Origin of the sequence: Streptosporangium sp. NPDC000509, from assembly GCF_042898365.1 — a bacterium.
GTDB lineage: Bacteria > Actinomycetota > Actinomycetes > Streptosporangiales > Streptosporangiaceae > Streptosporangium.
In genome coordinates, this window is the sequence record NZ_JBIAYX010000007.1 from 191,889 (window position 1) to 248,958 (window position 57,070).

52 protein-coding genes (2 of these 52 only partly in view) are annotated in these 57,070 nt (G+C 69.3%); 30 read left to right on the plus strand and 22 right to left on the minus strand.

The features are described 5' to 3' along the window. The 7 genes from ACFY3D_RS15210 to ACFY3D_RS15240 all read left to right on the plus strand — a co-directional run. Positions 1 to 390 carry the 3' portion of a response regulator gene (locus ACFY3D_RS15210; protein WP_389979660.1) on the plus strand. It extends 306 nt beyond the left edge of the window, so only the last 390 of its 696 coding nucleotides appear in the window; its start codon lies beyond the left edge, outside the window; the stop codon is at positions 388 to 390. A 4-nt stretch (positions 391 to 394) separates the two neighbouring features. Then, positions 395 to 2,044, plus strand: a complete 1,650-nt coding sequence (locus ACFY3D_RS15215) for a sensor histidine kinase (protein WP_389979663.1) — start codon at positions 395 to 397, stop codon at positions 2,042 to 2,044. Positions 2,045 to 2,720: 676 nt separating this feature from the next. Beyond that, the gene (locus ACFY3D_RS15220) at positions 2,721 to 3,389 is read left to right on the plus strand and encodes a Crp/Fnr family transcriptional regulator (RefSeq protein WP_389979666.1); all 669 of its coding nucleotides are present in this window, start codon (positions 2,721 to 2,723) and stop codon (positions 3,387 to 3,389) included. 103 nt (positions 3,390 to 3,492) lie between these two features. Continuing rightward, on the plus strand, positions 3,493 to 4,419 hold the full coding sequence (locus ACFY3D_RS15225) for a hypothetical protein (RefSeq protein ID WP_389979669.1): 927 nt from the start codon (positions 3,493 to 3,495) through the stop codon (positions 4,417 to 4,419). After that, on the plus strand, positions 4,403 to 6,472 hold the full coding sequence (locus ACFY3D_RS15230) for a hypothetical protein (protein WP_389979672.1): 2,070 nt from the start codon (positions 4,403 to 4,405) through the stop codon (positions 6,470 to 6,472). Before ACFY3D_RS15225 ends, ACFY3D_RS15230 begins: the two co-directional genes overlap by 17 nt. Then, entirely contained in the window at positions 6,469 to 7,593 is a 1,125-nt protein-coding gene (locus ACFY3D_RS15235; RefSeq protein WP_389979675.1) for a hypothetical protein, read from the plus strand. The genes ACFY3D_RS15230 and ACFY3D_RS15235 overlap by 4 nt, the downstream gene beginning before the upstream one ends. Next, positions 7,586 to 8,920 (plus strand): DUF4407 domain-containing protein, encoded by a 1,335-nt coding sequence (locus tag ACFY3D_RS15240; RefSeq protein ID WP_389979678.1) that lies wholly within the window; start codon positions 7,586 to 7,588, stop codon positions 8,918 to 8,920. Before ACFY3D_RS15235 ends, ACFY3D_RS15240 begins: the two co-directional genes overlap by 8 nt. Before the next feature lie 143 nt (positions 8,921 to 9,063). Here ACFY3D_RS15240 and ACFY3D_RS15245 read toward each other — a convergent pair whose 3' ends face one another. Both ACFY3D_RS15245 and ACFY3D_RS15250 read right to left on the minus strand, forming a co-directional pair. Further along, complete coding sequence (locus ACFY3D_RS15245; protein WP_389979681.1) at positions 9,064 to 9,597, minus strand: hypothetical protein; 534 nt, start codon at positions 9,595 to 9,597, stop codon at positions 9,064 to 9,066. A gap of 433 nt (positions 9,598 to 10,030) precedes the next feature. Next, on the minus strand, positions 10,031 to 10,468 hold the full coding sequence (locus tag ACFY3D_RS15250; protein ID WP_389979684.1) for a hypothetical protein: 438 nt from the start codon (positions 10,466 to 10,468) through the stop codon (positions 10,031 to 10,033). 304 nt (positions 10,469 to 10,772) lie between these two features. Here ACFY3D_RS15250 and ACFY3D_RS15255 point away from each other — a divergent pair, with 304 nt between their 5' ends. The 3 genes from ACFY3D_RS15255 to ACFY3D_RS15265 are packed head-to-tail and all read left to right on the plus strand — an operon-like array spanning position 10,773 to position 13,260. After that, on the plus strand, positions 10,773 to 11,981 hold the full coding sequence (locus ACFY3D_RS15255; RefSeq protein WP_389979687.1) for an RNA ligase RtcB family protein: 1,209 nt from the start codon (positions 10,773 to 10,775) through the stop codon (positions 11,979 to 11,981). Beyond that, entirely contained in the window at positions 11,978 to 12,601 is a 624-nt protein-coding gene (gene prfH / locus ACFY3D_RS15260) for a peptide chain release factor H (RefSeq protein ID WP_389979690.1), read from the plus strand. The genes ACFY3D_RS15255 and prfH overlap by 4 nt, the downstream gene beginning before the upstream one ends. Further along, a complete protein-coding gene (locus ACFY3D_RS15265) occupies positions 12,598 to 13,260 on the plus strand; it encodes an MOSC domain-containing protein (RefSeq protein WP_389979693.1) in 663 nt (220 codons plus the stop codon). Before prfH ends, ACFY3D_RS15265 begins: the two co-directional genes overlap by 4 nt. A 9-nt stretch (positions 13,261 to 13,269) precedes the next feature. On the opposite strand, the gene ACFY3D_RS15270 is transcribed toward ACFY3D_RS15265, so the two are convergent. After that, positions 13,270 to 13,458 (minus strand): hypothetical protein, encoded by a 189-nt coding sequence (locus ACFY3D_RS15270; protein ID WP_389979696.1) that lies wholly within the window; start codon positions 13,456 to 13,458, stop codon positions 13,270 to 13,272. Between the two features lie 270 nt (positions 13,459 to 13,728). On the opposite strand from ACFY3D_RS15270, the gene ACFY3D_RS15275 reads away from it, so the two are divergent. The 3 genes from ACFY3D_RS15275 to ACFY3D_RS15285 all read left to right on the plus strand — a co-directional run bounded on the left by ACFY3D_RS15275 (position 13,729) and on the right by ACFY3D_RS15285 (position 16,735). Beyond that, complete coding sequence (locus ACFY3D_RS15275; RefSeq protein ID WP_389979699.1) at positions 13,729 to 14,574, plus strand: peptidoglycan-binding protein; 846 nt, start codon at positions 13,729 to 13,731, stop codon at positions 14,572 to 14,574. Positions 14,575 to 14,824: 250 nt separating this feature from the next. Next, positions 14,825 to 15,727 (plus strand): peptidase inhibitor family I36 protein, encoded by a 903-nt coding sequence (locus tag ACFY3D_RS15280; RefSeq protein WP_350945576.1) that lies wholly within the window; start codon positions 14,825 to 14,827, stop codon positions 15,725 to 15,727. Positions 15,728 to 15,784: 57 nt separating this feature from the next. Continuing rightward, a complete protein-coding gene (locus tag ACFY3D_RS15285; protein WP_389979702.1) occupies positions 15,785 to 16,735 on the plus strand; it encodes a SpoIID/LytB domain-containing protein in 951 nt (316 codons plus the stop codon). A 165-nt stretch (positions 16,736 to 16,900) separates the two neighbouring features. Here the strand turns inward: ACFY3D_RS15285 and ACFY3D_RS15290 are convergent, their stop codons facing one another. The 3 genes from ACFY3D_RS15290 to ACFY3D_RS15300 form a co-directional block, all read right to left on the minus strand. Beyond that, positions 16,901 to 17,902 (minus strand): NBR1-Ig-like domain-containing protein, encoded by a 1,002-nt coding sequence (locus ACFY3D_RS15290; RefSeq protein WP_389979705.1) that lies wholly within the window; start codon positions 17,900 to 17,902, stop codon positions 16,901 to 16,903. Between the two features lie 328 nt (positions 17,903 to 18,230). Continuing rightward, the gene (locus ACFY3D_RS15295; protein ID WP_389979708.1) at positions 18,231 to 19,109 is read right to left on the minus strand and encodes a bile acid:sodium symporter family protein; all 879 of its coding nucleotides are present in this window, start codon (positions 19,107 to 19,109) and stop codon (positions 18,231 to 18,233) included. Between the two features lie 378 nt (positions 19,110 to 19,487). Next, positions 19,488 to 19,652 (minus strand): hypothetical protein, encoded by a 165-nt coding sequence (locus tag ACFY3D_RS15300; protein ID WP_389979711.1) that lies wholly within the window; start codon positions 19,650 to 19,652, stop codon positions 19,488 to 19,490. A 270-nt stretch (positions 19,653 to 19,922) separates the two neighbouring features. On the opposite strand from ACFY3D_RS15300, the gene ACFY3D_RS15305 reads away from it, so the two are divergent. Further along, positions 19,923 to 20,987: a transglycosylase SLT domain-containing protein gene (locus tag ACFY3D_RS15305; RefSeq protein ID WP_389979714.1), complete on the plus strand. Its 1,065-nt coding sequence runs from the start codon at positions 19,923 to 19,925 to the stop codon at positions 20,985 to 20,987. Positions 20,988 to 21,139: 152 nt separating this feature from the next. Here ACFY3D_RS15305 and ACFY3D_RS15310 read toward each other — a convergent pair whose 3' ends face one another. The 5 genes from ACFY3D_RS15310 to ACFY3D_RS15330 form a co-directional block, all read right to left on the minus strand. Next, the gene (locus ACFY3D_RS15310) at positions 21,140 to 21,511 is read right to left on the minus strand and encodes an STAS domain-containing protein (protein ID WP_389778817.1); all 372 of its coding nucleotides are present in this window, start codon (positions 21,509 to 21,511) and stop codon (positions 21,140 to 21,142) included. Between the two features lie 102 nt (positions 21,512 to 21,613). Then, on the minus strand, positions 21,614 to 22,207 hold the full coding sequence (locus ACFY3D_RS15315) for a GNAT family N-acetyltransferase (protein ID WP_389979717.1): 594 nt from the start codon (positions 22,205 to 22,207) through the stop codon (positions 21,614 to 21,616). Continuing rightward, the gene (locus ACFY3D_RS15320) at positions 22,204 to 23,676 is read right to left on the minus strand and encodes an APC family permease (protein WP_362904050.1); all 1,473 of its coding nucleotides are present in this window, start codon (positions 23,674 to 23,676) and stop codon (positions 22,204 to 22,206) included. The genes ACFY3D_RS15315 and ACFY3D_RS15320 overlap by 4 nt, the downstream gene beginning before the upstream one ends. Before the next feature lie 33 nt (positions 23,677 to 23,709). Beyond that, complete coding sequence (locus ACFY3D_RS15325) at positions 23,710 to 24,405, minus strand: GPP34 family phosphoprotein (protein WP_389979721.1); 696 nt, start codon at positions 24,403 to 24,405, stop codon at positions 23,710 to 23,712. A 473-nt stretch (positions 24,406 to 24,878) separates the two neighbouring features. After that, entirely contained in the window at positions 24,879 to 26,078 is a 1,200-nt protein-coding gene (locus ACFY3D_RS15330) for an esterase-like activity of phytase family protein (protein ID WP_389979724.1), read from the minus strand. An 860-nt stretch (positions 26,079 to 26,938) separates the two neighbouring features. Between ACFY3D_RS15330 and ACFY3D_RS15335 the strand changes: the two genes are divergently transcribed. Then, positions 26,939 to 27,496 carry an ArsR/SmtB family transcription factor gene (locus ACFY3D_RS15335; RefSeq protein ID WP_389979727.1) on the plus strand — a complete coding sequence of 186 codons (558 nt, stop codon included), beginning with the start codon at positions 26,939 to 26,941 and terminating at the stop codon, positions 27,494 to 27,496. After that, positions 27,489 to 28,364 carry an SRPBCC domain-containing protein gene (locus ACFY3D_RS15340; protein WP_389979730.1) on the plus strand — a complete coding sequence of 292 codons (876 nt, stop codon included), beginning with the start codon at positions 27,489 to 27,491 and terminating at the stop codon, positions 28,362 to 28,364. The genes ACFY3D_RS15335 and ACFY3D_RS15340 overlap by 8 nt, the downstream gene beginning before the upstream one ends. A 39-nt stretch (positions 28,365 to 28,403) precedes the next feature. Here the strand turns inward: ACFY3D_RS15340 and ACFY3D_RS15345 are convergent, their stop codons facing one another. Next, on the minus strand, positions 28,404 to 29,462 hold the full coding sequence (locus ACFY3D_RS15345; RefSeq protein ID WP_389979733.1) for a M12 family metallopeptidase: 1,059 nt from the start codon (positions 29,460 to 29,462) through the stop codon (positions 28,404 to 28,406). Positions 29,463 to 29,625: 163 nt separating this feature from the next. Here ACFY3D_RS15345 and ACFY3D_RS15350 point away from each other — a divergent pair, with 163 nt between their 5' ends. Next, complete coding sequence (locus ACFY3D_RS15350) at positions 29,626 to 31,626, plus strand: LuxR C-terminal-related transcriptional regulator (protein WP_389979736.1); 2,001 nt, start codon at positions 29,626 to 29,628, stop codon at positions 31,624 to 31,626. 166 nt (positions 31,627 to 31,792) lie between these two features. On the opposite strand, the gene ACFY3D_RS15355 is transcribed toward ACFY3D_RS15350, so the two are convergent. Next, complete coding sequence (locus ACFY3D_RS15355; RefSeq protein ID WP_389979739.1) at positions 31,793 to 34,420, minus strand: CHAT domain-containing protein; 2,628 nt, start codon at positions 34,418 to 34,420, stop codon at positions 31,793 to 31,795. Between the two features lie 232 nt (positions 34,421 to 34,652). On the opposite strand from ACFY3D_RS15355, the gene ACFY3D_RS15360 reads away from it, so the two are divergent. The 4 genes from ACFY3D_RS15360 to ACFY3D_RS15375 all read left to right on the plus strand — a co-directional run bounded on the left by ACFY3D_RS15360 (position 34,653) and on the right by ACFY3D_RS15375 (position 38,096). Then, a complete protein-coding gene (locus tag ACFY3D_RS15360) occupies positions 34,653 to 36,095 on the plus strand; it encodes a S8 family serine peptidase (RefSeq protein ID WP_389979742.1) in 1,443 nt (480 codons plus the stop codon). Between the two features lie 66 nt (positions 36,096 to 36,161). Further along, complete coding sequence (locus ACFY3D_RS15365; protein WP_389979745.1) at positions 36,162 to 36,740, plus strand: RNA polymerase sigma factor; 579 nt, start codon at positions 36,162 to 36,164, stop codon at positions 36,738 to 36,740. A gap of 193 nt (positions 36,741 to 36,933) precedes the next feature. Next, positions 36,934 to 37,368 (plus strand): hypothetical protein, encoded by a 435-nt coding sequence (locus ACFY3D_RS15370; protein ID WP_389979748.1) that lies wholly within the window; start codon positions 36,934 to 36,936, stop codon positions 37,366 to 37,368. Between the two features lie 137 nt (positions 37,369 to 37,505). Continuing rightward, positions 37,506 to 38,096, plus strand: a complete 591-nt coding sequence (locus ACFY3D_RS15375) for a hemerythrin domain-containing protein (RefSeq protein ID WP_389979751.1) — start codon at positions 37,506 to 37,508, stop codon at positions 38,094 to 38,096. A gap of 136 nt (positions 38,097 to 38,232) precedes the next feature. On the opposite strand, the gene ACFY3D_RS15380 is transcribed toward ACFY3D_RS15375, so the two are convergent. After that, positions 38,233 to 39,357 carry an iron-containing redox enzyme family protein gene (locus ACFY3D_RS15380; protein WP_389979754.1) on the minus strand — a complete coding sequence of 375 codons (1,125 nt, stop codon included), beginning with the start codon at positions 39,355 to 39,357 and terminating at the stop codon, positions 38,233 to 38,235. A 481-nt stretch (positions 39,358 to 39,838) separates the two neighbouring features. Here ACFY3D_RS15380 and ACFY3D_RS15385 point away from each other — a divergent pair, with 481 nt between their 5' ends. Then, on the plus strand, positions 39,839 to 40,294 hold the full coding sequence (locus tag ACFY3D_RS15385) for a hypothetical protein (protein WP_389979758.1): 456 nt from the start codon (positions 39,839 to 39,841) through the stop codon (positions 40,292 to 40,294). 119 nt (positions 40,295 to 40,413) lie between these two features. Further along, positions 40,414 to 40,884: a MarR family winged helix-turn-helix transcriptional regulator gene (locus ACFY3D_RS15390; RefSeq protein WP_389778797.1), complete on the plus strand. Its 471-nt coding sequence runs from the start codon at positions 40,414 to 40,416 to the stop codon at positions 40,882 to 40,884. 122 nt (positions 40,885 to 41,006) lie between these two features. Here ACFY3D_RS15390 and ACFY3D_RS15395 read toward each other — a convergent pair whose 3' ends face one another. From ACFY3D_RS15395 to glyA, 3 genes are all read right to left on the minus strand, one after another. Further along, complete coding sequence (locus ACFY3D_RS15395) at positions 41,007 to 42,002, minus strand: anti-sigma factor RsbA family regulatory protein (protein ID WP_389979761.1); 996 nt, start codon at positions 42,000 to 42,002, stop codon at positions 41,007 to 41,009. A gap of 101 nt (positions 42,003 to 42,103) precedes the next feature. Next, positions 42,104 to 42,463 (minus strand): DUF3140 domain-containing protein, encoded by a 360-nt coding sequence (locus tag ACFY3D_RS15400; protein ID WP_389979764.1) that lies wholly within the window; start codon positions 42,461 to 42,463, stop codon positions 42,104 to 42,106. Between the two features lie 256 nt (positions 42,464 to 42,719). Further along, complete coding sequence (gene glyA / locus ACFY3D_RS15405) at positions 42,720 to 44,057, minus strand: aminotransferase class I/II-fold pyridoxal phosphate-dependent enzyme (RefSeq protein ID WP_362904078.1); 1,338 nt, start codon at positions 44,055 to 44,057, stop codon at positions 42,720 to 42,722. Between the two features lie 452 nt (positions 44,058 to 44,509). Between glyA and ACFY3D_RS15410 the strand changes: the two genes are divergently transcribed. The 5 genes from ACFY3D_RS15410 to ACFY3D_RS15430 all read left to right on the plus strand — a co-directional run bounded on the left by ACFY3D_RS15410 (position 44,510) and on the right by ACFY3D_RS15430 (position 51,552). Beyond that, a complete protein-coding gene (locus ACFY3D_RS15410; protein ID WP_389979767.1) occupies positions 44,510 to 45,118 on the plus strand; it encodes a TetR/AcrR family transcriptional regulator in 609 nt (202 codons plus the stop codon). Between the two features lie 328 nt (positions 45,119 to 45,446). Continuing rightward, positions 45,447 to 47,180, plus strand: coding sequence for an ABC transporter ATP-binding protein (locus tag ACFY3D_RS15415; RefSeq protein ID WP_389979770.1), 1,734 nt, complete (start codon positions 45,447 to 45,449; stop codon positions 47,178 to 47,180). Between the two features lie 104 nt (positions 47,181 to 47,284). Further along, positions 47,285 to 49,195 (plus strand): ABC transporter ATP-binding protein, encoded by a 1,911-nt coding sequence (locus tag ACFY3D_RS15420; RefSeq protein WP_389979773.1) that lies wholly within the window; start codon positions 47,285 to 47,287, stop codon positions 49,193 to 49,195. Between the two features lie 260 nt (positions 49,196 to 49,455). After that, positions 49,456 to 50,493, plus strand: coding sequence for an FAD-dependent monooxygenase (locus ACFY3D_RS15425; protein WP_389979776.1), 1,038 nt, complete (start codon positions 49,456 to 49,458; stop codon positions 50,491 to 50,493). A 198-nt stretch (positions 50,494 to 50,691) separates the two neighbouring features. Next, complete coding sequence (locus ACFY3D_RS15430) at positions 50,692 to 51,552, plus strand: NAD(P)H-binding protein (RefSeq protein ID WP_389979779.1); 861 nt, start codon at positions 50,692 to 50,694, stop codon at positions 51,550 to 51,552. A 14-nt stretch (positions 51,553 to 51,566) separates the two neighbouring features. On the opposite strand, the gene ACFY3D_RS15435 is transcribed toward ACFY3D_RS15430, so the two are convergent. The 4 genes from ACFY3D_RS15435 to ACFY3D_RS15450 all read right to left on the minus strand — a co-directional run bounded on the left by ACFY3D_RS15435 (position 51,567) and on the right by ACFY3D_RS15450 (position 55,034). After that, positions 51,567 to 52,745 carry a hypothetical protein gene (locus ACFY3D_RS15435; RefSeq protein WP_389979782.1) on the minus strand — a complete coding sequence of 393 codons (1,179 nt, stop codon included), beginning with the start codon at positions 52,743 to 52,745 and terminating at the stop codon, positions 51,567 to 51,569. Continuing rightward, complete coding sequence (locus ACFY3D_RS15440) at positions 52,742 to 53,290, minus strand: DUF4365 domain-containing protein (protein ID WP_389979785.1); 549 nt, start codon at positions 53,288 to 53,290, stop codon at positions 52,742 to 52,744. Before ACFY3D_RS15440 ends, ACFY3D_RS15435 begins: the two co-directional genes overlap by 4 nt. Positions 53,291 to 53,607: 317 nt before the next feature. Next, positions 53,608 to 54,444: an MBL fold metallo-hydrolase gene (locus ACFY3D_RS15445; RefSeq protein ID WP_389979789.1), complete on the minus strand. Its 837-nt coding sequence runs from the start codon at positions 54,442 to 54,444 to the stop codon at positions 53,608 to 53,610. Continuing rightward, positions 54,438 to 55,034, minus strand: coding sequence for a dihydrofolate reductase family protein (locus ACFY3D_RS15450; RefSeq protein ID WP_350945612.1), 597 nt, complete (start codon positions 55,032 to 55,034; stop codon positions 54,438 to 54,440). The genes ACFY3D_RS15445 and ACFY3D_RS15450 overlap by 7 nt, the downstream gene beginning before the upstream one ends. A 74-nt stretch (positions 55,035 to 55,108) precedes the next feature. On the opposite strand from ACFY3D_RS15450, the gene ACFY3D_RS15455 reads away from it, so the two are divergent. Continuing rightward, positions 55,109 to 55,606, plus strand: a complete 498-nt coding sequence (locus ACFY3D_RS15455; protein WP_362904092.1) for a helix-turn-helix domain-containing protein — start codon at positions 55,109 to 55,111, stop codon at positions 55,604 to 55,606. On the opposite strand, the gene ACFY3D_RS15460 is transcribed toward ACFY3D_RS15455, so the two are convergent. After that, the gene (locus tag ACFY3D_RS15460; RefSeq protein WP_389979792.1) at positions 55,570 to 56,157 is read right to left on the minus strand and encodes a TetR/AcrR family transcriptional regulator; all 588 of its coding nucleotides are present in this window, start codon (positions 56,155 to 56,157) and stop codon (positions 55,570 to 55,572) included. The genes ACFY3D_RS15455 and ACFY3D_RS15460 overlap by 37 nt on opposite strands. A gap of 191 nt (positions 56,158 to 56,348) precedes the next feature. Between ACFY3D_RS15460 and ACFY3D_RS15465 the strand changes: the two genes are divergently transcribed. Further along, positions 56,349 to 57,070, plus strand: the 5' portion of a protein-coding gene (locus ACFY3D_RS15465; protein ID WP_389979795.1) for an NAD-dependent protein deacetylase. It continues 163 nt past the right edge of the window; the window shows 722 of its 885 coding nt (coding positions 1–722); the start codon lies at positions 56,349 to 56,351; its stop codon lies off the right edge, out of view.

Sequence of the window (57,070 nt, forward strand, 5' to 3'; positions counted from 1 at the left end):
CTCAAGTCGGGCGACCCGCGCGAGCTGATCGCCGGTGTTCAGGCCGTCGCCGAGGGCGGCGCCTATCTGTCCCCCACCGTCGCGCGGCGGGTCATCACCCACCTCGGTACGCGACGGTTCGACCGGCAGGCGACCGCCCACGCCCGCGTACGGGAACTGTCCGCCCGCGAGCGCGAGGTCCTCGCCCTGGTCGGGGCCGGTTTGTCCAACGCCGAGATCGCCGGGCGTCTGCACGTCGTCGAAGGCACGGTCAAGGGGTACGTCAGCCAGATCCTCGCCCGTCTCGACCTCAGGAACCGGGTGCAGGCCGCGATCCTCGCGTACGAGGCGGGTCTCGTGCCTGAGCAGGAGTCGTCAGAGGCGCCGGTGCGCGGGCAGCGGCGGTCCTGAGCCCATGCGCGGTGTGCCCGGGCGGCTTTCTCTGCTCTTCGACCTCGGACTGTGGCTGACGGTGTGCGTGCCGCCGGTCGCGGCGGCCGTCTCCCTGCAGGGACGGGACGTGATGACGGCCGCCGTGGGCGTACCGCTGCTGGGGGCCGCGGTGGCACTGAGCAGGAGATGGCCGCTGGCGGCGCTGGCCGTACCGGTGGCGTTGAGCCTCGCCCTGGACGCGCGGATGTCGAGTCCCCTGTACTGGACGGCGCTGGTGCTCTTCGGCTACCTGGCCGGGCAGCGGATGGCGAGTGCCCGTCCGGCGCTGTGGTTCTTCGGGGCCGTCGCCGCCGCCGGGCTGCCGCTGTGCGCGCTCGTCCTGCGGGATCTGTGGGCCTGGCCCATGCAGCTGCTCACCCTGCTGCTCGCGGTGGGGTTGCCGTGGTTGCTCGGCCGCTACCGCCGCCAGTACGCCGAACTCGTCGGTACGGGCTGGCGGCTCGCCGATCGGCTGGAGCGCGAGCAGCAGGCCGTCGCCGACCGCGCCCGTATCCGGGAACGGGCCCGCATCGCGGGCGACATGCACGACTCCCTCGGCCACGACCTGACGCTGATCGCGGTGCGGGCCGGTGCCCTGGAGCTCGATCCCCGGCTGGACGCCCGGCAGCAGGCGGCCGTCGGCGAGCTGCGCGAGGCCGCCGGGGCCGCGACCGAACGTCTCCGGGAGATCATCGGCGTGTTGCGCGCGGACGACGAGCAGCCGTCCAGGGTCCCGCCCGCGGAGAGCGTCGAGGCTCTGGTCGAACGCGTGCGGAACTCCGGGGTCACGGTCACGCTGGAACGCCTGGGCGATACAGGCGACCTGCCGCCCATGGTCGGTCTCGCCGTCCAGCGCGTGGTCCAGGAAGCCCTGACGAACGCCGCCAAACACGCACCGGGTGCGGCCGTACACGTCCGGCTCGTCAGGGACGGGGCGATGCTCGGTCTCAGCGTGGTCAACGACCCGGCCACGGTGGCGCCGCTGCCGGGCGTGGCCTCGGGCGGCTCCGGGCTGGTGGGACTTGACGAGCGGGTACGTCTCGCGGGCGGCACGCTGCGCGCCGGTGAGACCCCCGACGGCGGCTTCGAGGTCGTCGCCGAACTACCGGTCACGCGCACCGCTTCGACCCCCGAGAAGAGCTTCAAGGGCGTCACCGAACTGCCGGTCACGCGCACCGGTTCGACCTCCGAGGAAGGTTTCGGGGTCGTCGCCGAACTGCCGGTCACCGGTGACACGACCCCGCGCGCCGCCACCCGGCCCACCGTCTCCGCCGGGGAACTGGCCCGCGCTAGGCGGCAGGTGCGGCGCCGGTTGGTGCAGACCATCGTGGTACCTCTCGCGGTGCTGGCCGGGATCTTCCTGCTCATGATCCCCATCAGCTTCGTCAGCTCCTCCCTCTCGGTCCTGGATCGGGACCGGTACGAGCAACTGCGGGTAGGCGACGCACGCGGCGAGGTGTGGTCTCGGCTACCCGCGTTCACCAGGGACGGTCCGCCGGACGGTGCCCCGCCAACCCCCAGGGGCGAGGAGTGCGTGTACTACAGCACGAGAACGGGCTCGTCCGACGCCTACCGGTTGTGCTTCGCCCACGATCGTCTCGCTTCCAAGGCGATCGTCAGAGGTTCGCGGTGACCGGGAGTCGTTTGGGGACGCCCCTCACCACGCATCGCCTTCCACCTCAAATCGACACAAGAAACTCTATTGTGCACTGAGTTCACGATGCGCTTTACTTGTGACGCACGCTCAGCCCGACAGGGAACCCCCGCGACGGACTCGTCCTACGGGCGCGTCTCGCGGCCTCCCATCGCGACCACCAGCCGAGCCTTCACGAGGACCCTGACTTGACCGTGGCTTCCCGTACGCGAAAACGAGGCGTCCTGAGCGACAGCGCCATGTCGGAGGAGACGCCTGACGTTCCGCCGCCTGCCGACGGCGCCGGCCCTCGCCGGCGCCGTCAATCCGGCCGGAAAAGGGAGGACCTGCCGATCAACAAGATCGACCCGGTACGGGATAAGCGCTTATGTCACAAAAACCCCAGTAACCGCCTTAAAAGCACATAGGTAGCGAACCACTGCCAATGTTCCGCCAGGTCAGACCGATCACAGGAATACTGTTCCAGTCTCCAGAAATTTCGACCCATCCTTTAATGGCAAGCCGGACAATACGCCCAATATCCAAGCCAATAGCCATCTAACCTGGCCACCACATATTCCAGGGTGTAGCTTCTAACGGCTTCGCACCGATGACTCAAGGCGCTTAATCCGTGATGAATGATCAAATTCCCGCCAGGTGGCCTGTCGGCACCCTCATGGACAGAATCAGCCCGGAGGAGCGGAAGGAACTCCTGGATCTCGTGCCGCCGTCCCCGCGGCAGGCCGGCGAACCACTCATCTATCACGGAGACCGAGAGAGGTCCGAGGTCTATCTCCTGAGGTCCGTCCCGGGTCAGCGGATCACCGCGTGCGTGAAGGTGACGGCATACCTGAAATCGGGCGGATCGGCCATATTGGGCATCCGGGTCAGCGGCGATGTGGTCGGCGAGCTGGCGGCTCTGCGCAGGGAGCCCAGATCGGCTGCGGTCACCGCGTGCAGTCCGATGTGGGTGCACGTCATCCGCGCGGAGGTGTTCACCGACTTCCTCGACCGTCATCCGGCGGCGTGGAACGCGTTCGCCAGGATGATCGCCGACCGGCTCGACTGGGCCAACCGCAGAAGAACCGACTTCGCCCAGTTCAGCGTGCCCGTACGGGTCGCGAACGTGCTCGTGGAACTCTCCGGCCGGCATGGGATCGACCGGGCGGACGGCAAACGGGAGCTGGGAGTCGATCTCACCCACGAGGAGATCGCCAATCTCGTCGGGGCCGGGAAGGACGCCGTCTTCAAGGCCTTCCGACATTTCAAGGAGCTTGAACTGATCGCCTCCGGTCATCGCAGGAAGATCGTCATCGACCCAATCGGTCTGTCCAATTACCGGTAAAACGTACTGGTACGTCTTGAGGCGATGCGACCTTCGCCAGACTCATCCCCGGCGATCTCCCCACCGCTCTGGTGGATCTTTCTCGCAACCACAAGGTGACGTGATGTTCGATTCTGATTTCAGCCGCCGCCTGGTCTTGGCGGTCGACGCGGAGGGATACGGCCGCGGCGACGACCTACGGCACGACTCGATCCAGTCGGGCCTGGCCCAGGTCATGGACCGTGGCGCACGAGAGGCCGGCCTGCGGCGCGAGACCTGGGCCCGCCAGGAGGCCGGCGACGGCGAGGTCATCGTCATCCCCGAGAGGGAGGGCGAGCTTCGGGTCGTCGACGACCTGGTCCACCGGGTGCGCAAGGCGCTCCACGACCACAACCGCGAACGCCGAGACGACGCCCGCCTGCGGATACGCGTCGCGATCGGCCACGGCGTCGTGAAACGCGGCGCGATGGGTTTCGTCGGCCAGGTCGTAGTGACCACCGCCCGGCTGCTCGACGCGGAGGCCGCCCGTACCGCCCTGAAGGTGAACCCGCGCGCCGACCTGGTGCTGATCCTCACCGATCGGCTCTACGAGGACGTCGTCCGACAGCTCCACACCTCCTACCGGCCGGAGGCGTTCACCCGGCTGGAAGTACCGACCAAGGAACGCACCGAGATCGCCTGGATGTGGATTCCTTCCGAAGACCTGGCTCAGAGAGGAACTCTCGACATGGACAACCTGCCCGAGGTCGCCGACACCCTGTGGGCTCTCATCGCCGGGGGTGCCATCGAGCGTCTCGGCGCCTACGGCACCGAGACCGGCCTGGGCGGAGCACGCAGACTGCTCGCGAAGATCAAGAAATTCCGGTCCGAGCAGGGCCAGCCGGCCGCCCCGGAGTCACGGGACGACCTGCTGGAGTCCCTGGAGAAGCTGGTGCGGGCCGACCCCACCGCGAAGCGGGTCGCGCAGCAGTTCAACGCCGAGCAGATGACCGTGAACATGATCACCGCTCCCATCTCCGGGGAGGAGATCAACTTTGGTATCCGAAACTGATTCGCCGCCCGATGGCGTCCTGATCGGCGAGGCGGCCACGCCGGTGGATCTGACCGATCAGGCCGAGGCGGCGGACGAGGGTTTCGCGCAGGTCTCCCAGCTCCAGACCGTCATCAACCGTTTCGCGCAGGTCTCCCAGGTCCAGAGCGTCATCAACCACATTCACGGCAACGTGGGAGACGCCTCATTCGGCATCTCGGGTGCTCGCCCCAGGTCCCGCCGCACCTCGGGACCCGTGTCCGCCGACGAGATGGCGGAGACCCGCACCCGCCACGTGCGTCACACCACCTACGAGGCCGCCGCCGAACAGCTGGGCAGATGCAACATGGTGGCCCTGATCGGCACTGCCGGCACCGGCCGCCGGACGGCGGCGCTCAACCTGCTTCAGGACTTCGTCGCGGAACGGCGCGAGGTGGTGGAACTCAGCCCGGCCTCCACGCTGGAGAAGCTGGCCGCCCGCGAATACCGGAAGGCCCACGGCTACCTGCTGTGCGACTGGCCCAAGGACGACGTCGAAGGAAACATCGCCGACTTCCACGTACGGGAGATCAGGCGCCGGGTGCGCGACGCCGGGGCCTACCTGGTGATCACGGCGACGGCGACCTCACTGCCGGAGGGAGACCGGATCGCCTGGCGCCCACCGCCGGCCCGTGACGTCCTGCTGGCTCACCGGGTGGCGCCCGAGGTCGCCGACGAGGCGGCCGCACAGATCACCGCCGACCACGCCATGGCCGACGTGGTGACACTCGCGCGCGATCTGGCGTCGGGGATTTCGCTGGACGACGCACTCGACAGGCTGGAGTCGGCCGGGCGGCGCGATGTGGTCGCCTGGTTCGACGGCCCGCGTACTCGGGGGGAACTTTTCGAGATGGCCGCCATGGCCTTCACCGCCGGCCTTCCCGAAGCCGGCTTCGAGTCGCTGCTCGCCCGGCTGGAGTCGATCGCCGGTATCGGCGCCGAGGGTGCGGTCGCCGTTTCCGCGGACGACCCGATGCCGAGCCGCCGCCTGCTTCGGGTGGCGGAGGGCTCCCTTTTCAGCCTGTCGCCGGGGCGCAGGCTGGAGTTCAGGGTCCCGAGTCATCGAACGCACGTGATGCGGGAGCTGTACCGGCGGCACGGCATGCGGTTGTGGGAGCCGGTCACCGAATGGCTCCATGAGTGCGCGGCTCTCCGCGACCCGAGCGCGCAGGCGGAGATCGCCAGGGGGGTGGCGGTTCTCGCCTCCGTCTCGGACTACTCGTACGTCGAGAGCGCTTTTCTCACCCCGTGGGCCCGTGGAAGAGGCGTGATGCGCAGCCAGGCCACCGCCGCGATGGCCATCTCATGGCTGTGCCTGGACGAGACGACCCGTCCGGAGGTGCTGCGTACCGTCAGCTCGTGGACGAGGGCGTCCGCCGCCAGACCCAAATTCACCGCCACCCTCGCCTGGTCCGGTGAGCTGGGCATCCGGTTCCCGCTGGAGGCGGTCCGGATGCTCTGGATACAGATCAGGGGCAGTGAGAAGCCCGTCCGGCACGCGGAGATCGCGCTCGCCCGTCTGTTCGCGGCGTTGACCGAGGCCACCGGCAACGCCCTGCCGATGCTCGACTGGCTGGCCCGCCAGATCGGCAACGACAGGCGGATCGGCCGTGCGGTCGATCCGCTGATTCGGGCCATCCTGAGTGTCCTGTCGGCTCGCGCGGACGGCGTCGGGACTCCCACGGTCACCGCTCATCTGCGCAGTTGCCCCACCTCGGCCGTCCCGCTCGCCAGACTCTGGTCCGCGGTTCTCGTCAAGCGCCCCCACCGCAAGGACGCGCTGACCGCCCTGTACGACGCCGTCTGCGCCTTCGACGACCGCGACGGCGACGACCGCGACCGGGTCCACGCCCTGTTCGCGGCGCTCGTGGAGGCGCTCCCCGCGAAGGAACGACCGCTGCTCGCCCATGACCTGCGGCGTTATGCCATCTCCCGCGACACCGACGAGAACCGGCTGGAGATTCTCCTGTCGCTGCTCCGGGTCTTCCTGAGCCCGGCTGTTCTGTCCCTCGACACCATCGGAAAGCGTCCATGACTTACCCCGTGATCAGCCAGGTCTCCCTCGATCCTGTCGCCAGGCAAGGGTTCCTGAGCAAACCCCGGCGGCCGATCTCCAGCCTCCCCCGTCAGCTTCCGCACCAGCGGCTCGTCTTCGAGTACGACGGCACGTTCGTGCTGGGCGACCGGAGGTTGCACGGCGACGAACCGCACGTGCTGCACGCCGCCAGCGTCAGCGTCGTGGACGTGACCAAGGATCACCCCACCACGATCCGGGTGCCGATCAACTCCTCCGGCGCCCACGACTTCACCGTCTCGATCCACTTCCGCTGCACGGTCGACGAACCGATCGAGGTGGTGCGTGCCGGCCTGACCGACGTCGCCGAGCACCTGGTCACCTACATCCAGGGCTACCACAAGCTCTTCGAACTCGGCCGCGGCCACGGGTTGCACGAGGTCCACGAGTTGTGGACGCTCGTGCACGCTCAGGTGAAGGCGTACACGACCGTGGTGCCCTGTGTGCTGCCCGGCATGACGGCAGAGTTCTCCGGCCTCAACGTGCACGCCCCCGACGAGATCGTCCGGGGGCGGCGACACTACGAGACCAGCCTGCACAACATCCGGGGCGAACACGGCCTCCGCGACGTCAAACGCAAGCTCGATCGTGACTACGAACTCGACGAGCAGGATTACCTGCACACCAAGGGCCACAGCGCGAACGACTTCACCCGGCAGGAGGCGGCCCTCGACCGGGATCAGCAGATCACCGAGGCCAAGAAGATCAGGGACCTCCTCAACAGCGGTCCCGGCGCCGCCGACGGCCTGTACGTCACCGTTCCCGGTCTCAGCGAACAGCAGATCGCCGATCGTTACGCCGCCCTGGGCGACCGGGAGTACAGCGCCATCCAGCGCGGAATCCAGCAGGAACACGAGTTGCAGGTCGTTCAGGCCCGTGCCCGGGCCGATGTCGTCCGGGCGGCGATCGCCCAGGGCCTGTTCAACGAGACGACCGGCAAGGAACTGCTCGCCACCTTCGACGACGTCGAGCCGGAAGCGGAGGTGAGAGACCTCGAAAGGCCCGCTTACGAGGCCCGGGCCGAGGTGACGGCAGGCGACAACGACGACGACTTCTTCATGGAGGAGGACGTCCGTGGTTGACATCCTCCACGGCCCCAAGGCGGCCCAGCAGCACAGACGGCACCCCCGGCGTCGGGAGAGACTCGATCTTGGGAGGTTCTTCCGGCGGTTCACCGGAGTCGACGAGAAAATCCTCGCGAGCGTCCCTCAGGAACGCTCCCGCTACACCAGTCTCGGCGGAATCGTGGCCAGCACCGCGCTCATCGCGGGCGCCTCCATGCTGGGTGCGCTGACCCTGATTTTTTCGGCGTCTCCGCTGTATCTGGTGCCGGTGGCGGCGCTGTGGGGCCTGAACATCGCCAACATCGACCGGTTTCTGATCACCAGCCTCGCCGGTGACAGCGACGGCTGGTCCCGCTGGGGCAACCTGCTGGTCCGGCTCGCCGTCGCCCTCGCCATCGGCGTCTTCATCGCCGAGCCGCTGACCCTCAAGATCTTCCAGGAACGGCTCGACCGGCAGATCATGGCGGAACGCGACCAGGTGATCAGCCTGACGGAAAGCCGGTACAAGCAGTGCAACCCCCTCAAGGGACCGGCTCCCAAGGGTGTCGACTGCGCCGATTTCGTCCTCGACGGCGGCGGCCGGGCATTCGCCGTCGAAGGCGAGATGACGCAGAGGCAGAGCATCCTCAAGGCCGCGGAAGATCGGCTGGCAGCGGACAAGAAGGAGAAGGGGAGGCTGGAGGCACGCCGCGACCGGGAATGCCTTGGCGGCCGCAGGATCCCGAACCAGACCACGGGCGTGCCCGGCAACGGCCCCGAGTGCAAGGTAAGAAACAACGAGCTCGACACCTTCACCGCCGGCCATGACATCGCCCGGCAGGAGGAGAGGGTGGCGAGGCTCAAGGCGAAGCTCGGTTCTCTCGCGGCCGATCGCGCCAGTGCGGAAACGGAACGCGCGGCGGTAATCAGCAAGAAGATCACCGAGCGCGTCGAGGAGAAGAAACGGGCCTACACCCACATCGGCCTGCTTGAACGATGGGAGGCATTGGGCACGGTCGCAGGGCAGAGCGGCATGGTCAACTTCGCTCACTGGTTGTTGCGCGTCATCTTCGTGCTGCTCGACTGCATGCCGATCATCTCCAAGATGCTGAACGGCAAGACCGAGTACGACCGTCTTCTCACTCAGGAGCTGCGCGCGGGCTCGGCCTGCCACGAGGCCGAACTGAACTTCACCACCCGGCAGAGAACCGGCGGGTACGAGATCAAACTGCGCGAGGAAGAGCGCCGGTTGAAAGCCGAACGCGGCCGGATCGACCGGGATCAGCGCGTGGACGAGGCTTCCAAGGACGAAGAGATCGACCGCCTCGCCCGTACCTTCATGAGCTCGATGCCCGCACATCGATGAGGACCGGAAACTCCACCCCCTCGACCGCGGCCCCTTCTTCGGACACCACGGGTCACTTCCTGGGGCGACGTGTCCTTCGGTTCGTCGGTACGAGGCCGGGTTCGCCGGACCGTCGGGGACCGCCGTCGTGCGTTCCCGCCCCTCTAGAGATAGAAGATCACCAGAACGGTGAGGCCGATGCCCAGGGCTATGAAGGCCGGCGTCCTGGGCTGTCGGGCGGCCTCCTTCCGTGAGGAGATCATCAGCACGGCGCCCACGGCCACCGCGAGCAGCAGGTGCAGGCCGTACCAGACGGGGATGGGCGGTTTCCCGAGGACGGTGCCCGACAGCAGGTCGTCGGCGGCTCCGTAGCCCGCGAGCGCGGCGAGCAGGCCCAGGCCCAGTGCCGCGAAGGCGTACCGGAGCCGGCCGAGCAGGACCCAGAAAATTGTTCCCAGGACGAGCAGGACCGAGGAGGTATGGTGCAGTTGCCGGACGAACAGGCCGCCGCGCGCGTCGAAGCTGAGGTTCAGGAGCGAGTTGTAGGCGGCACTCATGGGAGTGCCCCAAAGGGGCTCGTAAGGGCCGCTGTAGATCACCGTCTGGCCGCTGGGCACGTAGAAGAAGGCCAGGAACCCTCCGGTCAGCAGAACGGCCACAAAACAGTAGACCAGCATCTCGCCTACCAGCTGCCTCACGCGCTCCATTCGGCATATTTCACCACATCGGACAAGCGTCGGCTCGGCGACCAGGAACATCGGCGCGAGGAGGACAGGGGTTCGGAAACTCACTGACGAGGTTCAGTGGCATCGGCGGAATTTCCGAACTCGCTCCCCTCAAGGTGTTTTTGTCGTTTTATGTCACGCCGGTCCGGCGGAGAGGAGAACGGACACGGATGAAACGCCGTTTCCGCGTGATGGCGGCCGTGCTGCCGATGGGAGTCTGCGCCTGCGGGCCCGCCGTACCGCCGTCGGCCACCGAGGAGCAGGCTCCGATCCTCCCTTCCGGAGCCGGCCCTGCGGAGACGCCCCCACCCGTCCCCTCTCCCGTTCTGAAGGCGGAAACGTCTTTCGCACGGGGGACCCGGGATCCTGATGGCGTATCGCCGGTGTCCGGCCCATTCGGGGAACCTCAGGGCCGGTCGGCTCTTGAGTAGAGTTCTTGCACTCGGATGTATTGATCCACCCAGAACGCATCCTTCTCGCTCTTCGAGGCGTTCGGCCGGAGTAGTCCGAATTGTGTCGCCAGGGCGTAGAAGCCGCCGCCGGGGTCGGCCCCGCCCTTGTGTGTGACGAGGGCTGAGATCATCAGCTTGGTCTCCGGATAGTTCTTCTCCACGATCAGGCCCAGGAGATATCCGATGGCGGCTCGCTCATCGGCGCGCCCGAAGTCGAAGCCGGGAAGGCCCGTTCTCTGCGTCAAAGCATTGTTGAGGTCTTCGTACGACGTCTCACCCGGGGTTTGAGCGCGCTCGACGAGGAACTCCAGCCCAGCCTCCGTAAGCTGATCCCACGTTTCTTCGTCGCGACTGTATTTGTACATCGAATCGCCTCCGTCGGAGATGGTCACGGGGAACCCGGAAATTCGGACGACACACGGCCAGGTCGCCAAGGAGCTTCGATCCTATCCGCGCGATCCGACGGAATCGCTTCCGTTCAATTCATGTCTTCTCGCCGTCGGTGGTTCAGGTTGGTGGCGATAATCCGAAAAGCGTGCAGCCCTTACGACCGAAAACCACTTGCCTCGTGTGGTGGGGGTCCGGGAACGTGGTGTTCATGACGCTCTGACGGACAGCGCCCTCGCATTCCGAGATGCCACGGCGCTCCCTTATGCCGTAATCCTGTCAACCCCCTCCCGAGCGAAGCGAGCCTCTTTGTCTCAGCAGCACTCCCGTCAGGTGTCCCCGCTGCCGTCCAGCACGGACACCGCGAATACCGGGGACACGGCTTCGGCCACCGTCGCCGTGTTCGCCTCCCCCGCGAGCTGGATCGAGTCCGACGCCCTCGCGCAGTGCCACCAGGTGGCCGCCCTCGACGGCATGACGCACGTCGCCGCCATGCCGGACCTGCACCCGGGCAAGGGCGCGCCCATCGGGGCCGCCATGACGTCGACCGTGCTGTATCCGTTCCTGGTGGGCTCCGACATCGGGTGCGGCATCGCCGTGTTCCCCATGAGGCTCAGGCGTGCCGTGCCCGAGAAGCTCGCCGCCCGGTTCCCCGATCTCGATCGGGCGCTGGATCCCGAGCGGGATGCCGACGACCCGGCCTGGGCCGTGCTGAAGGGCGAGATTCCCGCCGGTCACGTCGAGGGTCTCGGGACGGTCGGCCGGGGCAATCACTTCGTCGAGCTGGCGCGGATCGACACCGTCTTCGAGCCGGACCACGCGAGCCGGCTCGGGCTCGCCGCCGGCGACCTGGTTCTCATCGTGCACAGCGGTTCCCGAGGCTTGGGCGAGCGCATCCTGCGGGCGCACACCGAGGTCCACGGCGCGGGTCCCGCCCCTGATCCCGGCGCCTACCTGGCGATGCACGACGACGCCGTACGCTGGGGGTCGCTCAACCGGCGGTTGATGGCCGCCCGGGTCGCCCACGCCCTGGGGGCCGAGCCCACCGAGCCGCTCGTCGACGAGTGCCACAACCTGGTCGAGGTCCGTGACGGGATCTACCTGCACCGCAAGGGGGCGGCACGGGGGGACGGCCGCGACGTGCTCATCGCCGGTACGCGGGGCACCCCCTCCTACCTCGTGGCCGCCCACGCCGGGCCGGACGCCGGTCATTCCGTCGCGCACGGCGCGGGTCGCAAGATGTCGCGGGCGGACGCCCTGCGCCGGGGCCGGGCCAAGCACACGGTCGAGGAGCTGCGCCGTACGCCGGTGGGGTCGCTGGTGGTGTGCGGAGACCGTCAGCTGCTCTTCGAGGAGGCGCCGACGGCCTACAAGCGCATCGAGCAGGTGATCGCCGATCTCGTTCACCATGACCTGGCCACGCCCGTGGCCACCACGGTTCCGCTCGTCACCTACAAGACGCCCGACCTCGGGCCCGCCGCCCAGCGGGACCGGCGCCGCGAGCGGGGGCGGCGATGAGCGTCCACCTGCTCCTGTCGGCCGGACGTGGCCCGCAGGAGTGCGCCTGGGCGCTGGCCCGGCTGCTGCGCCGCCTGGAGGCCGACGCCACCCGGCAGAACGTGGAGATCCGCCGGGTCGAGAGCGTTCCCGGTGAGCGGCCGGACACCTACCGGTCGGTTCTGATCCAGATCTCGGGGACCGGCGCCGAGGCGTTCGCCGCCTCGTGGACCGGGACACTGTGCTGGCAGGCCCCCAGCCCGTACCGGACCAGCACGAGCCGGAAGAACTGGTACGTCATCGCACAACCGTGCCAGGTCGACACCCCGCGCACGACGTTCAGGGAAGCGGACGTCGACGTCGTCGCCTGCCGCACCGGCGGCCCCGGCGGTCAACATCGCAACAAGGCGAGCACGGCGGTGCGGGCGACCCACCGGCCCTCGGGGATCGTCGTCGTGGTCGACACCGAGCGGCAGTTCGGCCTCAACCGCCGCATCGCCATGCGACTGCTGCGGCAGCGCATCGAGGACGGCGACTCGGCGGCGGAGCGCGCCGCCGTCACCGGCCGTTGGCGCATCCACGACGAACTCGTACGCGGCAATCCCATTCGTGTCGAACGTCTGGAAAAATCGCCGTCATGAAGCTGCTCTCCGTCAACATCGGCCGGCCTCGCCCCAACCCGTGGAAGGGGTCGGGATCCACGGACATGCAGACGGGTATCGACAAGCGGCCCGTCGACGGCCCGGTCGCCGTCACCGCCCCCGGCCCCAAGGGCACCGGCGCGGTCGGCCTCGCCGGTGACCGGGTCTATGACGTGAAGCACCACGGTGGTTCCGACCAGGCCGTCTACGCCTACGCCCGCGAGGATCTCGACGAGTGGGAGTCCGAGTTCGGCAGGTCGCTCTCGAACGGGGTCTTTGGGGAGAACCTCACGACCTTGGGGCTGGACGTCAACGGCGCCCTGATCGGTGAGCGTTGGCGGATCGGGCCGGACCTCGTCCTGGAGGTGACGTGCCCGCGCATCCCGTGCGCGACGTTCCAGGGGTGGCTGGAGCGCGAAGGCTGGATCAAGCGGTTCACGCAGGCCGTCCGGCCGGGCGCGTACCTGCGCGTGATCGAGCCCGGTGAGATCCGCGCCGACGAACCGGTCGAGATCGTGCGCCGTCCCGACCACGACGTGACCGTCGCGCTCGTCTTCCGTGCGATGACCCTGGAGCCGGAACTGCTGCCGCGGCTGCTCGTCGCCGACGCGCTGCCGGAGAAGGACATGGAAATGGTCCGCCGACGCACCAACGCGTAGGCGCCGGCTTCAGGGGATCACCTCGTAAGCGGGCAGCCGCCCTCCTTCTTCCGCCTTCGCGGCGGTGATAGTTGATCGTCCGCGACGCTCACGCCCTGATGCGGCGGACGTCGAAACCCGGGGCCTCGCCGCCTTGACGGCCGGCTCGAAGGCCCCGTGATAGCGCTCACCGGTATCGGTGACGAGGACTTCGGTCATGGCATTCCTTACGGGAGGCGAGCGCGTGGCCGCTGTACGGCCGTGTTGTCCTGCCTGGTCACTGCCCTGCGCGACCGCTGTACGGCCACGTTGTCCTGCTCGGATACTGCCTCGCGCGGTCGCGGGCCACGCGTCGGATCGCCTGTCAGCCCTGTAAGGAAGCCCTTCGAACAGGCTGACAACACGATCTCGTTGTGGACAACGCGAGCGATCCGAAACTGTGGATCCCGCCGCAGAAATCCCCTCCAGTGTCCGAAACCAGGAGAACCCATGAAGTTGCCTTCATCCGCCGCCGCCCTCGTGGCGGCCGCCCTGTTCGCCCCCTTGACGGGAGCGTCCGGGGTGTCGGCGGCACAGGCGGCCGACGCGGGGGTCCTTCCGAGCGTGAACATGGAAGCCACCCTCAAGGCGGCCCAGATCGACCCGCGACGGCCTGACGACACGCTGACCCCGGGGGCGAAGGCGAGCGTGCTCCTCGTCGAGCGGGCGCTGCGCGATCGGCGCCTGCTCGATTCCACGTGGGTGGACGGTTACTTCGGCAGCACGACGGTCGCCGCCTTCGCGAAGTTCCAGCGGTCGCTCGGCTTCACCGGTCTCGCCGCCAACGGCCTGCCGGGCAAGGCGTCGCTCACCAAGCTCGGGGCCGGCCGCTTCAAGGTCACCAACGTCGTCGGGCCGGGGGGCCGGGTGTCGTTCGGCGGGGGCGTCGTCAACACCCGCACGCGAAGCATGCTGGTCGAGGCGAATCGGCTGCTCGGCCGCGATCTCGTGCTGTTGCAGGGGTCGTACAACCGGGGCGGGGACCCCACGTCCGCGGGTACCCACGACGGCGGGGGCGCCGTGGACATCTCGGTCAAGGGGATGAGCTCCGCCACCCGTACCGCGGCCGTCCGCGCGTTGCGACGGGTCGGCTTCGCGGCATGGCTGCGCAGTCCCGCTCAGGCCGACTGGCCGTGGCACATCCACGCCGTCGCCATCAACGACACCGACCTCTCCGGCCAGGCCCAGAACCAGGTCGGCGACTACTACCTCGGTCTGAACGGGCTCTCCGGCCGTGGTCCCGACGACGGCCCGAAGGTGGCCATCCGCACCTGGGAGGAGTACCGGCGTCGCTGACCATCCAAAACCCCGACCGCGCGGACACCCGGACCGCACGCCCCCGGAGCCGCACACAGCCCCGGGCTCCCCGAGCCACACGCATTCCACCCCGTACACACCCCGGGCACCTCGGGCCGCACGCATTCCACCCCGTACACACCTCAAGGCCGCACCCCCGGGCCACATCTCAGGCCCACACCAGGCCGTACCGACACCTCAGGCCGTACAGGACACCCCAGGCCGCACAGACACAAGGAGAAAGAACAGCATGAGAACGCGTAACAGGATCCTCGCCGCCGTGGCCTCCGCGATGGTGCTCGGCGGAACGGCCGTCGCCGTCGCCCCGCCCGCCTCGGCCGCCGACCGCAACGGCGTCTGTGAGACCGGCGAGTTCTGCTACTACTTCAACAGCAACAACCAGGGGTCGGTCTCCGACTTCACCGGATCCGTCAACGACTACGGCACCAAGCAGCCCTCCTGCTTCGACTACAAGGGACCCGGAAACGGCAAGGGCAAGTGCATCAAGAACGCCGCCGCCTCCGTCTGGAACCGCACCTCCAAAACCGTCCGGGTACATTTCAACAGCAATTACGGTGGCAGCGTCTACCAGGACTTCAAGCCCGGTGCGAAGGGCAACCTCAAGCCCGGTCTCAAGAACGAGAACGCCTCGCACCAGTTCAGTCCGTCGTCGTCGTCACCGGGACGCGTCAACCTGTCGTCCGCGCTGTACAAGACCAGTGGCGGATACATCAGCTGCGCCTTCGACGGTTACACCAGCACCCCCGGCCGGCATGAGGGCATCGACTTCTACCGCGGCATCGGCACGAATGTCCACTCCCTGGTGAGCGGTCAGGTCATCCACCTCGCGCGCGGGGCCAACGGCGGCTCGGGGCTCTCCACGATCTCCATCTACAACGCCTCGTCGAACAGGACGGTCATCTACCTGCACTCCGCTCCGCGCTCCTCCCTGCGCGTGGGCCAGCAGGTCTCGCGCGGCCAGCTCATCGCCAACGAGGCGTGGCGCGGGGTGTCGTCCAGCGGGGCCGCGCACACCCACGTCGAGGTGCGTCCCGGACGGCAGAAGCTCGCCGCCAAGAGCGTCGGCGACCCGGTCCTGAGCAACCCGAACCCGACCTCGTTCTGGGTCTCCCAGGGCTACAACCTCCGCTGAGCGCGGCACGGCTCTCGATTTTCGATGAAGACGACGATGAAGAAGAGGAAGGCGACCGTGTCCCCACGAACCGCACGGCCGATCTCGCGACTCGCCGCCGTGGCCTCCGCGATGGTGCTCGGCGGAGCGGTGCTCGCCGTCGCCCCGCCCGCCTCGGCCGCCGGCCGTAACGGTGTCTGCGAGAGCGGCGAGTTCTGTTACTACTTCAACAGCAACAACCAGGGATCGGTCTCCGACTTCACCGGATCCATCGGTGACTACGGCACCAAGCAGCCCTCCTGCTTCGACTACAAGGGACCCGGAAACGGCAAGGGCAAGTGCGTCAAGAACGCCGCCGCCTCCGTCTGGAACCGCACCGCCAAAACCGTCCGGGTCCACTACAACAGCAACCACGCCGGTAGCACCTACCAGGACTTCAAGCCCGGCGCGAAGGGCAACCTCAAGCCCGCGCTCAAGAACCAGAACGCCTCGCACCGGCTGATGGGCTCCTCGTCGCCGAGCCACTGCAAGACCGACGGCACGCACAGCAGGATGCCCACGACGATCCTCGTCTACCGCAAGTCCCTCAACCGCGTGGACCGGGTACCGTTCAAGACCTACATCAAGAACGTCCTGCCCAACGAGTGGCCGTCGTACTGGCCGAAGGAGTCTCTCAGGGCCGGGGCGATCGCCGTCAAGAACTTCGGCTGGTACTGGGCGCTGAACTCGGCGAGCAGGACGCCGAGCGGCGAGTGCTACGACGTCTCCGACCACACGTCCAGCCAGGTGTACAGGCCGGGCTCCGCGACGGCGGCGACGAACGCCGCGGTGGACGCGACGTGGGGCACCCGGTTGACGCGCAACGGGAAGATCTTCAGGGCCCAGTACTGCGCGACGACGACGGCGTGCGGCCACTGGGTCACCGGTGACTGGATGTCACAGACCGGCTCCCGCGACAAGAGCAAGGCGGGCTGGAGCCACTCCAGGATCCTCAAGTCCTACTACAGGGGGATCGTTCTCGGTTCCTGATCTCTTTCGACGACCTCCCCGCGTTCCCCGTCGTGCGTCGCACGGCGGGGAACGGGCGTTCGGTCCTGGGCGTCGAGGGCGTCCTCCCGATGCGGCCGGCGGGCTTGGAGGCCGGTCGGTCGATGGATCGGCCCCGGCGGGAGGTGCTCACCTCCGTCGTCTCCGTCAGTCGACGATGATCTGGAAGTTGAGCGGTCGGCCTCCGGGGAACGCGACCCGCCCGGAACCGTCCATCATCTTGAACCGCACGTAGCACAGGCCCGGGTTTCTCGGCGTGGTGATCTCGGTCCGGATGTCGACGATCTCTCCGGGTCGGGTGTCCTTGATCGGTACGTCGGAGATGGTCTGGCATTGATCGGGCTGCTGCGGGAGGTCGAGGCGGCGCAGCGTGTATCCCTTCCATGGCACGGTCCCGGCGTTCTTGATCCGCCACACCTTGGTCCTGGTCCGGCCGGGGCCGACGCTCGTGCAGTCGGGGAGCGTGATGTCCCCGATGAACACCGCGGAATCCCCTTCGTTCGCGGGCGGATCGTACGGCGGGTTGGTCGGGACCACCGGGCAGTCGGTCGCCGCCAGCAATGCCTTCGACGGGCTGCCCGACGGGGCCGGGCCGCGATCGTCGTTCCCGGAGTCACGGTTGACGGCCACCGCGATGAGGACCGCCGTCCCCACACCGACGGCCGCCGTCGCGAGCGCCGCCGCTGCCGGGCGGGGCAGCCGGAATCGCCCTCGGCCTCGGGGGGTGTGGGAGACCTGCCGGGCGTCACCCACGATCTCGCCGGGCGGTGGCGGCGGAGTCGTCGTGGGTACGGGTGCCTGAGTCTCACCGGCCGCCGGTGGAACGTACGACCCGACGACGATGCGCATGGAGCGATCTTCCGCGGCTGCCGCGGTTTCAGGGGTCGCCGCGGCTTCCCCGGCCTCCGGGGCGGGGACCGCGAGCCCACCGGGCGGACCGGCCACCGGGGGGCCGACGCGGTTCGCAGGATCTCCGGCGCTCACCGACCTGACCGCCAGGTTCGCCCTCTCCCAGCGTTCGCGGTACGCGGCCGGGTCCGCGCCGCACGCCTTGACGAACTCGACGGTGGTCTCCCAGCTCGGGAGCCGGTTGCCTTTCGTGGCTTCGTGCAGTGTCGTGTGCGAGATCGCCCCCGACCGACCGGACATCTCCCGAAAAGGTGGGTTGCCGACAGATTTGCGAAGTTCTCGCAGAGCCGCCGCGAAGCCCTCGATCGCCTTCACCCGTGCAGGCATGTCATCCACCGGAGTGAAGCTAACAGCGCCCACGGTGTTTACTCAAGCTTGACCCCACGGCGACGGGGGAAGTAAGGCGGCCGGTCTCGATGCCGCTCAACACCAGGTACGGGCGGCACAACGTGGTCCGGCCGTCCCGCTCCTCCTGCCGGATCGGCTCCCGTCGATCGGGGCATCACTCCTACGCCCCGGCGCACCGGTGGCGTACCGAACCGGCGCCGCCTTCACCGAGCCGGCCGCGTCAGGGGCGAGCCTCGTCGTACGGAACCTGGGTGGTACGGGACGACCTGAGGAGGAATCCGGCCGCGGCGGCGGTGAAGAACATCAGCACGCCGTAGGTGGCGGCGGGGATCGCCATCTGGGTGTTGTTCAGCAGCGTGAGTGCGACCGCGATGGACAGCGTGGCGTTGTGGATGCCGATCTCCATGCAGGAGGCGACGGCCTGGCTGTGCTCGATCCTGGCCAGGCGCGGCACCCAGTAGCCGATGGCCAGGCTGATCACGCTGAACAGCAGTGTGATCAGGCCGACCGAACGGATGTAGTCGCCGAGGTTGTCCAGCTCCTGCAGCAGGGCGCCGAGGATCACCAGGACGAGGATGACGGCGGAGGCGATCTTCACGGGGGTGTTCATCCGCTCGGCGAAGCGCGGCACCCACGCCCGGACCGCCATGCCGATCGCGACGGGGACGAGCACGATCGCGACCACCTGGACGGTCTTGTCGAACTGCAGGCCCAGCGCGGCGGAGTCGGCGGCGAAGTAGTTCAGCGACAGGTTGGTGACCAGCGGCAGCGTGACGACGGCGAGCACGGAGTTGATCGCGGTGAGCGTGACGTTGAGCGCGACGTCGCCGCCGAACAGGTGACTGTAGAGATTCGCCGTGGTCCCGCCGGGAGAGGCGGCCAGGAGCATCATGCCCACGGCGAGCGCGGGCGACAGGTCGAAGGCGAGCACCAGGCCGAAGCAGATCACCGGCAGCAGCAGGACCTGGCAGGCGAGCGCGACCACGGTGGCCTTGGGATAGGCGGCGACGCGGCGGAAGTCGGCGATCGTGAGGCTCAGACCGAGACCGAACATGATGATCGCGAGGGCGATGGGCAGGAAGACACCGGCAAGGGCCATGGGGGGTGGTCCTCTTTCCTCTTTTTTCCTCGGATTTCCTGGGACGTCTCCTCGGGGCGGGGCGAAGTCGGCGTGGCGGGAGCCGGTCATCGCGGGCGACGCCTGCGCGGCGTCCGCGATGTCACGGAAGATCGGGGAAGGTGACCGCGCCCACTCCCGCGGAGACGGTACGGACAGGGGGCACGGTGCGGGGTGGGTCCAATGATCACTCACATCTCGGGATAACGCCAGGAAAGAACCCAGATCTAACCGGATGCGCGTTCAAGTAGTGATCGTTCGATTTCGCGGGCCGGTTCTCACTTCATCCGGCTTCGGTGAGACGGGGAGGGATCGAGATCGCCGTGCGGAAAGACCTGACGAGACGCGCGGTTCGTCGCCTTACCGGTCGGTGTTGTCCGGAGTAGCCGGAGCGTCGGACTGCTCGGTCGGCTTGATCGGCTCGGGCGACTCCGGTGACTCGGATGACTCGGGCGGCTTGATCAGCTCGATCGGTTCGGGCGGCAAAAGTCGATCTTCAATCACGGTTGCCATGACGAGGCCCACCAACGTCATGATCGCTAGAACTGATCCGAACAAGATTCCTCCCAGCACCGGCCCCATATCTCCCCCAACAAGCCATATGTGCTGCTTCCCTCACATATCAGGATTATTCGGACACGGTTCGTGAAAATAGGGCTGTTCGACTTACCGGATCAGGACCAAAGTCCTTCGGCGCATGTCAGAAAGGTGATCATGACGTGATGGCCGCGTACGCCGGCCGTCGTGGGCCGCATCGGTAGGCCGGGAGGTCGTCGCTCGGGTACGTTGGGGCCGATGAACGATCAGCACGCGGGCCGGTCGCGTGGGAGGCCGGTGGTCGCCTCTCTCGTCGGCCTGGTCCTCGCGATCTCCGGCTGCGCCACCTCGCAGAGCGCCGCCTCACAGGATGCCGCCGCACAGGGCTCCACCTCCCAGGGGACCTCCCCGAACACCGCCTCCCAGGACACCGCACCGGACTCCGCCTCCCAGGGCGCCCCCTCGGGGAGCACCGCCCCACCGGCCGCTCCCGGCCAGGAGACGGCGTCACCGGCGGAGGAGTCCTCGCAGCAGACGCCGCCCGCGGGTCAGGTGCCCACCCCGCCCTCCCCGAAGGCGGCGATCCCCACCGACCCGGCGCGACTGGCCCGTTCCCTGGCCACGACCACCGCGGAGCTCCGGCGCGCCATCGACGACTGGCGGCGCGACGGCGATCCCGGCAAGGGAGAACCCCCCGAGCCGGTGGTGCTGCTCGCCCTGCACCAGCAGCGGATCTACCGCTACCTCGTCCTCAACCCGCAGGTCGCCGCCCGCACCTACGCCAAGCTGCCGAAGGCCCTGGCCGGGCAGGCGAAGGACAACGTGACGGCCGGCCGGGATCTGCGCTCCCTCGTCCGGCCCATCAGCGGGGCGGTGAAGTTCCGTGTCCAGCCGCCCAAGCCCGCCGACTTCCTGCTCGGTCACTTCCGGTACGCCGAGCGGCGGTTCGGCGTGGAGTGGGAGGTGCTGGCGGCGGTGATGTTCGTCGAGACCAAGTTCGGCCGCGTACGGTCACCGAGCCACACCGGCGCCAAGGGCCCCATGCAGTTCATGCCGAGAACGTGGGACGCCTACGGAATGGGCGGCGACATCCAGGACACCCGCGACTCCCTGCTCGCCGCGGCGAACTATCTTCGCGCGTCGGGGGCACCGCGCGACTACCGGCGCGCGCTGTACGCCTACAACCACTCCCAGGCGTACGTCAACGCGGTGCTGCTGCACGCGCGCCAGATCAAGCAGGACATCAGAAACTACTACGCCTACTACAACTGGCAGGTGTTCGTGGTGACCACCCGTGGAGATCGCCGCCTCACCGGCCCCTGACCTCGCCCCCGCGCCGCGCACCCCGCGCCATATGCCCGTGCCGGACGCGGGTCTTCACGGTGACCGTCCGTGGAGACCCCTGTCCTTCACGGACCGTGCCCCGCACCGCGTACCGGTGCGGATCTTCGAGCCCTGGGAGCGCGGAGAGTGCCTCACTCCGGAGGGAGCAGGTCGGCGACGGCCTGTTCGATGTCGTCGCGCACCTCGAAGTGGGACAGCAGGCCGGTACGCAGCAGCAGGTGCGCCAGCCCGTCGGGGAGGCCCACCAGGACGAGCCGGCCGGTGGCGGTGTCCTGGACGCGCTGCCGGGTCTGAGCCAGCACCCCCAGGGCGGTGGAGTCGTAGAAGGCCAGCTGCGACAGCTCCAGCACGAGGCGGGGGCCGTCGCTCATCGCCCAGACCTCGCCGACGTGTTGGGCGAGCGTGGACGCGGTGATGAAGTCCAGGTGCCCGCCGACCTCCAGCACGCTGCAGTGCCCCCGATGGGTCGCCCGTACCCACAGCGCCTGACCGTGGTGATCCACTCAGTCCTCCCTGACCCCGTACCGTTGGTGGACCCCCGCGATACCCCGATCAACAGCGGCGATACCCTCCACCACGGTTTCAAACCCGCGGGGGTCCCACGATCAGGGGTTCGGCGGGCGCCACATCGGATACATCGGCGGGCCACCGGGCATGAGGATCGGGTCGCCGAGGTCCTGATAGCCGTGGCGCAGATAGAGCCTGCGGCTGTCGAGGCTGCTCGCCTCCAGGTACGCCGGTGTCCCCTCCTCGTCGAGCCCTCGGTGGTACTCCTCGAGCAGCCGGGTCCCCGTCTTCCGCCTCTGGTGCCCGGGAAGCACGGCGAGGAACGCCAGATAGTGGTGCGGGTCGTGGGGGTGGCGTTTGTCCATCTCCTCCCCCATCAGTTCGATGCGCTCGGCGTGGGGACCGGCGAACGACTCGACCCGAGCGGTCCGGTCGGGGATCTCCGGAAGCGGCTCGACCCCCTTGTGGAACCACACGGCGACGGCGGACATGTCGGCCGTCGCGAGGACCTCGCCGTGGACGAGGGCGCTCTCGCTGGTCATGGCGAAGAAGGGGGGCATCACCCGGCGGCGGTCGTCGTCCGACGGGATCATCCAGGCGGAGATCTCCTGCTCGTGGAAGGAGGTGGCGATGATCGCGCCGATGGTCTCCGCGGCTCCCGGCGTGTTCGGGACGCGAATGATCTCGGTCATTCGTTCCCCTTCACGGCCGCCTGGGCGCCGAGCCCGATGTTGGCGTACACGTTCGGCTTGCTGGACCGCAGGGCGAGCCCCCACATGACGCCGAATCCCGCGGCGACGAAGTAGATGGCGGGCATGATCCAGCGGAGCGGGGAGTCGGAGGCCACGCCGAGCACGGTGTCGAAGTTGAGCATGACGAGCACGATGACGACGAACAGCAGGACGGAGGAGATGACCGGGGCGATCCGGGTCCGCCAGGCGTTCTCCGGGGCGGGATTCCTGGCGAAGTAGGCGAATACCGAGACCGAGGTGGCCGCCAGCATCATGAGCAGTCCCAGGCCGCCGAACGATCCGACGGTGAAGAACAGCTGGATGACGGGGTCCAGGCCGAAGAACGCGTAGATGACGATCGTGGCCAGTCCGATGATGCTCTGCGCCACCGAGCCGTTGACCGGGGCACCGGTCCGCGGGGAGGTGCGGCCGAAGGCCGCGGGCAGGACCCGCTCCCTGCCGAGAGCGAAGATGTAGCGGGAGATCGTGTTGTGGAAGGCGATCAGCGCGGCGAAGAGGCTCGTCACGAACAGGAGGCCGCCGAGGGTGGCGATGGTCGCCCCGAGGTGCTGCCCGGCCAGGTTGAACAGGAGGTTCGAACTCTGCTCGCGGGTGGCTTCGACGATCTTGTCCGAGCCGACCGGCACGGTCATCGCCCACGACGACAGGGCGTAGAGGCCGGAGATGACGGCGAGCGCGATGTAGGTCGCGATCGGCACCGTGCGCCTCGGGTCCTTGGTCTCCTCGGAGAACACCACCGACGACTCGAAGCCCGCGAAGGAGGCGATGCAGATCGCGACCACCGCTCCGATGCCAGGGACGAAGAGGTTCGCCGGGTTGAAGACGTCGAGGCTGTAGCCGGAGGCCGCCGGGTTGATCAGGTCGGCGATGTCGAACAGCACGACGATGGCGATCTCTGTCAGCAGCAGGACCGAGAGCACCTTTCCGTTCACGTCGACCCGCATCAGCCCGAGCACCCCGGTCAGCACCCAGGCGACCAGCCCGATGACCCACCAGGGCGGGGAGCTGCCGAACCAGTCGGCGATCAGCGGCTCGCCCGCCGCGCCGATCATGCCGTAGAGGCCGACCTGGAGCGCGTTGTAGGCGAGCAGCGCGACCCAGGCGGTCGCCACTCCCAGCGGCCGGCCGAGTCCTTTCGCGGTGTACGCGTAGAACGCCCCGGCGTTGACGACGTATCGAGCCATCGTCACGTACCCGACGGCGAACAGGCCCAGGATGGCTCCGAGCAGGATGAAGGCGAGCGGGACGCCGATCACGCCGGTCGCGGCGTACGCGGCGGTCACCGAGCCGCCGATGACGGTCAGCGGCGCCGCCGCCGAGATGACGAAGAACACCACGGAGGGTACGCCGAGGCGGTCCTGGGCGAGCGCCTCGGAAACGGCGCTCACCCTGCGTTCTGTCACGGACATGGGGGGATTCCTTGCGGTGAGGGGGGTGGGGGTTCAGCGGCGGCTGATGACGGCGTCACCTACGGCAGCCTCGGTCTGGGCGATCAGTTCCTGGAGCGGCGCCGGGAGGGCGGCGATCGCGTCGGAGAGGTAGCCGGGGTTCTGCTCCCACAGGACGAGCCGGTTGCCGCCGGTCGCGACGAGCAGTCCCAGCAGGACGCCGTCCTGGACGTTGAGTGGCTCACGGCGCTGGATCGCGAGGTTGACGCGTCCCGCCGGCCATCCCGCGACGTTCACGTCGACCGGCACCCGCTTCCGCGACGGGCGCCTGCCGGGCGGGCGCAACAGCCCGTCGTCGACCATCCGGGCCGCCACGTCGGCGAGTGCCGTACGGGCGAGGAAGTGCAACCAGGTACGGAAGCGATGCGAGGGTTCGGCGACGATGTGCTCCAGGGCGGTCCCGGCGACCCGGTCTCCGGGCGGCGCCTCGTCGAGGACGACGAGTTGCACCTGTCCCGCCACCAGTCCCACGGTTATCCGTCCGGCGAGCATCAGTTCTCCCAGAATGGCTGCGGCCAGTCCTAGATCGGTCAGGCGGGCATGAAGCCGCATCCGGCCGGTCGCGTTGTCATGCATGACAAAGAACAGGTCGTTGCCCAATCGGGTTCCTGAAAGATCCACTCCAACCACGAACGGCGATCGTATAGGTAAATCGTTAAATTTGTCATTACGTGAACAAGGTTCTGGCACCCGACACGGATCGGATCGGCAAAAACTAAAGAAACGGACATATGACCAACAACCCCCAGCTGCGCCAAGGGGTGTATCGAAAGAACGGACGAATCCAAGAATTTACATATTTTTGGTCACCGGGGACGGCGGCAGGGAGGCAGAGGGATCCGAGGCCCCGAAGCCGGAGAATGCCCTGTTCAGCAGGCTCAAGAAAGCGCGATCTTGCAAATCCCGGTGAATCCCCGCGAATCATCACGGGGTTTGATACGGGCGTTTTTCGAAGTTTGGGACCGACGTAATGCCGTCCCGGCTTCCACCGCCCACACGGCAGTGGTATCGGGCGGCGTACGCATCCGCGCCGAGTCCGAAACCGTGCCCGGCCACCTCGCCGTTTCACGCGTTCAGCCCGCCGACACCACCGTTCGCACGTGGTATCGACGGGCTGAACCGTTTCAGTGCCGCACTTTCCGGGCGGCTTCAAGGTGGCGCTTTCAGCAACCCCGGGCCGCGAAGGCGAGGAACTTGGTGACCTCGTTGCTGTCGAAGTTGTCGTCGGAACCGATCACCAGTGTGCACTCGCCGTTGCGCAGGCGCGGCCCCCAGGCGAGGCTCTCCAGGTTCTGCACCGGCGGCCGCACCGTGCTGAGGTCGGAGACGAGACGCTTCGAAACGGGGCGGTACGGCTGTCCGCCGACCAGACTGTCGCGGGTCAGCACGTTCGTGGCACCGCGCAGGTCGATCTCGTACAGCTTGGCCCTGTAGTTGACACCCTCGATCCAGGAGCGCTCAAGGGCGAGGTAGCGGTTCTCGTCGATCGCCAGGATCTCCGAGACCCCGCTGTCCGACTTGCCGTTCGCCGGGACCGGTGCCGCCGGGAGCTTGTCGATCGGGTAGGCGTACTGGCCGCGCGGCCGGCCGTCACGGCCCCACACGGTGATGCGGGCCGTGGCGCCCTTGTCGACGGTCGGCAGCGGACCGTCCTCATACCTCGGCCCCTCCGTGATGGCCGCGATGCTCCTCTCCGTGAAGGTGAGCCCCTCGAACCCGAAGTTGCGCCGGGGGCCGTTCTCGGTGGAGGTCATCTTCAGGTTGCGGGGAACCGCCAGCTCCCCGAGGTAGCGGCCGTCGGCGCCGCTCCAGCGGACGGACATATCGGACACCGGGATGTTGGGATTCTCCGCGTCGGGCCGGTCGCCCTCGTTGGCCCACAGCAGCTTGCGGCTCCACCGGTCGTAACGGATCGCCTCGGGATCGGCGGACCTGGGCCGGCCGTAGGCCGGGTAGGGGCTCCCGCCGGGGCGCCGCAGGGTGGTGACCCCGGTGAGGTTCACCCCGGTGAACGCTCCGGTGACCGGGTGGATGTCAAGACGGCCGGTGTAGAAGCGCGCCGGGTTGTAGCGCCACCGGTCGTCGGAGACGAAGTACCAGGTGCCGGTGCGCGGGTCACGGTCGAGACCGGAAAGGCCGCCGACGGTGGTTCCACGGAAGCGCATCTTGTGCGGCAGGCGCTGCTCGCCGAGGAAGCGGGTGATCCGGAGCCCCTGCGGCGGAGCGGCGACCTCCGCCGCGGGCTGTGCGGCCACTGTCGAGGGGTGCGCGACCGCCGCCGACGCCTGCGCGCCGACGGCCCCGAGGCTGACCGCCGTCGCGAGTGCGGCCGCGAGTGCCGTGATTCTTCGCGAATTGGCCATATGACTCTCCTCTTCCCAGAAATGATCCCGAAAGAACTGGCTGGAATATGAGACCGCGGTTGGCGGAAAATTTCCACGAGAATCAACGATTCAATGCCCAATGGCCGCTTAATGACAGGACAGAACAAACCATTTGTCATGCATTTTCGGTCACCAAGTCGGCGATCGGGCGAGGCATTTCAAAGTGTGCGGACCCGGGCGTCCGCGACATCGTCCTACGGGCCGCTCGCATCCCGAACGCGCACGTACGGGCCGCTCGCGCCTCGAACACGCACGCTCACGGGGTGTCCGGCGTGCGCAGCCCTCACGACCGAGGTGGCGTCCGCCGAGCGGAAGGCGCCCGTACGGTAGCGGCGTACACCATTTCTCCGCCCTTCTCAGTGTGTGAATCACACCGAATTGGATGGCGATCGCCCTGTCACGGCACGGAGAAGGGGTGGTGGTGCACGAAATCCAACTCCGGGGTTTATCCACCGATAACGACAACGCGCGAAAGAACGCACCGCGCCGGGGGTTGATCTCCTCCGCCGGTGTCTCCGCCCTGGCCCCGGGGTGAAGGGCGGGGGTTGGGCGAGCGCCAGGCCGGAAAGCTCGACCCTCTGCCCTGAGAGGACAGAGGTGCTTCGGGTGAGGCCGACCTTTGGCCACCGGCGGACGGATGGATGATCGGCCGGTGGACGCGCCGTACGGTCCCGCGCTCACCGAGGACGAGCCGACCCGTTCGGCGACCCGGCATGCGAGGACGGCGCCGGTTCGCGGAGGATGCCGCACCGATTCGCGGAAGACGTCTCGCCGGTTCGCGGAAGACACCTCGCGAGCCATTGCCAAAATCTGTTTTTACGTACAAAATTTGTTGTGTCATGAGAGACGTCCTGTACCTGGAACAGATCGAGCAGGCCGAGGCCCTGCTCAAGCCGCAGCGCATCGAGGTGCTGCGGCAGCTCGCCGAGCCGCGCTCGTGCACAGAGGTCGCGGCTCTGCTCGACCAGACCCCGCAGCGGGTCTACTACCACGTCAAACGCCTGGTCGAGGCGGGTCTGGTGACCCAGGTGAGCGAGCGCAGGGTGCGCGGCATCCACGAGGGCGTCTACCAGGCGAGCGCCCGCTCCTACTGGCTCTCCCCCCGGCTCGTCGGCCGGATCGGCCTGCGCCCGACCGGGAACGAGCTGGGTCTGGGCTACCTGCTGGACCTCATGGAGGAGGTCCAGGCCGACATCGGCGCGCTCGACAGGACCGCGCCCGAGCTGCCGTCCGTCGGCGTGTCCGGCGAGATCCGCGTGCTTCCCGAGCGGCGCCAGGAGTTCCTGAACGACCTCCAGGCGGCACTGCAAGACCTTTTCACCCGTTACGGCGGCGCCGAGGGGGACGCCTTCAAGCTCGCCGTCGCCTGCTACCCCAAGGGAGAACCCCGTGAGTGATCCGATGAAGCTGAGCGCGCGGGTGGCCGCACCGCTCAAGGAAGTCCACCACGCCCTGACCGACCCGGGCGAGCTGCGCGTCTGGCTGGCCGAGCACGCCGAGGTCGAGCTGCCGCACCGGTACGAGTTCTGGGGACGCCACACCCCCGAGGGGGACGCGCCCCACCAGCGCCCGCTGCACGTCGACGACCACACGCTGCGCTTCTCCTGGCTGCTCGGCGGCGAGGAGACGACCGTCGAGATCACCCTGGAGGAGGAGAGCGCGGAGTCGACCGTCGTGTCGCTGACGCAGACCCACTTCGACCGGGAGACCGCGCTGGCGGAAAGCGGCGTCCTGGGGATGGTGCAGACGTTCTGGTGCCTGTCGATCGCGAACCTGGTCGACCACCTGGAGGGCCGGGAGCTCACGCCGAAGACCGACTTCACCTCCCCCGTCATGCGGGAGCGGCTCGTCATCGACGACTCGCCGGAGGCGGTGTTCGACTCGCTCGTCGACTCGGAGAAGTTCAGCACGTGGTTCGGCTACAGGATCGACATCGAGCCGTACGTCGGCGGGCGGTTCGCGATGGGCGGCTTCGAGGCCGACGGACAGCCCGCGAAGATCGTCGAGCTGGAGCCGGGCCGCAATCTCACCCTGGAGTGGCCGGGTCTCGGTCTCGTCACCTGGGAGCTGGAGGGCTCGGGCGGCGCGACGCGCCTCACCTTCATGCAGAGCAGCTTCAACGAGAAGAAACCCCCGTACGCCGGGTGGATGGGCTGGCTCAGCGGCCTCGCCGAGCTGCGCCGCTTCCACGAGCTGAGCGACTGGCGCTCGATCTGGCTCGCCCCGAGCGCCGACTCCCCGGAGGCGGCGACAGTGAGCGACTGACCGCGCACGCGCGCCCCCGGCCCTCTCCGCGTCCGGCGCTCACCAGCACATGACGGCCGCCTGGCCGGGGCCCCAGCAGGAGTGGACGCGGGCGCGAAGGACGTAGCGGCGGTCCCTGCGCAGGTGGACGCGCAGGGACGCGTTGCGCGGACGGCCTCCGTCGTCGTCACCCGCCAGGTAGCGCAGGTCACCGCCGACCTCCTCGAACAGCACCAGCACCGTGTCGCACTCGCCGAAGACACCGACGGCGTAGTCGCGGGTCGCGCGGGGGATGATCGTGAAGTCTCGCTGTTCCCCCGCCCCGGCGCCGAGCGGGGCGGAGCGGAACGGCGGCAGTTCGGGGGGCGGCTCGGCGCCCGGGGGCGGATACCAGCGGCGGGCGAACGCGGCGTCGAGTGCGGAGACGGTGCCCGGTGGCGCGACCCCCGCCCGGTAGCACGGCGGCTCCAGGATGAGCCCCGGGCCGAACCGGTATCCCATCACGGACAGCGGATCCCATACCGGGCCGTTCGCCTCGCTCTCGTCGAGCCTGCGGATGACGTTGTGGAACGTCCGCGACCTGGGCCAGAGGTTCGGCGGTCCCGCGAAGTCCTCGTAGACGGCCTCCTCGTCCCACAGGATGCCCGAGTACGGGCTCTGGTGCTCGTGGGCCATGCCGATGACGTGGCCGATCTGGTGCAGCACGGTGCCCCTGCCCGACGCCCCGGTGAGGTCCCAGCCGAAGTTCGTCGTGCGGGAGGCGATGCCGACGCGGAGCGCCTCGCGTCCCACGGCCGACCACGATCCGGCGTCCCACCGGAACCCGATCCGCAGCTCCGCCTCGCTACGTTCGGCGACCTCGGCGAACTCCAACCCGATGCCGAGGTCCTTCCACTCCTGGAAACCTCGGCGCACGGCGTCACGCTGCTCGCCGCCGGAATGCCCGCCGTCGTGTCTCCCGTCCAGGAAGCAGTAGTGCAGGACCGTACCGTTCAGCCACACCCGCCGCCCCGAGAGCAGGGCCGCGCGTCGCCTCCCGTGGAGCCCTTCCGGCGGCGCGGGGGCAGGGTACGCGGGAAGCGAGCAGTGCCGGACGCGCTCGCCGGCGCCCGCCCTCATCGGCGTTCCCGTGGCGTGGAGGCCCCGGCCCCCGGACGTGAGGAGGAGATCAAGGAAACCGTGTCCACATGCCACGAGACTGGAGACGGAACCCCTGACGCGCATGAGTAGGGGGTACTCAATTCGACGTGTATCACGGACGGGGAACCCGGCTCATACAGCTGTGAGAAACCCACGGTCCCCCTGGCCGTTCACGGCCAGGACTGAGGAACTCGATCTCGTACGGCGAAACCTGGCGGCCGGCCGCCGGGGCGTCGTCGTGACCGGCGCGGCGGGGAGCGGCAGGAGCCGCCTCGCCGCCGAGGCCGTCCCCGAGGCTGTGACCGCCCGCGCGAGCAACCCCGTGGGCAACCTTCCGATTCACCCTCTGGCCACATCTGTGACCGACCCCGTCGAGGCGCTGGAGAGGGTACGCGTGCTCGTCGTGGACGACGCCCACCTCCTCGACGACTCCTCGGCCGCGCTCGTCCTCCGCCTCGCGCTCAGGGGGCGTACCCGCCTGCTCGTCACGGTCAGGGAGGGGGAACCCGTACCGCGGGACGTCTCCCGGCTCTGGGAGGAGGGCCTCCTGCCGCGCATGACACTCGCCCCCCTGACGGAGAGCGAGTGCGCGGAACTGCTCTCCCGGGCCGTGGGCGGCTACGTGGACGCCCTCACCGTCCGGCGCCTGTACCGGGCGAGCCGTGGCGACCTGCGACTTCTGCGCGAGCTGGTCGTCGCCGTCCACGCCGGAGGGGATCTGAGCCACGTGTCTGGCACGTGGACCTGGCGCGGAGTTCCTCCGATGACGGCGCGCGCCAGGGAGTTGGTGGAGGAGACCATCCGCGACGTCGGCGGGGACGAACGGGAGGTACTTGAGCTCATCGCATCGGGCAGGCCGCTGAAACTCGTCACACCCGGCGCCGGGGTGACCTGCGGCGTCCTCGAACGCCTACGAGCGAGAGGGCTGGTCACCATGGACGACCGGCTCTCGATACGGCTCGTCCACCCGCTGCACGGCCCGGTGCTCCGAGCCGCCGCGGAACGCCGCGGGGCGGGCGACCCGTCCGGCACGCGACGGCTCCTCCCCACCCCGGCCACGACGCTGGAGGCCGAGTGCGAGGAACTCGCCGTACGCGCGTACTCGGGAAGGCTCACAGGGATCCCCTGCGGCGCCGGCGAGCGGATGGCCGAGGACGACACCGGCTGGGACGAGCCCGCGATGCCGGAGTTCTGCGCGCGGCGGGCCCGCGTCGCCCGGCTGCGCGGGGAGACCCGCGAGGCCATCGCCTGGAGCCGCGAAGGACTGCGCCGCTCCCCCCACCACCGCGCCTGCCTGGCCGAACTCGCGCACGCCTCCGCCTACATCGGCGACCTGACGACGGCGCGGCAGGCCCTGTCGCGCGGTCCGGCCCCCCGAGGAGACGCGCGGAGGCGCACGAGCGAAGACGCGCGGAGGCGCATGGACGGAGACGTACGGACGCCCATGAGCGAAGACCTGTGGACGCGCAGGGGTGAAGACGCGCGGACGGGCATCGGCGGAGGCGTGCGGACACGTATGTGGCTCGCCACCGAGCGGGCACGGACCTGGACGCTCGCCGCCGAAGGAGACCTCGACGGTGCCCTGCGGTCCGCGCTGCGCGCCGCCGGGGACGACCCGCTCGAAGACGACATGTTCGCCCTGCACGACGTGGCTCGACTCGGCACCCCCGAACTGGTCGTCGACCGGCTCGCAGACCTCGCCGACCGTGCCGAGGGAGACCTCGCCCCCCTGCTGGCTCGGCACGCCCGCGCGCTGGCCGGGCGCGACGGGGAGGCGCTGGACAAGGTGGCGCGGGGTCTCGCCGATCTCGGCCTGGCGCTGTACGCGGCGGAGGCGTTCGCGCACGCGGCCCTCGTCCACGACGACCGGCGCGCCTCACAGTCCTCCAGGAACCGGGCCGCCGCACTGGCGGGAACGTGCCAGGGGGCGCGCAGCTCCGCCCTGGTCAACCTCGCGCTGCCGAAGCTGACCGCACGCCAGCGGCAGATCGTGAGCCTCGCCGCGGCGGGCCTGACCAACCGGCAGATCGCCGAGCAGCTCACGGTGTCGATCCGTACGGTGGCCAACCACCTGTGCGACGCCTACGCGCGGCTCGGCAGCAGCGACCGCGCCGACCTGGGAAGGCTCTTCACCGTTGGCTGACGCGGAGACCGGACCGGGCACGCCGGGCGACCCGGCCGGACGGGCACGTCAGGCGCCCCGGCCGGACGGGTGTCCGGGCGTGCCCGTCCCGTGCGAGCCCGACCGGGTGACCGGACGCCGAGGGGCGCCCGTCCAAGAGAGTCCGGAGCCCACCCGACCGAGGTCTTCAGGCCGCGCCGATGGCGGAGAAGGACCAGCCGGTCGCCCGGTTGAGCGCGTCGCCGGGCATCGCGAGCCGCGCGTCGCGCAGGGCCTCGGCCATGCTCAGGCCGCGCCGCAGCCCCTCGTGCAGGGCGAGCATCAGCGGAACCACGGCCTCGTCGTCGACGGGCACCGAGCTCGCCACGATCCCGGCCGTGCCCAGCGGCAGCAGCGCCGTGGCGAGGCCGAGCAGCTCGTTCGCGCCGACCGGCTGCAGCCTGCCGGAGTCGCAGCTGGACAGGACGATCCGGTACGGGGCGCTGTGCAGCCGTTCGAAGTCGTGAACGGTGAGCGGGCCGTCGTCCATCCTCAGGGAGGAGAACATCGGGCTGTCGGAGCGGAAGGTGCCGTGCGCGGCGATGTGGGCGAGCCTGCTGCCGTCGAGCGCCGCGAGTACGGCGGGGGCGAGCGCGGTGCCCTCCTCCAGCACGGTCGCCTCTCCGTAGCGCGCGGCCAGCAGCGGGACCTCGGCGCCGCCCGTCGCGAGCCCCGGCCCTCTCACCAGTACGACCCGCTCCCTGGACGGCGACGGTTCGATCCGCCGGGCGCGGAGCCAGGCGCTCGCGGAGGGCGAGACGCTCAGCACCCGCTCGCCCAGCGCCGGCAGCAGCGCCCAGGGGACGCCGTGCAGCCTGCCCGGCGGTACGACGACCACGGGGCCGTCCCCGAGGTGGCGTACGGCGGGACCGAGCAGCGACTCCTGGAGGCGGCGTCCGCCCGCTTCGAGGACGGGCAGTCTGTCCTCCGAGCCCCCGTACGCGATCCGTCTGAGACCGGCGCGGGCGTGGTCGGCGTCGATCGCCGCGTCGGCGAGCCGTCCCGCGGCGAACCTGCGCACCCGGCCCCGGCCGCAGAGCAGGACGTGCAGCTCGCCGTCGACGGCGACGATCTCGATCAGCCATCCGTCGCCGAGCCCGTCGAGCAGCGGGCCCGCGTCGAAGCGGTGCCCGTCGAAGCCGCCCGCGCTGCGGGTGCGGAGCGTCCGGGCGCGGATCTCCTTTTCCAGCCTCCGCTGTTCGCGTTCCAGCGCGGGGGCCGGCACGCCGCCCGGCCTCGCCGTGTCGATCCGGCTGCTGATCTCCCGGAAGGCCGTCACGTCGCGCAGCAGCTCGGGATCGTCGGGTGGACGGGTGGGCGGGACCGCGAGCACGGTGGCGCGCCAGCGTTCGCTCCAGTCGAGGAAGCGGCGAGGACCGCCCCGCGCGAGGGTGGCCCGCTGCGCGAGTACGGCCAGCTCGGCCCCCTGCGCGGTCGCCCGCGCCCGCAGCTCCGAGGCGCCCAGGGTCATCCTGTGCTCGTCCAGCAGGTCGAGCCCTCGGCGGCAGGCGTCCAGCACGCCGCGCGTACGTCCCGCCGCGGCGGCTCTGAGCGCCTGGGCCACCCAGCCGTCCACCCGGGCGAAGGCGGGGCCGCGCGCCCTGGTCCTGGCGGCGGCGGCGAGGTGCCGTTCGGCGTCGGCCTCCCAGCCGAGGGCGAGGGCGGTGCGTCCGGCGAGCAGCGAGGCCTGGACCGCCTCGGGGGAACGCAGCTCCGCCAGCCGCAGGGCGACCTCGGCGGCGTCGCGCACCGAGCGGCCGGAGACCTTTCCCGCCGCGAACCTGGCCTGGACGAGCACGAGCCGGGCGTGGGCCTGCCACCAGTCGCGGCGCTGGCTGGAGAACAGCCGGATGGCCGCGCTCGCGCGGGCGATCGCCGCGTGCGGCTCGCCCGCCGCGATCGCGGCCCGCGCGGCGATGAGGAGGAGTTCGGCGCTGCGGGTCGTCTGACCTCCCATCCGGTTCAGCTCTTCGGTGGCGGTGTCGGCCTCCTCCAGCGCCTCGCGGGCCAGTCCCGCCGCCAGCAGCACCCCGCACCGGCGGATGTGCAGGACGAACATCGGCGTGCCGAGGGCCTCGTAGCGGCGCGCGGCCTCGTCGAAGAGACGCAGCGCCGCCGGCAGGTCGCCGGACCTGAACGCCGCCAGCCCCCGGCTCTCCACCGCGTCGGCCTTGTCGTGCTCCTGGTCGGTGGTCTCCCACAGCCGCTCGGCGGCGACGAAGTCGGCCTCGGCCCGCTCGACGGATCCCATCGCGAGGTGGACGGTCGCCCTGAGCGTGAGCGCCCGCGCGGTCCAGATCGTGTCCTGTGCCCTGCGCAGGGCGGGAATGGCTTTGCGCAGGTCGTCGAGCGCCTCGCGGTGCCCGCCGAGCACCCACCAGACGTAGCCTCGGCGAAAAAGCACGCGGGCGCCGGTGATTCCGCTGCCCCTCTCGACGGCCGTCTCCAGCGCCGCCAGCCCCTGCCGGGTGCGGCCCGCGTGGATGAGGGCGGCTCCCAGGGTGGCGAGCACGTCCGCCTCGCGGTTGGCGGAGCCCGACCTGGCGGCGAGGGCGCGGGCCTTCCTCAGGTGGCCGATCGCCGCCGTGAGGTCGCCGAAGTCGCGTTGCCAGATGCCGATCACCTGGTGGGCGACGGAGGCGTCGTGCGGGGAGGGGGAGTCGGAGAGCACGGCCCGCGCTCCGGCCAGCGCGTCCGCCGGGCGGGCGAACACCAGGGGCAGCAGATCGAGAGGGTCTCCCGCAGGCCGCGGGATCCGCGAGCTTCCCCCGGTCACGGATCGATGTTAGACGTGGTGTGTTCAGGGCGTCCATGCCGCGGAGCCCTCCCCGAGAACACCCCCCGTCCAGCTCCGGACTTCACCCTCCGTATCGGGCAATTCGCTCGTCCGTGCCGGGTGACTCCCCCGGTTCGTATCGAGCGGATCGCTCGGAAGGTGTATCAGTGAGGCATCCGGTGGCTCTTAACCCATGGCGACGTCAGGACATCTGCGAAACAGGATGGCGAGTATGGCACCAGACAGGTTCCAGGAACAGTTCGACCAGATCCAGGACGCCATGGGAGAGGTGGTGCTCGCGGCGGGTTTCGAGGGGTCACAGCCCATGTTCCTCTACGAGAAGGGCTACGTCCTCGCCCGCGTGGAGGACGCCGACGAGGTCGCCTCGACGGTGAGGAGAGCGTTCGCCAGGGATCGCGGCGACCGGGACGCGGGCGTGCGGGTGGAGCGGGAGGAGAGTCCCGGCGGCGTGCTCAGGATCCGGGTCGGGGAGCCCGACAGGAGTGAGCGCTTCGCCGACCGGGACGTGTCGGACGCGCTGAGGGCCGTCGAGGACCTGGAGCGCGAGAACAGGCGCCGCATGGTGTCCAGGAACCACATCGTCTCCATCGCGGTGAACTGCTGCCCCGGCGACGAGCCGGTGCCGATCTCCCGGTGCGAGTCGCCCAACCCGGCGGTGGCCGAACTCGCCGACGAGGGGGGCGCGCCGGTGTCGGTCCTGGTGGTCGACACCGGGCTGGTGGAGAACTACCGCTCGCACCCCTGGATGCACCGCGTCGTGGGCGAGGGCAAGGAGATCGAGCTCGACGACGAGGGCATCCTCAAGCAGTACGTCGGGCACGGCACCTTCATCGCCGGGCTGGTCAGCGCCGTCGCGCCCAACACCGACGTCACGGTGCACGCGACGCTCGTCAACGCGGGCGCGATCAGCGAGAAGGCGCTGGGTGACAAGCTGCTCGGGGGCATGCTGCCCGAGGGGAGGTGGCCCGACATCGTCAACCTGTCGGCGGGGACGCCGAGCACCGGCGCGGAAGCGCTCCTCGGGCTCGAACGCTTCATGGACACGCTGATGGGTCACCCCGAGACGCTGCTCGTGGCGGCCGCGGGCAACAACGGCAACGACGTGAGGTTCTGGCCCGCCGCCTACGCCGACCACCCCGACTACGCCGGTGCCGTCGTGTCGGTGGGCGCCCTGAGGAAGGACGGCGCGGACCGCGCCTGCTTCAGCAACCACGGACCGTGGGTGACGACGTACGCGCCCGGTGAGCGCCTGGTGAGCGCCTTCACCGCGGTGGACCCCACTCCCGCGGCGTACGACTACCAGCACTCCACCTTCCCCGCCTGCAGATACGGCCGGCTGTACGACTGCACCTGCCAGTTTCCCCCGCACCGGGGCGAGCTCACCGAGAAGATGGCGTCGTCGCCGAACGCCATCCGCGAGCGCGTCGAGTTCGACGGCCTGGCGGAGTGGAGCGGCACCTCCTTCTCCGCTCCCCTCGTGGTCGCCATGATCGCCAATTACATGGCGCGGAACCCGGGGGTCGGCTCCCGGGAGGCCGCGGGAAGACTCCTGCGGGAAATCCCCGTCGGCAGGCTGTCCGGCATCACCACCCCGGCCCTCATCCCCGCCACCTGGACGCCACGGAGCGTACAAAGTGTCCCGGCCACGCCCTGAAAACCAGTGCGGGCGGATCGGTCCTGCGACGTACGATGACAGTCCAGAAAGCAAGGGGACGTCACCGTGGATCGAGACTCGATCGGCATCCTCTTCCGCGCCGCGGTGGACGGAGACGACGCCGCCGCGTGGAAATCCCTGGTGGAGGGCCTCAGCCCGCTCGTGTGGTCCGTCGTGCGCGCTCACGGGCTGAGGGACGCGGACGCGCAGGAGGTCTACCAGACGACCTGGTTCCGGCTCGCCCAGAATCTCACCCGGATCCGCGAACCGGACAAGGTCGGCGCGTGGCTGGCCAGCACGGCGCGCAACGAGTGCGTCAAGGTGATCAGGGCCGCCCGGCGGGTCTCCCCGAGCGACGACCGGGAGATGTTCGATCGCGTCGCCGACGACCGTACGCCGGAGCAGGCGCTGATCGACTCCGAGGACGCCGCCCGGGAGCGGGAGCGGGCACGGGCGGCCTGGCAGGCCTTCCAGGAGCTCGGTGAGAGCTGCCAGCGGTTGCTGCGGCTGCTCACGGCCTCTCCGCCGTTCAGCTACCAGGAGGTGTCGGCGACGCTCGGCATCGCCGTCGGGAGCGTCGGGCCGATCAGGCAGCGCTGCCTGCGACGGCTGCGCGTCCTTCTGGGCAGGAGGGGTTTCCAGTGAACCTCCCGAGCGGACGGGATGTCCGCGTGGACCTCCTCAGGTGTGCTTTCCGGGGGAATCTCTTCGGGCGTGCCTTCCGAACGAACCTCTTCGGGCCTGCCTTCCGGGCGGACCTTGTCAGGTGTGCCTTCCGAGTGGACCTCCTCGGCAGGCGAGGTTTCCGGGTGGACCTCCCGGGCGGACGGGGTTTCCGATGAGTGACGACGAGCTGGAGGCGGAGCTGCGCCGAGCCATCGAGCTGTTCGACCCCGTTCCCTCGCATCTCCTGCAGATCGCGGTCGAGGCGTACACGCTGCGCACGCTCGACGCCGAGCTGGCCGAGCTGGTCTTCGACTCCCTGAGCGGATCCTCGCGGGTGCGGGGGGAGCGGCAGCCGCGCATGCTCACCTTCCAGGGCGTGGGGCTCACCGTCGACCTGGAGATCACCGTGACCGCCGACGGCGGCCGGGTGGTGGGCCAGCTGATGCCGCCGCGTCCCCTTGAGGTCGAGGTCCTCGGAGGTCGTCCGGTCACGCTGACGGCCGACGACCTGGGCAGGTTCATCTACGACGACGTTCCCGCCGGGCCGTTCAGCCTCCGCTGCCGTCTCGGCGACGCGACGGTCGTCACCGAGTGGATCACCGTCTGACGGCGGCCCACCCCGTAGGTCGCGGGGCGAGGTTCCCCGCGTACGCCTGTGCGTGCCGCCGCCGTCTTCGCGGTGCCGGTCCCCCGGGTTTCGGTGCCCGGGTGCGGGTAATCGACCTGGTAGTCGAAGGGGGACCCATGAACGACCGCCGGACCATGCCCGAGCTGATGAGCGAGAACGATGTCGTGGACCTGCTGGTGCGCCAGCACGCGATGATCAGAGATTTGTTCGACGAGGTCGAGGAGGCACCCGCCGGGGCGCGGCGGGCCGAGGCCTTCCAGCGTCTCGTACGGATGCTCGCCGTGCACGAGACCGCAGAGGAGGAGATCGTGCATCCTTACGCGCGTCTCAAGATCAAGGACGGGGGCGAAATGATCGACGAGCGCCTCGCGGAGGAGAGGAAGGCGAAGCAGTTGCTCGTCGACCTGGAGGAGTTGGGCCCCAGGCATCCCGAGTTCTCCGGGCGTCTCCAGGTATTGCGTGCGACGGTGCTCGCCCACGCCCACGCCGAGGAGAGCCACGAGTTCGCCCAGCTGCGCGCCCGCACGAGCGTGGCCGAGCGCCGGGCCATGGCGGCCGGGGTGAAGGCGGCCGAGGCTCTGGCGCCGACCCATCCGCATCCCGGTACGGAGTCGATGATGATGAACCTGCTGTTCGGGCCGCCTCTCGCGATCGTGGACCGGACCCGCGACGTGATCCGCCAGGCCATGCGCGGCTCGGGCGGCTGAGCAGGGGCGGTCACGACCTCGGTGCCGCGCCCGCCTTTCGCGACAGGAGCGCTCACGACCTCGGCGCGGCACCCGCCTCTCACGGCGGGAGTGGTCACGACCTCGGTGCCGCGCCCACCTCTCGCGACAGGAGTGCTCACAACTTCGCCGCCGCGCCCGCCTCTCGCAGCGACGAGGCGCCGCGACGCCAGCGGCTCATGACGTGCTCGGCGAAGAGCCGATCCAGGGTGAGAGCGCAGGCCGCTCCGTACAGGACGTCACCGACCCGGGTGGGGTGCCGCGTCACGAACTCGCCGCACATGTCGTGCGCGGCGGCCTGCTCGCGGACGGCGTCGGCGTGTGCGTGCTCGTCGTAGAAACGCCTCGCGGCCTCGTCGCCGCCCAGCCTGCCCAGTCCCGTGGAGTAGCGACGGTTGGAGATCGAGGAGATCGTCTCGAACGCCGCCAGGTGACCGAGCAGCGCCCCGAGATGACGCCGGTGCAGACCGAACAGTGACATGGTGTTGGAGACCGCCAGCGTGATCGCCGGAACCCGGTCGAGGTAGGCGCCGTAGGAGTCGTCCAGGCCCAGGCCGCGCATGGTGACCCGAAACAGCTCCGAGCGCGTCCGCCTCGCGCTCCCCCCGCCGTACTCGTCCGCCTGGATCGCCGGCAGCGCCGCCTTGGGGCGGCCGTCCAGCCCGGGGATCGCCCAGGTGTGCGGGTCGGCCTCCCTGAGGTGGTGGATCGACCGGTGCGCGACGAACTCGCGGAACTGCTCCAGGTCGGCCTGCCCCTGGAGGAACCCGGCGAGGTCGGGCCCGTCGACGACCGTGCCCACGAGTTCGGCGAGGGCCTGGCGGGTCTGCTCGGGCCGCGAGGCGGGTGGGTACGGTATCGCCCGCGCCAGTCCTTCCTCGAACCGCGCCTCCAGGATCTCCCGCACCTCCAGGAGGGAAGGGCTCCACTCCCACCGGTCGTCCACCCCCGCGAAGCCCCGGTAGTGCAGCTCGTAACAGACGAAGAGCGCCAGTTGCACGTCCTCGTCCGTGAGGACGGGGCCCGCGAACCGGGCGGGGAACGACAGGAGTGGGAGCGAGAGGAGGCCGAAGCGGTGCGGTGGTCGCACCAGCCTCTCGAAGAGCATGGAGGTGATCGGGCCCCGCACGGCGGGCAGCGCCGGAGCCCTGCCGGGGAGTTGATCCTTCACCGCGATGCCGTCGTCGTGGACGTCGGCGATGCGCCGCCCGTAGTGAGCGGACGCGTCGAACTCACGCGCCATGCGTCCCCCGTTCGATACCCAGAGCGATCCGCTGCCCGGCCCGGAACCGGCGAAACGCCGCCAAGATCATTCTTTCCCCTCGATGAGCTGCGGAAACAGCGAAATACTCAGCTATTCCGTAGCCCTGAGGTACTCCTGCCGCCAGGAGGTCCGCCGAAGGCGGGCAGCGGATCGAGCGGGCGGCGGCCGGTGGAGCCACCGGTTCCGTACCGGTCGGCGGAGGCGGCCGGGATGTTCCACGATGTCGCGTGCGAAGCCCTGCCCGTGAGGGCGGTGCCCCACGGCGAGGTTCTCCTCGCGCGTCTCCGGGTGCGAAGCCCTGCCCTGAGGACGGTGCGGCGTCTTCGGCCGTTTCCGGCGGCGGAGAAGAAGTGATGATCCTCACCGAGAACCGGTGAAAACGCCGGTGAGAACATGGTGTTCCGGCGCGTGGGAACGGTGGAAGCGTCGGTCTCTCGGTACGGGAAGGTACGGTCGGCTCATGTCCGAGCGCAGCATGCCGCATGACCTCGCCGCCTGGGCGTGCCCCCACGGGCAGGACGCTCGCCGGGGTTGCACGACCTGCTACGAGGAGTCCACCGATCCCGACACGTCGCATCCCTACTGGGAGGTCGCCGCGTGGTTCACCACCTCACGGCCACTCCCGATCAAAACGCTCCAGGACGCGCATCATCACGATCGCCATTTCGCCCTCGACCAGCCGTCCACCCCGCTGGTCTACCTCCTGACGGGGCGCGCCCGCGCGAGCGACAGCGTGCAGGCGATCGCGGGCGTCGTCGGCTTCCTGATGCACAACCGGCACGTGGTGTCCGACTTCACCGTGACCGAGACCCGTGCCACCCGACGCTCTCCCGGCACTCCCAGCGCGCCCAACCCGACCCGCCAGACCGACAAGTGGCTCCAGGACCGGCGCCGCCCCGACGGACGCGCACCGTGAGAGCCCTCCCGCCGCGCCGCAGGTGAGCGCGCTGCGGATGAGCCGAGGATGACAAGGTACGGCGGCAGTCCCTAAGCTCGACAACACCATTGTCGAAACGTCGAGGCCAGGAGGAGAACATGGCGGCCGACCCTCCGGGCTTCGAGCTCCCCCTCCGGCTCTTTCTCGGCTTCCGGGTGCTCATCGACGAACTCCACGCGGAGCTCGCCCGCCAGGGGCATCCCGACATGCGGCCGATGCACGGTTTCGTTCTGCAGGCGATCGGCCCCGAGGGCACCACCGCGGTGGAACTCGGCCGGCGGCTCGGCGTCTCCAAGCAGGCGGCGGGCAAGACGGTCGACACCCTGGAGCAGCTGGGTTACGTCGAGCGCGGCTCCGACCCCGGCGACGCCCGCCGCAAGATCGTACGGCTCACCGAGCGGGGCGTCGACAGCCTCGTCCGGTCGGCGCGCATCTTCGAGGACCTGCGCGCGAGCTGGGCGAGGACTCTCGGCGAGGATCGGCTGCGTGCCCTGGAGTCCGACCTGCGCGCCGTGACCCCGGAGGAGGTCTTCCGCCTCGATGTCCCCGGCTGGTTCGGCGGCCACTGAACGTTCACGGGAGCGACGGGCGACGGGCAGCGGGACCGCGCGAGGCCGGTTCCGGCCGGTTTCAGGGAGGCGACTGCTCGCGGACGGCGGTTTCGAGATGCCGGATACGCGCGGACATCGGTTCAAGGCATGCCGTAAGCAGGCGCGGACGCCGATTCACGGGTTGTCGAAACAGACGGCTCAGGGGTGTCGAAACAGACGCGGACGGTGGTCCCGCCCTCCCCTGTGTGCACGCGGACCAGGTCTCCGAGGAGGTTGGTCACGAGCAGTCCCCGCGAGCCCCGCTGCCGGGAGTCGGCCGGGCGGCGTCCCGCGAGGGGGTCGACGATGTGGCCCGCGTCGCTGACGTCGAGGACGATCCGGCGGTCTTCCGTCCAGATCCGCAGGATCCCGGAGCCGCCCCCGTGTTCGATGCTGTTGGCGGCCAGCTCACTGGCGATCAGCCGCAGATCCTCCAGGCGCACCCCCGACAGGCCCGCCCGCTCGGCGTACCGGACGGCGAAGGCACGCACCCGCCACAGGTCCTCGCCGCCGAAGGGGAGAACGTCGGCGTCCTCCGGTTCCGGCAACGGCCCGCCGCACTTGCGGATGACGCGTTCCGGCGCGTAACCGGTGCTGGTACGCGGCCCCGAGCCGTCCACGAGAACGGGATGGGCCGCCTCGGCGAGCTCGATGATCTCGGCGTCCAGCCCGTCCAGGTCGTACGGGCACAGGATGACGGCGTCCCGCCCCGAGAAGGCGAGGTTGATCAGCGCCTCGTGCAGCAGGCACGCGTCGTGCTCCGTCCGCGGCCGGTCCGGCCAGACCGGTTCGCCGACGATGCGGACCCGGCGGCCTGGGTGGAGGTCGGCGAAGGCCCACAGGACGGCGGGGATGATGCGCCCGGGGTTACGGCCGACCTCCTCCATGTCGAGGAAGTGCACCTCGTCGGCCGCCTCGCCCAGCTCCGCCCGGATGAGTTTCAGGTTCTGTCCCGGCACGGCGACCGCGACCGGCTCTCCGGCCTCGACGCCCTCGCGGACGAAGGGCACCGTACCGTCCAGATACTGCCGGAAGCCCCGGTAGAAGAGTGCCGGATGGGCGAACAGCTCCACCCTGGCGGTCGTCGGCGCGTTCACGGCGTCTCCATTTCGATCGGGGAGGGTTCGGAGGCTTCCTGTTACTTTGTCAGCCTCCGGCTTCCTGCCGCCCTGTCAGCCTTCGGCTTCCTGCCGATGCGTCAGCCTCCCAGTCGTGACGGTCTGAGCGGGTTGTGGCCCACCTCCAGCAGCGCCCGTCGCCGGTCGTCGTCGTCCTCGTCGACCGTACCCTCGGCCAACGTGTCCTCGACGCGGTCGACGGCCTTGCGCATCGTCTCGATGTCGTCGGTGGTCAGGTCGGCCTTCCGCTTGCCGAGAACCTGGAGCACCTGACGCCCGAGCGGCGGCATGGCCGCCTCGGGGCTCACGGCGGCCGCGTCGTCCTGTGACGCCGAGGCCGACGCGAGCAGGAAGGCCCTCAGCTCCTCCGATGTCATGTTCACGACCTCGTGGAACTCCTGCCACACCAGGTCGAGGATCAGATCCGACTCTTCGGCCACCGTGCTCTCCTCTCATGCCGGGCCGGTAAGGCCACGCCCCGGACACGAACCGGCCACCGGCGCGGATCGGACCTCCCACGGGTGGAGGCGCGCGGCGGCGGGCGCACGGCCCGCCCTACCCCGGCTTCCGTCCCGTTAACACGCGGGCCGGGGTACGGGCGGGAAAAGAGCCCTGATGATCAAGTAAGCCGAGCCTTTCGGGCGGCGGTGTTCCCGGCCGTTACGGAAAGGCCCCGGACGGCCGGGCAAGCCCTCCTCAGGCGGGGTCGTCCACCGTGAAGCGCACTCCCGAGAAGCGGCTCCGCCACTGGGTGACCTCCGGTGCCACGGTTCCCGGGTCGACGTTCTCGTCCAGGCCCCGGGCGATGAACGACGCCAGCTCCGGCATGTCCGCCTCGGTCATCCCAAGCCTGACGATCTCCGGCGTACCGATGCGCAGGCCGTTCACATCCCCCTCGACCGCTTCCAACGGCAGGCCGATGCCGCAGGCGAGGAGGTTCGCCTCGCGCAGCCGCCGGGCGGCCCGCTGACCGCCGCCGTAGCGGTGGGCGAGGACGGCGAACTGGTGGGAGCGGGTGCACCCGCGCTCGGCGGCGAAGACCGGGACCCCGAGGGCGATCAGTTCGTCGGCGAGCCTTCGCGCGGTCGCGACCATCGCCTGCGCGTAGGCGGGGCCCGCGGCCTTCCAGTCGAGCATCGTCATGGCGAGCGCCGCGGTCTTTCCCGCGTCGAAGTTCGCGGTGAGCCCGGGGTAGGCGATCGCGTCGAGCCGCTGGGCCAGCTCGGCGTCGTCGGTCACGATGAGCCCGCCCGCGGGACCGCCCAGGCTCTTGTACGTGCTCATGGTGATCAGGTGGGCGCCCTCTTCGAGCGGCTGCGGCCAGGTCTTTCCCGCGATCATCCCGCACAGGTGGGCGGCGTCGAAGAGCACGCGGGCACCGACCGAGTCGGCGATCTCGCGGATGCGCGCCACGGGGTGGTGGAACAGGTTGAGGCTGCCGCCGATGGTGATCAGCTTCGGCCGTACCCGTACGGCGAGCTCGCGCAGGGCGTCGACGTCCACCGTGTAGCCGTCGGACGTGACGGGGGCGGGAACGGTCTTCAGCCCGTACAGGCCGGCCGCGCCGGGCTGGTGGTGGGTGACGTGACCGCCGATGCTCGCCGGCGGGGCGATGATCGTGTCGCCGGGTTCGCAGACGGCCATGAACGTGTAGAGGTTCGCGAGTGCTCCGGAGCCGACGCGCACCTCGGCGTAGCCCGCGCCGAAGACCTCCGCGGCCAGCTCGGCGGCGACGATCTCGATCTGTTCGATCGCCTCCAGGCCCATCTCGTACTTGTCGCCCGGGTACCCCAGCGACGCCCGCGACCCGAGGTTGGCCGAGAGCAGGGCCTCGGCCCTCGGGTTCATGATGTTCGTCGCCGGGTTGAGGTTGATCGACTCCACGTCGTGGATGCGGTGGTTCTCGGCCACCAGCCGCTCGATCTCACTCTGGACCGAGGACGCCGTCTGGTCCGTCACGGCCTTCAGGACGGATTGGACGCGATCCTCGGTGGTGGCGGGCACCCACGGGCGGTGGGCGAGGGCACGGGGCATCGGGTGTTCTCCTGGCCGACAGGCAGACGGCTGTCGCGGTGACGTCAGGATGTCTGCCAGACGACGTTAGAACGCAGGCGACGACCAGCGCATCGGGTGAAAGACGGGCTTTCTAGCTGCTTTTTCCTACATTTGCCGGAAAAATACGGCCAACTTCTGCAGAAAAGATCACTTCTTTCACACGGGCCCCATCCCACACCTTCCGCGTCCTCGAACCGGTGCCCCACAGGCCCGGACGACCGCACCACATCGAAGCCCCCGCACCGAACCTTCCGCACGTCGCACCGAGACCCCGCCGCCCCGAACGAGCCACGCCGAAGCCCCACCACCTCGAACGAGTGCGCGCAGAAACCCCACGGCCGGACCACCTTGAACGGGTCGCACCGGGGCCTCACGGCCGAACCACCTTAAATGAGTGAGCGGCTCACTCATTCATTCGCTAGGATGCCGACGTGACATCGACCTCCCAACGCGCCACGCCCCTCCCTCCCGACGAGCGACGCGCGGCACTCATCGCGTCCACCCTGTCGCTCGTGCTCGCCGAGGGTCCGGACGTGAGCACCCGGCGGATCGCGCAGGCGGCGGGCGTGGCCGAGGGGACGATCTTCCGAGTCTTCACCACCAAGGACGAGCTCGTGAGCGTGGCGATCGCGAGCGCCTTCGACTCCTCCTCACTGCTGGGCGAGCTGAAGACGATCGACCGTACGGCCCCCCTGGACGTCCGGCTCGTCTCGGCGGTCGAGATCCTGCAGCGGCGCACCGCGCGCATCTTCCGCCTGGTGGACGCGATAGGGATGAAGGCCATCGAGGCCGGTCACGAACACCGAAATCTCTCCGAGGAGAGCACGCTGATCAGGGAGGCGCTCACCGGCCTGATCGAACCCGCCAGGGAACGGCTGCGGTGCGAACCGAACGAGGCCGCCCGCCGACTGCAGCTGCTGATCATCGCGTGCACCCACCCCCGGCTCGTCGAGAGCGACCCGCTGGCCGCCTCGGAGATCGTCTCCATGTTGCTCGACGGGATACGCCTCACCGCCGCTCCCCCGGAGTCGCTCCCCTGACCCTGACCTCCTGCCCCACCCTCCGGAACCGCTTTCCCGACCCCGACCTCGGCGCCCCCGGCACCCGACCTCGGCGGTCCCGCCCCTGACGCGGCCCCGACGAGCCGGGACCGCGACCTCCCGACTTTCCGTCCTTCCGTTCTTTCTTCCTGCCTCGACGTCCTGCTCGGCTTGACCTCGACCGAGCTTCACCTCGCAGGCTGATCCTCACCATTCCCTTGAAGGAGATTCCCATGATCCCGGTTACCGGGGCGACGGGCGTGACCGGCCGGCGGCCGGATCCCCGGCACGACGCCCCTCGCCCGGCCACCCCGTGCGAGGAGCCCCCATGCTGATCCGCCTGCTCCGCACGTACCTGCGCCCCTACTCGTGGGCGCTGACAGCCGTGGTGGTCCTGCAACTGGTCGGCACCATCGCCTCGCTGTACCTGCCCAGCCTGAACGCCGACATCATCGACCGGGGCGTCGCCACCGGCGACACCGGCTACATCCTGTTCGCCGGTGGCTGGATGCTGCTCGTCTCCCTCATGCAGGTCGCCTGCTCGATCGCGGCGGTCTACTACGGTTCCCTCGCGGCCACGGGATTCGGGCGGGACGTCCGCTCGGCCGTCTTCCACCAGGTCGGCGGGTTCTCCGCCAGAGAGGTCTCCCGGTTCGGGGCCCCCTCGCTGATCACCCGCGGCACCAACGACGTGCAGCAGGTCCAGACGCTCGTCTTGATGACCTGCACGATGCTGGTCGCCGCGCCGATCATGGGCGTCGGCGGCATCGTCATGGCCCTGCGCCAGGACCTCGGCCTGTCCTGGCTCATGCTGGTCTGCGTCCCCGCGCTCCTGGTGTCGATCGGCCTGATCACCGTCCGCATGTTCCCTCAGTTCCGCGCGATGCAGGACCGCATCGACCAGGTCAACCGGGTGCTGCGCGAGCAGCTCACCGGCATCCGTGTGGTGCGCGCCTTCGTCCGCGAGCGTGAGGAGACCCGCAGGTTCGCGGACGCCAACGCCGCGCTGACCGAGACGTCGCTGCGCGTCGGACGACTCACCGCGCTCATCTTCCCCACCATCATGCTGATCCTCAACATCTCCAGCATCGCCGTGATGTGGTTCGGCGCCGCGCGGGTGGACAGCGGGGAAATACAGGTCGGCGCCCTCACCGCGTTCCTCATGTACCTGGTCCAGATCCTCATGTCGATGATGATGGCGACCTTCATCTCGATGATGATCCCGCGAGCCTCGGTCTGTGCCGAGCGCATCGTCGAGGTGCTCGACACCGACTCGTCGGTGACACCGCCCGGCGACCCCGTACGGCAGGTGAGCGGGCGTGCCGAGCTGGAGATGCGTGACGTCGGGTTCCGCTATCCGGGCGCGGAGGCGCCGGTACTGTCCGGAGTCTCCTTCCGCGTGAGCGCGGGACAGACCACCGCCGTCATCGGCAGTACGGGCTCCGGCAAGACGACGCTGATCTCCCTGATACCCCGACTGTTCGACGCCACCTCCGGCACGGTGTCGGTCGACGGCGTCGACATCCGCGACCTGGACCCCCAGACGCTCTGGACGCGCATCGGCCTGGTGCCGCAGAAGCCGTACCTTTTCAGCGGCACCGTCGCGAGCAACCTGCGCTACGGCGACCCGGACGCGAGCGACGCGGAACTGTGGGAGGCGCTGGAGGTCGCCCAGGCCCGCGACTTCGTCGAGGCGATGCCGGAGGGCCTGGAGGCGCCCATCACGCAGGGCGGCACGAACGTGTCCGGTGGGCAGCGGCAGCGGCTCGCCATCGCCAGGGCGCTGGTCAGCAAGCCCGAGATCTATCTGTTCGACGACTCGTTCTCGGCTCTCGACCTCGCCACCGACGCGCGGCTGCGCGCGGCCCTGCGCCCGCACACCGCCGAGGCCGCCGTCGTCATCGTCGGCCAGCGGGTCTCCACCATCGCCGACGCCGACCAGATCATCGTGCTGGACGACGGTGTGGTCGTCGGCCTGGGGACTCATGAAGAGCTGCTGGAGTCCTGCCCCACATACCTGGAAATCGTCGAATCCCAACTAGCCGCGGAGGCCGCAGCATGAGCGACCGGTCCACGACGACCACGCGACCGCGTCCCCCGATCCTCGGCGGAGGCTTCGGGCGAGGCCCCCTCGGGGGGGCCGCCGGGATGCCCGCGGAGAAATCGATGACCTTCGTGCCGTCCGCGCGTCGGTTGATGCGGCGCCTGGATCCCGAGCGCCCGAGACTGCTGGTCGTGATCGCCCTCGCCGTGATCAGCGTGGTGCTGAACGTCCTCGGGCCGAAGATCCTCGGCCACGCGACCGACCTGATCTTCACCGGGGTGATCAGCAGGCAGTTTCCCGCCGGCACGACCCGGGAGGAGGCGATCGCCGCCGCCCGCGCCGCGGGCAACGACAACTTCGCCGGCCTGCTCTCGGGAATGGACTTCGTACCGGGTCTGGGCATCGACTTCGGCGCGCTGGGCACGGTCCTGCTGTGGGTCCTGGGGGTCTATCTCGCCGCGTCGGTCTTCTCCTGGCTCCAGGGCTACCTGCTCAACGACGTGGTGCAGCGCACCGTGTTCCGGCTCCGCGAGGAGGTCGAGGACAAGCTGAACCGGCTCCCCCTGCGCTTCTTCGACGGCCAGCCGCGCGGCGAGCTGCTCAGCCGGGTCACCAACGACATCGACAACGTCTCCCAGAGCCTGCAGCAGACGATCAGCCAGCTACTGGTCTCGCTGCTGACCGTGATCGGCGTGCTGGCGATGATGTTCGTGATCTCGCCGCTGCTGGCGCTGATCGCCCTGATCAGCATCCCGCTGACGATGTTCGTCACCACGCTGATCGCGAAGCGCTCGCAGAAGCACTTCGTCGCGCAGTGGACCCACACCGGCAGCCTGAACGCCCACATCGAGGAGGCGTTCACCGGCCACGAGCTGGTGAAGGTGTTCGGACGCCGCCCCGAGGTCGAGGAGGTGTTCAGGCAGCGCAACGAGGAGCTGTTCAAGGCCGGCTTCGGCGCCCAGTTCGTCTCGGGGATCATCATGCCGATGACGATGTTCATCGGGAACCTCAACTACGTCGTCATCGCCGTCGTCGGCGGCATGCGGGTCGCCACCGGGTCGATGAGCCTGGGTGACGTGCAGGCGTTCGTCCAGTACGCGCGGCAGTTCACCCAGCCGCTGACCCAGGTGGCCTCGATGGCGAACCTGATGCAGTCGGGGATCGCCTCGGCCGAGCGGGTCTTCGAGTTGCTCGACGCCGAGGAGCAGGCGCCGGATCCCGTAGCCCCGGTGCCTCCCACCGTCAGGCGGGGCCGCGTCGAGTTCGAGCACGTGTCCTTCAGCTACGACCCCGAGCAGCCTCTCATCGAGGATCTGTCCCTGGTGGCCGAACCCGGGCACACGGTCGCGATCGTCGGCCCGACCGGCGCGGGCAAGACCACCCTGGTCAACCTGGTCATGCGCTTCTACGAGCTGAACTCCGGACGGATCACCCTCGACGGCGTGGACATCACCGCGATGCGCCGTGATGACCTGCGCTCGCACATCGGCATGGTGCTCCAGGACACCTGGCTGTTCAGCGGGACCATCCGCGAGAACATCGCCTACGGCAATCCGCTCGCCACCGAGGAGCAGATCCAGGCCGCCGCACGAGCCACGTTCGTCGACCGGTTCGTCCGCACCCTGCCCGACGGCTACGACACCGTGATCGACGACGAGGGGGGCAACGTCAGCGCCGGAGAGAAGCAGCTGATCACCATCGCCCGCGCCTTCCTCGCCGACCCGTCGCTGCTCATCCTGGACGAGGCCACCAGCTCGGTCGACACCCGCACCGAGGTCCTGGTGCAGCACGCGATGGCCGCGCTCCGTTCGGACCGCACCAGCTTCGTCATCGCCCACCGGCTGTCCACCATCCGCGACGCGGACCTCATCCTGGTGATGGACGCGGGTCGCATCGTCGAACACGGGACCCACGACGAGTTGCTCACCGCGCGGGGCGCCTACCACCGCCTGTACTCGGCGCAGTTCAGCGGCGCCGCGGTCGCCGAAGGCGACGAGTCCGCCGGGGAGGCGGTGGCCGCGAAGAGGGGGTGACCGTCCGGGCAGGCGGTGTCCCCCTCCAGATGAGGGTGATCACGGCCGGGCAGGCGGTGACCACGACAAGGGGTGACCGCGGCCGGGGAGGCGGTGACCACTCCGAATGGAGGTGATCGCGGTTGGGGAACCGAGAACCGGCCGCGCCGATCCCGGCCCCCACCCCGTCGGCCCTCAATGTCGGCACTTGCCCGATTTGCCACAGCAGTGGTACCACAGATGTGGCACCACTGCTGTGGTGATTCGAGGGGAGCAGGGACATGAGGGGAAGAGCCGCCATCGTGGGGGCCGGGATCGGCGGTCTGGCGACCGCCGTCGGGCTGCGCAGGATCGGGTGGGAGGTGCACATTCTGGAGCGCTGGCCGAAGATCAACCCGGAGGGCACGGCGCTCGGGATGCGTCCCGACGCGCAGGCCGCGCTCGCGCGGCTGGGACTGGGCGAGGAGCTCCGGCGCCGTACGGTCCCCTACCGGCAAGCCCAGATCCGCACGCCGAGCGGCCGCCGGATCGCCGATCTGCCGCTGGAGCGCATCGAGCGCAAGGGGGGTTCGCCCATCCTGATGCTGTCCAGGATCTCTCTGATGGACATGCTGATCGACGCCGTGGGAGACGCCTCGATCACGACCGGCACGGAGATCACCGATCCGGAGGCGCTGCGCGGGGAGTACGACCTGGTGGTGGGGGCCGACGGGTTGCGCAGCACGGTCCGCACGGCGTATTTCGGCACCGCCGTCCGGCCGCGCTACACCGGGATCGTGGCCTGGCGGGGCGTCGCGGGGTTCGAGCCGGGCCTACACGGCGAGACCTGGGGACCCGGCCAGGTGTTCGGCATCACCCCCCAGGAGCCCGGGTCCACCAACTGGTACGCCGCCGTGTCGACCCCGGAAGGCCACCGAGAGACCCTCGACGACGTGCGCGCCCGCTTCACCGGCTGGCACGACCCGATCCTGCGGATCCTCGCCGAAGCCGACGAGGGGACCGTTCTGCGGCACGAGATCCGCGATCTGTCCCCGCACCTGAGATCCTTCGTGACGGACAACGTCGCCCTGGTCGGCGACGCGGCGCACGCCATGACACCGTCCCTCGGGCAGGGCGCGTGCCAGGCCCTGCTGGACGCCGCGGCCCTCACCGACTGCCTCAGAACGGCGGACAAGGTCCAGAGCGCGCTGCACGAGTACGACGCCAGGCGCAGAAAGCCCGCTCAGCGTGTCGTGACGCTGTCGCGCCAGATGACCCGCTTCGCGGGCCACTCCCTGACGGGACCGCGTAACGCCCTCATGCGCCTCCTCCCCCCCTGACCTCGGCCAAGACCTCCCGCCCGACCTCGGCCAAGACTTTCCGCCTGACCGCAGCCGAAGACGCGACACCCTCACACGCCTTCCCCCACCCGACCTCGGCCAGAGCGGCAACGCGCTCATGCACCCCCTACCGCTTGACCTCAACCAAAGATGAGGTCGCAAGCTGGTGGGACATCCTCACCCACGAAGGAGATCCGCATGATTCTGGTCACCGGAGCGACCGGCAAGGTCGGCGGGCAGACCGCCTCCCAGCTCCTCGACGCGGGCCTCCCCGTACGCGCGCTCACCCGTGACCCCACCTCCGCCGCCCTCCCGAAGGGCGCCGAGGTCGTACGCGGTGATCTGGCCGACCCCGCCACGCTGGACGACGCCCTGGACGGGGTCGAGTCGGTGTTCCTCGTCTGGCCCACCCTCTCGGCCGACCATGCGGCACCCTCGACCATCGAGAAGATCGCCAAGCACGCCCGCCACGTCGTCTACCTCTCCGCACGCGGTGTCCCCGACCTCGCACCGGGCACGCCCGAGCCGGACCCGAACTCGATCCTCGGCTCCCATGCCCTCATCGAGCGGCTGATCGAGCGGTCCGGGCCCGAGTGGACGTTCCTGCGGCCCGGCGGGTTCGCCGCCAACACCCTGATGTGGGCCTCGCAGATCCGCGACACCGGCACCGTCCGCTGGGTGCACGGAGGCGCCACCAGGGCACTCATCCACGAGCGGGACATCGCCGCCGCCGGGGTGAGCGTGCTCACCGGCACGGGCCACGCCGGAGCGAGGTACGTGCTGAGCGGCCCCGAGACCCTCACCCAGATCGAGCAGGTGACCGCCATCGGCGAGGCCGTCGGCCGGGCGGTCCGCTGGGAGGAACTCCCGCCCGAGGAGGCGCTGCGCGAGCTGGTCGGCCAGGGCTGGCCGCCCGCGGCGGCGAAGGGACTGATCGACGGGCACGCACGGATGGCGATGTTCCCCGAGTCGGTCACCTCCACCGTGGAGGAACTCACCGGAAGACCGGGCACCCCGTTCCGGCAGTGGGCCGCCGACCACGCCGACGCCTTCCGCTGACGCGCCTCGGCCGGCTATTCGTCGTCGATTCCCGGCAACACCGAGAAAGAGGTGAGCCGACGAAGAGAACGACGTGTTCCGCGAATGTCGAGATCCCCGGTGGCGGTGACCTGAAGACCGGTCCCGTGGGCTCTCACCGCCAACCTGTAATCGGATTCGTCCAACTCGACGCGGAACCGCCTCGCGCTTCCCGTGTCATCGTCGATCCCTTGGATGACCACTTCGCCCTTCCCGAACTTTCCTTCTCGGAACAGGCGAACGACCAGACCGATAACCGTGACACCCGCCCTCGGTTGTCTCGTCCGCAAGAAGTCCGCGGCCTCCCCCAGGATCCTTTGCTGACCAGGCGTGATCCTCAGGCGGGTGGGTTCGTGAGATCCCGCGGCGAGCGGTGACTGCGAGAAGCGGATCTGATAAACGTCATGATCCGGCCCTCCCAGACAGCTCAACGCCTCCAGTTCGGTCGCGTTGGCGACCCCCTGGCCGGGGTGCCCGAAAGAGGAGAGCGGTTTGTCCCCCTCGCTGACCTCTCTCGCGAGGCGTTGAGCCTTCTGGGCCGCGGCGAGCATCCGGCTCGTCACCTTGCGACCGAACGGCAGGGGGCGAACATCCAGCAATTGCTCCTGACCGGCTGTCGGCGGCGACGCCGTCTCCGTGTAGGCGTCTTCCAGCGGAAGGGACAGGGAAAGAATGAAGCTTCCGGGCTGCGTGGAGATCCGGGCCTGAGCGGCATAGGATTCCGCTCGTTGCGGACGGCGAGGAGGAAGGACAAGGGAGTCGGCGTCCAGGGCCACAGCCGATGCGATCACGTAGTTCCGTAGCGCGGATATGGCGGAATGCGCTACGAGCAAGGGGGCTTCTCCCGCCGGGGCGTTCGGGGTCAGTCGCACTGACACATTGTCCGCACCACCGAAACTCATGTCCGCGGCCACTTCCTGTGGAAGCCGTTGCTCCACAAAGGCCAACACCCTCAATGCCTCATTGATACGACCGGCGTAGTCACGAACTTCCTGACTGACCGGAAGAACGACTCGCACGTTCGTTTCCGCATCGGACAGGCGGGATCGCCACAGCGTCGTCCGGCCGTCATCGTCGTCGAGGACCCATCCGGCTCCCCTGAGATAGTCAGCGAAAACGGACAGCGAGGGGACCGGTGCCCCCTTCTCCCCCGGGATGTCATGCGACCCGCTCACTCCGTCCCCCATGCGTCCACGTCCGGCACGGGAGTCGACCTGCGGACCCCATAGGTGCTCAGCATCAGGTGAAGCCCACGGCGATCCAGGGTGTGAGCGGCCGGAAGACGTACGACCTGAGTCTTGGTGTTGTCGGATGCCGGCATGCCCTCCAGCGAGACCCATGCGCCACGTCCCACCAGAAGCGTTCCGTCCGCGTGCAGGCGCACGTTCTCACCGCCTTCCGCTACTCCGATGACGGCAAGTATCCGCCGGATCGCATGATCATCTCGCCTCAACACGTCATAGGTCTCGATGTCCAGGTCATAGTTGTATGTTCCGCCCTCCCGGCGAAGGTCCACCGTGGTCTTGACCTGAATGAGGACAGCCGGGTTGTACGTACCGTGCTCAACACCGCGCCGAAAAAGCTGCACATCCGCCTTCTGCAGGTCCAGAGTCGCGGGTCGCCCATGCAGGAAACCACAGCCTGCGGCGACCACTTCCAGCCATGCCTCCCCGAAGTCCCCTTGTAGCGCGTTCTGTTCGTGTCCTCGCGGAGAGACCATCTTTCCTCAAATTTTCGACAGCCGAAAAGCCTCCTGAGCGAGGGTATAGATGACTACTCGCCACGACCTGGCAATCAATATATTTTTCGTAAAACCGCCAACCTCGTAGCATTCCTTATCTATTCATATCGCCTAAAGCATCACGAAAGACTTAGGGAAAACAGAATAGAGAGAAGTACAGCATCTGGCGCTATTCATAAACCCAGGGCGAATACGGATACAGCAGCAGTTGGAGCTCGCCCCGATCGTGTTCGCGGTCGCGACGTGCGCGACTGACGCGAAGTTCGCCACCTTGGCGTCGTGCCGCACACCGGTCGCTAGCGGGGCGTTCCTTCGCGCTCGCCTCGTCGGGCGAGGCGTTGGAGTTGTCCTTCGTGCACGTCGCTCACCCATTCCCAACCGGGCTTGGCCGACGGGCCGACCCGTGGGTCGGTGGAGACGTGGCCGTCTCGCAGCGCGAGTACGTACGCCCGATCTCGGTCGATCCGTGCCCGCACCTGGTCGGATCCGCCGACGGACCCGTGGCCGGGGACGATGACGTCGACGCCGTCCGCCACGCCCTCGATCAGGTCCAGCGCGGTGAGGTATTCCTCGATCGGGTCGGCGGTGCCCTCCATGTCGAGCATCGGGACCAGGACGTCGGACAGCATGTCTCCGGCGACGAGAACCCCGCGTTCCTCGATCAGCAGCGCCGCGTGGCCCGGGGCGTGCGCCCGGTGCTCGACGATCCGGATCTCGGGGCCGTCCCAGGGGATCCGCGCGGTTTCCGCGGGCAGGCCGGTGATGAGGCCGAGCAGGTCCATCGGCACCTGCCCGGCGATCTCCGTCTCGAGCAGGTGGTCGGCGATGCGGTCCTTCGCACCCGCCTCCGACAGCTGCTCCCGGATCGTGGCCGCGCAGCGCGCCGTGCCGTAACGGGGCACCTCGCCGAACCGGGCGTGCCAGAGCAGGTGGTCCCAGTCCGGATGCGTGGAAAACCCCGCCACCACGGGCCGGCCCGACTCGCGAAGGTCGTTCGCGAGGCAGTCGAGCTCGGAGCCGGTCACGCCGGGGTCGATGAGCAGCACGCCGGCCCTGCCCCGCACCACAACGGTGTTGGTCTGCACGAACTCGCTCTCGTGGACCCACACACCCTCCGCGACCTGCTTCAGCACGAGCCCGTCTCCTTCGCGTCCCGGATGGCGTAGTGATGCATCGTGACGCCCTGGTCGAACGATCGCTGCTCCAGCAGGTCGAGATCGATCGGCAGGTCGTAGTCGTCGAACAGCGGCCTGCCGAAGCCGAGGATCGCCGGATGGGTGAAGAGCAGCAACTCGTCGAGCAGCCCCGCCCGGAGCAGCTGCGTCGCGAGCGCCGCGCCGCCCACACCGATGGTGCCGTCGGTCTGGTCGCGGAGGGCGGCGAGCTGCTCGATCGCGTCGTCCCCACCGATGATCCGGGTGTCGTGATCGGCGCTGTGGCGGGTGCGGGAGACGAGCACCTTGGGGGCCGCCGTCCAGATCTCGCCGTATTCACGCAGGAAGTCCGGCAGCGACGCGTCCTCGCGCGCCCGCGGCCAGAATTCCTCCATCGTCTCGTACATGACCCGGCCCTGGACCATCACCGCGAGCTCCCGCGCCCGCGCGTTGAACTCGCGGTGCAGCTCCTCGCCGATGCGCAGCCATTCGCCGGCGCCGTTGTCCCCGGGAACCTGCTCGATCCGCAGGTCGAGGGACACGTTCATCCAATAGAGGAAGCGACCCATCAGCTCCTCCTTCCCATAGTGCTTGCATTTTGCAACTACTATATTGGCAACGAAACAACCGTCAAGGAGGAGTCGTGGAACCACGGTCCGGCTGTCCGATCAACGCAGGCGTCGAGCTGCTCGGAGATCGCTGGTCGTTGCTCGTGCTGCGCGACATCATCTTCGGCGACCGCCGATACTTCCGCGCGCTGCTCACCGGGTCGATCGAGGGCATCGCCTCGAACATCCTCGCCGACCGTCTCAAGCGGCTCATCGACGCGGGGATCCTCACCCGCGGCGCCGCGGGCCGCGGGCAGCGCGCGCGCTTCAGCCTCACCGAATCCGGCATCCAGACCCTGCCGATCATCTACGCCCTCGGCAACTGGGGCCTCGACTGGACCTCCGGCAGCGCCGAGCTCCGCAGCCGCCAGCAGCTCATGCGCGACGAGGGTCCGGCGTTCGTCGAAGAACTCATGGACGAGCTCCGCGTCCGCCATCTCGACGCCCCGCCGAAGCCGCACGAAGGCCCGGGCGCGTTCGAGCGGCTCAACGCCGCCTACGTCGCCTCCGGCGGCTCCGACTCCCGTCCGTAGACCGTGTCCAGGAGATCGCGGACGAACCGATCGAGATCGTTCAACCCGGCGGCGGCCAGGGTGTCGTGACCGTCCGCCAGCAGGTGCGGGACGGCGGCGTGCAGGGCCAGCGTGACGGCGGCGGCGCGACGCGGGGTGACGGGCAACCCGGCGGCGCGCTGGGCCCGCTCGAAGTCGGTGAAGTCGGCGGCCGCGATCGCGTCGAGTATGGTCGCCAGCCACGGCCTGCGCGCCGCCTCCGCCTGGAGTTCCAGGTAGGCGAGCAGGCGAGAACGGCCGGGACCCGCGACGTTCTCCAGAAGCCCGCGGAACATGGCCACCAGCCCGTCCCGATCGACGGGTTCCCCTCCCGGCACCTGGTGGTACAGCTCGACGCAGCGCTCGGCGATCGCCCGCAGCAGGGAGTCTCTGGTCGGGAAGTAGTTTTTCGCGGTGCCCGGCGGGGTGGCCGCGGCGGCGTCGACGGCCCGGTGGGTGAGGCCGCGCCCTCCGGTCTCCGCGAGCACCTCGATGGCCGCGTCCCGCAGGCGGTCTCGCCGCTCCCGATTCATCTCGCCGACATTACCACCACACCCGTGGTGACTTCTGCCGGCGACCTTGAGACGCGGCGACCTTGAGGCGGTCCCGCCCTCGTCGGCCGCCCGGACGAGATCACCCGGGAAGACGCGGCGGGCATGACCGGACACGGCGGAACCTCCGGCCAGGCCCGCGGGCGGGCCCCGAGGCCGCTCCACCCGTACGGATGGGGCAGCATGGAGGGGTGAGCGAGGGTACGAGCACACTGGCGAGACTGCTGACCGGGGGCGGCGTTCTGGTGCTGAGCGGGGCCGGGATCTCGACGGAGTCGGGGATCCCCGACTACCGGGGACCTGGCGGGACCCTGAACCGGCACACCCCCATGACCTACCAGACGTTCACCGGCGATCCGGTGGCCAGGCGGCGCTACTGGGCCCGCAGCTACCTCGGGTGGCGGGCGATGACCCGGGCCGCTCCGAACAACGGCCACCGCGCGGTCGCGTCCCTCCAGCGGCGGGGCCTGGTCTCCGGCATCGTGACGCAGAACGTCGACGGCCTGCACCAGGCGGGCGGCGCCCGGTCCGTCATCGAGCTGCACGGCAACCTGCGGGAGGTGGTCTGCCTGGGCTGTGGCCACTCCAGCCCGCGCGAGGAACTGGACCACCGCCTGACCGAGGCGAACCCGCGCTTCGGCGCCCTGCCCACCGCGATCAACCCCGACGGCGACGTCGAACTGCCCGACGAGGAGATCGACGGTTTCCAGGTGGTCGGATGCCGGGCGTGCGCCGGAGGGATGCTCAAGCCCGACGTCGTCTTCTTCGGGGAGACCGTTCCGGCGGAGCGGGTCCGCACGTGCTTCTCCCTCGTGGAGGAGGCGCGGCTGCTCCTGGTCCTCGGGTCGTCCCTCACGGTGATGTCGGGCCGCCGGTTCGTGCTGCACGCCGCGAA

Coding starts and splice junctions, on each gene's coding strand:
- ACFY3D_RS15415 (WP_389979770.1), top strand. CDS start 45,447: ATGCTGATCCGCCTGCTCCGCACGTACCTGCGCCCCTACTCGTGGGCG.
- prfH (WP_389979690.1), top strand. CDS start 11,978: ATGAGCGTCCACCTGCTCCTGTCGGCCGGACGTGGCCCGCAGGAGTGC.
- ACFY3D_RS15440 (WP_389979785.1), bottom strand. CDS start 53,290: ATGGTCTCTCCGCGAGGACACGAACAGAACGCGCTACAAGGGGACTTC.
- ACFY3D_RS15420 (WP_389979773.1), top strand. CDS start 47,285: ATGACCTTCGTGCCGTCCGCGCGTCGGTTGATGCGGCGCCTGGATCCC.
- ACFY3D_RS15335 (WP_389979727.1), top strand. CDS start 26,939: ATGAGAGACGTCCTGTACCTGGAACAGATCGAGCAGGCCGAGGCCCTG.
- glyA (WP_362904078.1), bottom strand. CDS start 44,057: ATGCCCCGTGCCCTCGCCCACCGCCCGTGGGTGCCCGCCACCACCGAG.
- ACFY3D_RS15220 (WP_389979666.1), top strand. CDS start 2,721: ATGGACAGAATCAGCCCGGAGGAGCGGAAGGAACTCCTGGATCTCGTG.
- ACFY3D_RS15345 (WP_389979733.1), bottom strand. CDS start 29,462: ATGAGGGCGGGCGCCGGCGAGCGCGTCCGGCACTGCTCGCTTCCCGCG.
- ACFY3D_RS15370 (WP_389979748.1), top strand. CDS start 36,934: ATGAGTGACGACGAGCTGGAGGCGGAGCTGCGCCGAGCCATCGAGCTG.
- ACFY3D_RS15280 (WP_350945576.1), top strand. CDS start 14,825: ATGAGAACGCGTAACAGGATCCTCGCCGCCGTGGCCTCCGCGATGGTG.
- ACFY3D_RS15215 (WP_389979663.1), top strand. CDS start 395: ATGCGCGGTGTGCCCGGGCGGCTTTCTCTGCTCTTCGACCTCGGACTG.
- ACFY3D_RS15360 (WP_389979742.1), top strand. CDS start 34,653: ATGGCACCAGACAGGTTCCAGGAACAGTTCGACCAGATCCAGGACGCC.
- ACFY3D_RS15235 (WP_389979675.1), top strand. CDS start 6,469: ATGACTTACCCCGTGATCAGCCAGGTCTCCCTCGATCCTGTCGCCAGG.
- ACFY3D_RS15330 (WP_389979724.1), bottom strand. CDS start 26,078: ATGGCCAATTCGCGAAGAATCACGGCACTCGCGGCCGCACTCGCGACG.
- ACFY3D_RS15430 (WP_389979779.1), top strand. CDS start 50,692: ATGATTCTGGTCACCGGAGCGACCGGCAAGGTCGGCGGGCAGACCGCC.
- ACFY3D_RS15270 (WP_389979696.1), bottom strand. CDS start 13,458: ATGACCGAAGTCCTCGTCACCGATACCGGTGAGCGCTATCACGGGGCC.
- ACFY3D_RS15275 (WP_389979699.1), top strand. CDS start 13,729: ATGAAGTTGCCTTCATCCGCCGCCGCCCTCGTGGCGGCCGCCCTGTTC.
- ACFY3D_RS15265 (WP_389979693.1), top strand. CDS start 12,598: ATGAAGCTGCTCTCCGTCAACATCGGCCGGCCTCGCCCCAACCCGTGG.
- ACFY3D_RS15380 (WP_389979754.1), bottom strand. CDS start 39,357: ATGGCGCGTGAGTTCGACGCGTCCGCTCACTACGGGCGGCGCATCGCC.
- ACFY3D_RS15385 (WP_389979758.1), top strand. CDS start 39,839: ATGTCCGAGCGCAGCATGCCGCATGACCTCGCCGCCTGGGCGTGCCCC.
- ACFY3D_RS15225 (WP_389979669.1), top strand. CDS start 3,493: ATGTTCGATTCTGATTTCAGCCGCCGCCTGGTCTTGGCGGTCGACGCG.
- ACFY3D_RS15425 (WP_389979776.1), top strand. CDS start 49,456: ATGAGGGGAAGAGCCGCCATCGTGGGGGCCGGGATCGGCGGTCTGGCG.
- ACFY3D_RS15320 (WP_362904050.1), bottom strand. CDS start 23,676: ATGTCCGTGACAGAACGCAGGGTGAGCGCCGTTTCCGAGGCGCTCGCC.
- ACFY3D_RS15390 (WP_389778797.1), top strand. CDS start 40,414: ATGGCGGCCGACCCTCCGGGCTTCGAGCTCCCCCTCCGGCTCTTTCTC.
- ACFY3D_RS15290 (WP_389979705.1), bottom strand. CDS start 17,902: ATGTCCGGTCGGTCGGGGGCGATCTCGCACACGACACTGCACGAAGCC.
- ACFY3D_RS15450 (WP_350945612.1), bottom strand. CDS start 55,034: ATGGGTCGCTTCCTCTATTGGATGAACGTGTCCCTCGACCTGCGGATC.
- ACFY3D_RS15305 (WP_389979714.1), top strand. CDS start 19,923: ATGAACGATCAGCACGCGGGCCGGTCGCGTGGGAGGCCGGTGGTCGCC.
- ACFY3D_RS15375 (WP_389979751.1), top strand. CDS start 37,506: ATGAACGACCGCCGGACCATGCCCGAGCTGATGAGCGAGAACGATGTC.
- ACFY3D_RS15460 (WP_389979792.1), bottom strand. CDS start 56,157: ATGAATCGGGAGCGGCGAGACCGCCTGCGGGACGCGGCCATCGAGGTG.
- ACFY3D_RS15295 (WP_389979708.1), bottom strand. CDS start 19,109: ATGGCCCTTGCCGGTGTCTTCCTGCCCATCGCCCTCGCGATCATCATG.
- ACFY3D_RS15315 (WP_389979717.1), bottom strand. CDS start 22,207: ATGACCGAGATCATTCGCGTCCCGAACACGCCGGGAGCCGCGGAGACC.